This is a genomic window from Polaromonas sp. P1_F1, from assembly GCF_056405795.1.
The window spans coordinates 112378-170048 of record NZ_JBFUBJ010000002.1; the positions used below are offsets into that span (position 1 = coordinate 112378).

Sequence of the window (57671 nt, forward strand, 5' to 3'; positions counted from 1 at the left end):
CGCTATAGCGATATCCGTAAACGCGCAGCTTGTTGATGGTGTAAACGATGCCCTGCGCGGAGGTATACGTGCCATCGGTGGTGTAGTTCACTTCATTTTGGAACGACTGCAAATTACTTCGAAGGACGCCGCCGCTGATATTTTTGGCAAAGGAGCCGGTCATCAGCCCGAATTCGGCAAGGTTGCCTTCCCCGTACTCATGCAACAAGCCGATTGGCTTGAAATTCGCGGACGGATATTGCCTGCAATTTTCTGTACCCAGCAGCGCCGATGCGCAAACCTCGACCCGCACGATAAAGTCAGGGCCAGTGGCGCCAATGACGACCCCCTGGGTGCCCTTTGTGGGATTGCTGGAGCCGGAGCCCAGTCCCGTAACGCCTACGTTATTGCCGTTGGAGGCGGATTTTTCTCCACTCCAATGGCACTGCCACCGCTCATTGGCATTCCAGAGCTGGTAGTCGCCCTTGGCGATTCGCATCAAGGGCGGGTTGGCGTTGGTGTGTGAATCGCCGTTGCCTGTTGTGTTGGTATTGAACGGCGAGTTGGCGGTCAGGTTGTCACCCAGCGTGGTGTTGCAGATGGTGGCTGAGGTCTGGGTCAGATTCTGTATGGTCCATTGCTTGATGGTCAGTGTCGGTGTTCCGGCGGTGGCACCGACATAACCCGTTGGCGTGACCACCATGGTGATCCAGGCAGGGTCGACGGCCACTGCAACACCTTCCATGTATTGGGTTGGCGTGGGCGTGTTCACTGCCCTGATCTGGTCGCCGACCTCGACATTGAATGTGGTGGCCTGGGCGACGGAATGCGTCACGCAGTTGTACTGAGGGGGGGCATTGGTTGCGCCGCCATAGTAAGTTTCAACCAGAGTTTGGCAAGTGGTGGCAATAGCTGCGGCCGGCGCGGTGCCGGGATTGTTCTTGTGAGCCTTGTTGGAATTGAACGTAAACTCAATAAGGCGTCGCGCATTATTGGTGTTGTCGTTGCTGATGACGCTCGAAGCCGCAAGCTGGCTGGCGGTAAAAGGGGTGAGTTGATCCAGATCGTCGCCCTTGTAATACTTGGCGAATGAATGGGCATCTGTCGGCAGGCTGGTACGCTCCAGAATGGTCAGTGCATTGGTGTCGGTGGAACGCAGGCCGCCGTACAGCACCTTGCGCACCACGTCCATGCGGGTCATGGTGGCCCAGTTCAGGAAGTTGCCGCTCCAGTTGCCCGTGCAATATTTGTCCGTGTTGGTGCTAACGGGGGCAAAGCGGTTTGTCGTGCCGCTGTAGCTATAGCATTTATAGGAATCGAAATACCCGTAGTAGTTAAAGCTGTGCTTGTAAGTTGTTTCGGGAATTCCGTCGCCGTCAAGATCCGAGAACTCGTCGTACGCCCGGTAAAAAAGCTGATGGTCTTTCGACATGTTCAGCATGATCATGGGCCTCGGCGACGAGGTCACGATGTTCGGCGGAATGGCCGGGGTCAGTGCCTGTGCAAATGCCACCCCTTGCGAAGTGAGCGCCGCAAACAAAAATCCGGCAATGGTGATAATTTTTTTCACGGATTTTCCTTAATTGCTTGGGAGAAAAGGACGGTAATAGGTTTGCATTACAACTTCAGTGTTGATGTCTGCCCCGAAACCACGGGCAGAGATGCGAATGACGATGTCATCGCCTGCAGAACCTTTGAAATATTCCATCAGGTATTCAGGCTGCCTTGCCACACCGGCAAATCTGGCAACACCGGTAAAGGTGCCCAGGGGTACCGCACCGGTGAAGGTGCAATTGGTGCCTGCACCTGCCGCGTCGCTTGGTTTTGCGCTGGGCGTGGCAGGCGGACCTTCCCACAGCCCTTTTTTCCCGTTGATGGTCGGCCACCAGGGTTCAGGGTTGGTGACGGTGGTGTAGTTGCTCGTGTAGTAATAGTCCAGTGGGTTCCGGCACTGCCCTCTGGGGCAGCTTGGGTCGAAGTAGGGCCCCATGGTTTTTTCTTTTATGGGCCTGTCGTCGTCGCGCGCACACAAGGCATTGGGACGCAGAGGGCCTGCCAATTTCAAGTCGCGCTCTGCGTCGCGTAGTGCGGCTTCTGTGGCCTGGCGGGCGACTTCGTAGTCGAGTTGGTTTCTCGAGAGCGTTTCACCCGTGGTTGCGCGTCGCATCCCGATGGTCCCGAGAATCGTGATGACCAGCAGGAACATCAAGACTATAGGGAGGGACACTCCTCTTTCGAGGCGCGCTGTAGTGATTGGCATGCCGGCTCGCATCAGTAAATACCTGTCAAGTTATTTCGAATGGCAAATACGCGCTCGTATTTCTTGTAAATAGTCCGGTCGGTGGCCGCGTAGGTGATGTTGGCGCCCCGGCAGTTGGCATAGCTGCGCAAGGAGCCTGCCTTGTCCTGGGTGCGCGAGTTTTCCGGCGTACGGGTCAGCAAACACACCCTGATGGCGGTTACGCGCTGCCATGATGTGAAGCCCGCGACATCGGGCAATGCAGTCACTTCGGCAGCGGTATGGTAGGTCTCCGGAGACGTCCCAGCTGTCCCGGCCACCCCATATCGGATCACCATGTCTTCAATGCCTTCAAAAATCGGTTGATAAATGGTGTCTTCCGGGTTTTTTCCATTGCCGTTGCATCCGAGGCTCTTGGTATTCACTGTCCGGGTGGTACCGCCGACGCCCTGGGCCGTATAGCTGGTAGCGACCAGGCCAAAACGGTTGGATACGTAGCGCGGCCGTCCATCGGCAATCTGCGCCGCATTGTTGGGATCAAGGTCAACAGATTGCCTCAGGCAGTCGAACCCACTCCCAAAGGTCGATGCATCCAGCTCTGGCATGGTGAAATAGTTGATCACAACCGAATCTGGCGCAGTGGCTACCGTGCTGCCGCAAGCCCTGGTTGTGGGATTGAACACCGCGCCGTCGCACCCAAACAGCCCCTGGTTATAGGCCACGGCGGTTGAGTATTTGGTATTGGTGAATCCCCCCAAATTACCTGAGGCCGCGGAGGTGGTGGACATGATCATGGGGTAGAAACCCGCCATCTGAAGGTCGCGGCCAATCATGTCCAGTGCAAGCTTGCCGGTCTCATTGAGCATCGCCATATTGGCTGAGGCTGTAGCGGCCGAGCGGGTGCCCAGATATGCCGCCGCTGCCGCGAGGGCGAGGACCAGGCCGATGACCAGACTGACCAGCAGCTCGATCAGTGTCAAACCGCGTTGGCGGTAGCGCGGCTGCGCCATTCCGATGTGAAGTGTCTTCATGGAATCATCTCAAGATTGGCGCATTGAACGCCGGCCAGGGCGGTAGCCGTTCCCAGTGCAGTGGGGCAGCAGTTTCTTGCGGCGATTCCTGTGGTGGTCGCCGTGCATATGTCGGGTGAACGCAGTGTTGTACCTGTACCGTCCAGGTTGTCTTTGCTATACCAGGCAACGGTCACCAGGAAGCGCAAGTCCACGCCTTTGGTTCCGGTGGGCGTTACGATGCCCACCGCGCCCGGCAGCTGGTTGTTCAGGTCAAGACGCCAGATAGTGATGTCATAGGCCGCCAGCTCGGTCGGGGTACAGGTTGCGGTGTTGCAATCTTTGGCCGGGTTCAGGTAGGTCGGGGTTCCATCAATGGATGTACGTTCAGCGGCGTAGGTGCGGGAGAAGTTATAAGCGGTTGCGTCCGCACTGGCATTTGCCCTGATGCGATCCGCAAAGCTGCTGATGCTGGACGACAGCGCCGATCGCACCCATCCGGTTTGCTCGTACTTGAGCGAAGCCGTCTGCATGCCGACCATGCCGAGCACACCGATGGAAAGAATAAGCATGGCGATCAAGGCCTCGATCAGGCCTGCACCTCGCTGGCGACTCATGGACATGCGCTGACTCCTCCGTATTTTTTGACACTTACCCGGCCTGCTGAAGTGATGCAAATAGAGCGGTAGTGAGGACTGGTGTTGCTTTCGAGGATGTATGAAAGCGAGAAGTTGGACTGGGCAATGGATGCAAGCCCTCGAGAATCGAACGTTAGGCGCTTCAAAGAAGCACTATCTGACAGGTCAAAGCTGTCGACGCCAGGCTGGCGCACTGAAATCAGTGTCGAGCCGACCGTTGTCGGGTCGTTTTGTGTGGCGCTGCAACTGGGATTGGAAAAAACTATCCAGCCGGCTTGCCAGTTGCTCCCCGCCGTTGCGCATGTGGGGGTGCCCCCGGTAAGGGCATTGGAGGTATTGCTCGACATGCAGATGGTGACGCAATTGTTTCTGCTGATCGCTTCAATCCTCGCACGCGAGACGTCATTGGAAAATTCAGCCGTAATGGCGCCTGCCTGGTTTCGAACCATGAACTCCCTCAAATTAGGCAGTCCTATGGCCAAAATCATGGCTAAAACAGCAACTGTCACCATGATTTCGATGATGGTGAAGCCTGCGTCGCAAGCGCGCGGAGCCGCTTTGGTGGGGCGGCGTAAGGTTGTTGAGCACACGGTCATTCGCATGTCGTGAGTATAGGAACCGCCGTTGACGGGCGAGGCTCCGGCTGTCGGGCTCCGACTACCATTAATCTGGTGGCGGGTAGGGTTTTTGCCGTACCCGGAGCGATTTCTACCGCCTGACCTCGTCCACCAGGGTCTTGAATTCGTCAATATCCTCGAAGCTGCGGTAAACGCTCGCAAAGCGGACATAGGCCACCTTGTCGAGCTTGCGGAGCTCACGCATGACGAGCTCGCCGATGCGGTTGGACGGCACTTCCCGCAGCCCCAGGCTCAGGAGCTTTTCCTCGATGCGTTCAACCGCCGAGTCGACCTGCTCGGTGCTGACGGGCCGCTTGCGCAGCGCGAGGTTCAGGGACGCCAGGACTTTGCTGCGCTTGTACTCGATGCGCCTGCCGTCCTTCTTGACGATGGACGGGAAGGTGACATCGGGCCGCTCATAGGTTGTGAAGCGCTTTTCACATGCGCCGCACTGGCGGCGGCGGCGTATGAATTCGGCATCTTCGCCCACGCGCGTCTCCACGACCTGGGTTTCAAGGTGGCCGCAAAAAGGGCATTTCATGAGAGGTAGCCCGAATCTGAAGGTGTAAATCGGCCTCTAGCCCAATCAGGACATGCGCGGGCAGCTATCAAAATCATAGTGTCCGCACTGTCCGTCATGATCAGCGGTAGACCGGGAAGCGGCTGGTCAGGGCGTGGACCTTGGCACGGACCGCTTCGATGTTGGCCGCGTCGCGCGGGTTGTCGAGCACGTCGGCGATCAGGTTGGCCGTGGCGCGGGCTTCTTCGTCCTTGAAGCCGCGGGTCGTCATGGCCGGGGTGCCGATGCGCACGCCGCTGGTGACCATCGGTTTTTCGGGGTCGTTCGGGATGGCGTTCTTGTTGATCGTCATGTGGGCGCTGCCCAGCACGGCTTCGGCTTCCTTGCCGGTGATGCCCTTGGCGCGCAGGTCGACCAGCATGACGTGGCTCTCGGTGCGGCCGCTGACGATGCGCAGGCCGCGCTGGGTCAGGGTGTCGGCCACGATCTGCGCGTTCTTCACGACCTGCTGCTGGTAAGCCTTGAACTCGGGCGCCATGGCTTCCTTGAAGGCCACGGCCTTGGCGGCAATCACATGCATCAGCGGGCCGCCCTGCAGGCCGGGGAAGATGGCGCTGTTGATGGCTTTTTCGTGTTCGGCCTTCATCAGGATGATGCCGCCACGCGGGCCGCGCAGGCTCTTGTGTGTGGTCGACGTGACGATGTCGGCGTGCGGCACCGGGTTGGGGTACACGCCCGCAGCCACCAGGCCGGCGTAGTGGGCGATGTCGACCATGAAGATCGCGCCAACGGCCTTGGCCACCTTGGCGAAACGCTCGAAATCGATGCGCAGGCTGTAGGCCGAGGCGCCGGCGATGATCAGCTTGGGTTTGGCCTCGTGGGCCTTGCGCTCCATCGCGTCGTAGTCAATCTCTTCCTTGTCATTGAGGCCGTAGGAGACGACGTTGAACCACTTGCCGCTCATATTCAGGGCCATGCCGTGCGTCAGGTGGCCGCCTTCGGCCAGGCTCATGCCCATGATGGTGTCGCCGGGCTTGAGGAAAGCCAGGAACACGGCCTCGTTGGCCGATGCGCCGCAATGCGGCTGCACGTTGGCGGCCTCGGCACCGAAGATGGTTTTGATGCGGTCGATGGCGAGCTGCTCGGCCACGTCGACGTGTTCGCAGCCGCCGTAGTAGCGGCGGCCGGGGTAGCCTTCAGCGTATTTGTTGGTGAGCTGCGAGCCCTGCGCGGCCATGACGGCGGGCGAGGCGTAGTTTTCGCTGGCAATCAGCTCGATGTGGTGTTCTTGCCGGGCATTTTCAGCCTGGATGGCGGCGAAGATTTCAGGGTCGGTTTGTTCAACCAGGATGTTGCGGTGGTACATGGCAGTCCTTAAAGACGTGGTCCCTGCTATTGAAACAAGGGCTGCCCAGGCGAACGGCTGAACGCTTCGGCCCAACGGCTTTCAGCGGTGCGCTTCCCAGTGGTGTCCCACGTCAGCTCCAATGGTTGCGAAAACCTTGAGCCTATCGCCAGTCGCGCACCTCGCTAGTGTAACTGAGCGCGCCCAAAACCTGCCGCTTCCGGGCTTCTTCACCTGCACCCCGAAAAGCAAAAAGCCGGAGCGCTGTAGGCGGCCCGGCTTTTTTTGCAGTGCATGGGGTGAAAAGACCCCCAAGTCGCCCGAATCAGGACTGGTTCAGCAACGCCACCTTGTCAGGCGTCTTGCCTTCAGCTTCGGGCGTGGCCGGCAGGGAGGCCGGCACCGGGCGCGACGAGCCACCGGGTGTGGTGAAGAAAGGCGAGGGCGCACCGCGCTTGGAGGCAGACGCCACCACGGCCAGCAGGCGGGCATGTTCGCCCATCACCTTGCCGGCGTAACCGCCGTCGTCGTCCATGTTGGCTGCGCCTACATAGTATTTGAGGCCGCCCTCGACAGAGCCGGCGCGGGCGATGCATTCCTGCAGCACCTTGACGCCGACGCGCAGGTTGGTCACCGGGTCAAACGCCGCCAGCTTGCCGCCGAAGTTGTCGTACTTGTCGTGGTGCACCTTGGTCATGACTTGCATCAGGCCCTGGGCGCCGACCGGGCTTTGCGCGAACGGGTTGAAGCCGGACTCGATCGCCATGATGGCCAGGATCAGGGTGGGGTCGAGCTTGGCTTTCTGGCCGATCTCGAAGGCCTCGGCCACCAGCACGCTCAGCGGCTCGGGCGCGACGCCGTACTTCTTGCTCAGCCAGTAAGCCACCGCCGCCTGTTGGGCGGGCAGGTCTTTCGGGTTGGACGCCGTGGCGCGCTCAATGGCGGCCGGCTCGGTAAAACCGATGGCGGCTTCCTGGCGCTGCTGCAGCCAGGTCATGAGCTTGAATTCACCGGCCTGACGCAAGTCGGGCCGGGCAGTCAGGGTGATCACCGCAAACACGACTGCCAGGCCCAGAAGGGCGAAGCTGTTGTGGGTAATCTCGAAAAAGCCTTGGGAGATGTCGTCAACAATGTTTGAAACACTGCTTCGCACATTCTTGATGTGTGCGTTGACATTCAGGTTAAGGCCGAATTGTCCTAGCGCTGTCATAGCACTCCTTTCTACGCTTGCAGGCCCTTTGGGGGGCCAGGCAGGCTTTGATTGGGTCGCCATCAAACCAAGGCAAGCCTTGTGGGTGTTGACCCTTGTTTGACGTTGCCGGCTTCTTTGAGGAATAGGGCAGCGGGTTCGGGTTGTCCCTAGGATTCGTGGGACTGGCGGGATTCTATGGGGTTGGTTAATAACCTGTCAATAATAACAAATTGATTCTTTATATTAAAAAGTCAAATAAAAACCTTGATTTCCGGCAAAACCGGCCTGAATCAAGGTGTTTACGGGCTTTATTTGAGATGGAGCTCTAAGTTAAGTTTTGCCTCTAAAAAGCGCGATCAGCCTTTCGCGGCTGCGGTTGTAGGCCGTTTTCCATGTTGCATGTAGTCGCCGGATCGGCACCTGAGGCCGGCGCGGGTGGCCCCGGAGCACACAAAAAGGCAGCGGCAATCACATCCTGCGCTGTGATTGAAAAGATGGTCTTGCTTGCGGGACGGCAGGGGTTTAACCTGCAATTGCGTGTTCATTCACGCATCCAACCGGGTAACCAACCCCGGAAAATCTGGAAGCAATCACTTGCTTTCATCGCACTGGAGACGATAACTCTCTTCTTTGCGGAACCCCGACGGCATGAGCATAAACGCCCGCCGTCAACCCCGGTCGGCCTCGCTGCCCGGGGTTTTTTCTTTTGGGGGCGCGCTTTTCACAGGCCTCAATGCCCTTCGGTTGACCGTCTTTTTCAAATAAATCATTGACCTGGCGGCCCCGGCGCTAAAAACTCGACGCCTATGGCAATCAAAGATTTGAAGAACAAATGGCAGGAATTCAACTGGCGCGAGACCAATTGGCGGGAAATCGGAAAAACACTGCCGGCCAGGGCTGCCGCCGTGGGCCGGTCGCCGCTCTGGCAGCGGCGCGCGGCTTGGGCGGTGGGCAGTTTGCTGGTGTTGTGGGCGCTGGCTTATGCGGCCGTGCCGCCCATCCTCAAATCCCAACTGGAGAACATCGCTTCTGAAAAGCTGGGCCGCCAGGTCACCGTGGGCGAGGTCGACTTCAAGCCCTGGTCGCTCGAACTGACTCTTCGCGACCTGGCCATTGCCCGTGCCGGCCCGGTGGGTGGCGTTTCGGCAGCTTCTCCCCAGGCAACACCCCAGTTTTCCGTCAAGCGCCTATATATAGATGCAGAGCTGGAGTCCCTGCTTCGCCTCGCCCCAGTGGCCGACGCTGTTCAGGTGGACGAACCCCTCGCGTTTCTTACCCATCAAGGTGACGGCCGTTACGACATCGACGACATCCTGGAGCGCTTCAAAACACCCGCAGATGCCCCCGCCGGCGACCCGCCGCGGTTCGCGGTCTACAACATCGTCGTCAGCGGCGGGCGCATGGACTTCACCGACCAGTCCGTCGGCAAGACCCATGAACTGCGGGAGCTGGGCCTGTCGGTTCCGTTCCTGAGCAACCTCAAATCCCAACGTGAAGTCAAAACCTCGCCGCACCTGGCCTTCAGGCTCAACGGCAGCAGCTTTGACACCGCTGCCGAAGGCACACCCTTTGCCCAGACCCACAAAACCGACGCCACCCTCACGCTGCGTGGTTTCGACCTGAACCCTTACCTGGCGTACTGGCCTGCGAGCCTGCCCGTCAGGCTGCAAAGCGCGGTACTGCATGCCGACGCCAAAGTCGCGTTTGAGCAGACACCCGCCACGGTGGTGCGGATTTCCGGAACCGTGACGGCGGAAAAGGTTCGTGTGCTGACAGCACAAACGGCCGGGCAAGCACCTGCTGCTGCGCCGGCGCGGGCTGCAAAACCCGGTGCATCCGGCAAGCGCGCTGCGGACGGCGAAGCCCAGCTGCCAGCCCGCGCCGACTTGCTGGCCTTTGAGCGCCTGCAGATCACGATGGACGACGTGCGCCCGCTGGAGCAGTTCATCAAACTGTCTGCGGTGGAACTCACAGCGCCCACGCTGTCGCTCGCCCGGGACCGGGCAGGGCGGCTGAATCTGCTGCCGCCTGGTGCGGCGGATGCTACCAAAAAAGGAGCTGCCGGCGCACAGCCAGAAAGGGCTGCAGGCCAAAACTCTTCCGATATTCAAGCCCAGACACCTGTCGGTGCGGCTTCGGCTGGCGCCCCGGCGTCTGCACCTTCAACTAAAACCACGCCTTCACCCGCACCCTGGAAAGTGCAGATCGCCCGCGTGGCGGTGCGCGCCGGGCGAGTGAACTGGCTGGATGAAACGCTGGCTTCACCCGCCGACATTCACCTCGCCGGACTGACGCTCGATGCCTCCGGCATCGCCATGCCTTTTGCGGCTAACGCGCCCCTGCGGTTCAATGGTTCGCTCGGATTGGAGCCGCCGGCACCCGCGCCGGCAAAAACCGGCGCCAAACAACCGGCCAAAACACCGGCCTCATCCGCGGCATCCACTGCGCAAGCGCTTGCAACACCGGCGCTGCTCACCTTTAGCGGCACAGCCACCGACCAGGCCGCTCAGGCCACGGCCACCGTCGCGGCCTGGCCCTTGGGCATGGCCGCCAAATACGTCGGCCAATTCCTGCTGCCGGCATTGAACGGGCAGCTCGACGCTCAGCTCGGCGTGAACTGGCAGGCGCCCAGCGGTGACAAGCCGCAGCAGTTGCAGGTCACCGCCCCGCAACTGACTGTCAGTGACATCCTGCTGGCGCAGGGCAAGGTGTCGCTGGTGTCCGTCAAGCGTGTCGAACTCGGGAAGGTTGACATCGACGTGACAGGCCAGTCCTTCAAGGCCGCCAAAATGCAGCTGGACCAGCCCAGGGCCAAAGTCGACCGCGACACCGACAAACGCTGGATGTACCAGCGCTGGATGGCGAGTCCGGGCACCGCAACGCCGGCGCCGCCCCCTACCGACGCGGCAACACGCGCGGCGGCGCCTTCATGGGCCGTCGCCATTGCCGATGTGCAGCTGGACGGCGGCGCCATGTCGTTTTCCGACCAGTCGGGCAGCAAGCCGGTGGTATTTGAGGTGAGCGCGGCCAAAGCCCAGCTGGGCGGACTGGTGCTGGACGACAGGCCGGACGCCAAGGCGCAAGCCGCCAAACCCATGCCGCTGACCGCCTCGCTGCGCCTGGCCACCGGCCGGTTTGAACCCGGCAAGGTCGATTTCAACGGCAATCTCGGCTTGAGTCCGGTTCAGGCGCAGGGCCGGCTGGTGGTCGACAGGCTGCCGGTGCAGGCATTTGAGCCCTACCTTGCCGATATGCTCAACATCGAACTGCTGCGCGCAGATGCCAGCTTCAAGGGGCGCGTGTCTTACCGGCAGACACCGGCCGGCCCGCAGGCGCAGGTGGCCGGTGATGTGTCGCTGGAAGAGTTCCGGGCCAACACGCTGGCGCCCAGCGAAGACCTGCTGGCCTGGAAGGCCCTGAACCTGCGCGGCCTGAATGTGGCGCTGGACCCAGCCAAGGCGACCCGGGTGGATGTGCGGGAAACCGTGCTCACCGACTTCTTTGCGCGCGTGATCATCCTGCCCGATGGCCGCATCAATTTGCAGAACCTGGTGAAGCCCGGCAAGGACGCCGTGGCCGCCAGCGCAAGTGCGGCAGGCGGAACGGCGACCCTGGCCCTTTCGCCATCATCGGCGCCATCTTCACCGCAAGCTTCATCTGCTACTGAAACGATAGCTTCCGGCGCACAACCATTGCGGTCCAGTGGCCCTAAAGGCTCAAAATTCGTGTCCGCAGCACCGGTCAGCCCAACGGCCCCCGCCGCGGCGGCTGGCGGCTCCCCGCCGCCCATCGTCAACTTCGGCCCGATCAGCCTGATCAACGGCAAGGTGCTGTTCTCAGACCGCTTCGTCAAGCCCAATTATTCGGCCGACCTCAGCGACCTGACCGGCAAGCTCAGTGCTTTTTCATCGGTGGCGCCCACCGTGCCGGGTACCACGGCCACCGTGCCCAACATGGCCGACCTCGAGCTGCGCGGGCGCGCCGAAAGCACGGCTTCGCTGGAAATCCTGGGCAAGCTCAACCCGCTGGCCAAGCCGCTGGCGCTCGACATCAAGGGCAAGGTGCGCGACCTTGAGCTGCCGCCGCTGTCGCCGTATTCGGTCAAGTACTCGGGCTATGGCATCAACCGCGGCAAGCTCAGTGTGGACGTGGGTTATGTGGTGCAACCCGACGGGCGGCTCACCGCCACCAACAAGGTCATCCTGAACCAGCTCAGTTTTGGCGACAAGGTGGAAGGTTCCACCGCCAGCCTGCCGGTCAAGCTGGCGGTGGCGCTGCTGGCCGACCGCAACGGCGTGATCGACATCGACCTGCCCATCAGTGGTTCGCTCAATGACCCGCAGTTCAGCCTCGGGCCCATCATCGTCAAGGTCATCCTCAACGTGATTGTGAAAGCCATCACCGCACCCTTCAGCTTGCTGGCCAATGCGCTGGGCGGCGGCGGGGAAGAGCTCAGCACCGTGGGGTTTGCCGCCGGCAGCGCCGAGCTGGGCCCGGAGGCCAAAGCCGGCCTCGACAAAGTGGCCAAGGCACTGGCCGACCGGCCATCGCTGCGGCTCACCGTGGTGGGCACCAGCAGTGTCGACGCCGAGCGCGACGGTTTCAAACGCGAGCGGCTCGACGCCCTGGTGCGCGCTGAAAAGCGCCGCGCCACGGCCAAAGAGGGCGGCACCGCGACGGCGGCAGTCAGCATCAGCCCGGCCGAATATCCGGCCTTGCTCAAGGAAGTCTATAAACGCGCCGACATGCCCAAGCCGCGCAACCTGGTCGGCCTGGCCAAAGACCTGCCCGTGCCCGAGATGGAAAAGCTGCTGCTGGCCGACATCAAGGTGAATGACGACGCCATGCGCGAGCTCGCCGTGCAGCGCGGCGTGGCGGTGAAAGACTACCTGGCTTCGCGCGATTTACCGCCTGAAAGGCTCTTTCTGGGGGCCGCCAAATCCGTGCCGCCGGAGGCCAAATGGACACCCCGCGCGGAGCTGAATTTGGCGATGCCGTAAAAACAGCGAAAATAGCGTCAGTGCTTTATTGATAAAGCTTTTATGGGGCCTTTGGGCCTGGGCGCGCAACACGGGTTGCGGCGCCGGCCCCCCATCCAATCCAACACCCGCTGCCGCCCGCAAAGTCCTCCATTCCCCGGGGAGCCTTGCGGCTGGTGGCACTTATTTTTTGACCTTGCGCTCCCATGTTTAAATCTTCCAAACCTGAAACCCCCGCCGTGAAAACGCCTACCACCAAGCAGGCTGAAGCCCATCCGCTGGACGGCCTGACCGGCGGCGCTTTCTCTGCGCCCACATCCGGTGAACGCACGGCGCGCATCCGCACCTGGCTGGCCACCGAGCCCACCGCCGAGCAGATGGCCGAGGTCTACAAAGACCTGGCCAACCGCGACAAGGGCGCCGCCAAGCCGCTGAAAGAAAAGCTCGACGAACTCAAGCGCAGCAAAGGCCAGGAAGCCGTGGCCGCCGAGTGGGCCGAAAAAGCCCAGGCGCTGCTGGCTGTGCCCAAGCTCAACCTGGCCGACGCCCTGGCCTGGCAGCGTGATGCTGCCAAGGCCGGCGCGCCGCTGTCCAAAGAGCCGCTGGCCGGCCTGAAGGTCCAGCTGGCCGACCGCGTCAAGACGATTGAAGACCTGCAGCACCGCACCCAGGTGCAGCGCGAAGCCGCCGTGCTGCTGGCCCAGCGTACCGAAGTGCTGTCGCTCAAGCCCTGGCGCGACGCTGAAGCGGCGCTGGAGTCCTTGCGCGGCGACGTCACGCATTGGCAGTCGCAAGCCGATGACATCACACACGACGCCAACTGGGCCAGTGTGGACACCAAATTCCCTCCGCTGCTCGACGCATCGCGCGCGCAGTTGCTGGCCGTGTGGGAAGCCTTCCAGGGCGCCCTTGCGCAGGCCCAGAAGGCTGCTGAAGACACTGCCGCACCGCTGCCGGCTGTGCCGGTGTGGGCCGACGAACTGCGCGCCGCACGCGGCCTGCCGCCTGCAGCGGGTGAGCAGCCCGCACGCGCGCCCAAGGCCAAGATCGACCCGGCCGTGCTGAAAGACATGCGCGAAAAATCTTCTGCCATCGTCCAGGAAGCGCTGGCACGGCTTGAGCACGAAGTCACCGAAGGCCATGGCAAGTCCACCCCCAAGGTGGCGGCCGACCTGCGTCATGCGCTCAAGGAACATATTCGCAACATCGACAGCAAGCTCGAAGCCGCTGCGCACGCCGCACTCACTGCGGCAGGTGAACTCGAAGGCTGGCAGCGCTGGCGCGCCGACCAGATCCGCGAAGAACTCGTCGTGAAAGCCGAGGCCCTGGTGGCCAAGCCGCTGGGCGGACGCAAGCAACAGGAAGCCCTGCGCGCCATGCGCGAGCAGTGGAAGACCAGCGACCAGGGCGGCACGCCCAACCATGCGCTGTGGAAGCGTTTTGACGATGCCTGCAACGAAGCGCATAAGGTTGTTGAGGCTTGGCTGGAGAAGGTCAAGGAACAAAGCGAAACCGTCAAGGCCGAGCGCAAGCTGCTGATTGATGAAGTGCTGGCGTGGGCCGAAGCCAACAAGGGCAACACCGACTGGAAGCACCACATCCGCAGCCTCAATGGCTTTGTCGAAAAATGGCGCGAAGCAGGTCATCTGGGTGAAAAGGCTTTTGCCGAAATCCAGCCGCAGTGGAAAGCCGCGATGGATGCCGCAGACGCTCCGCTGACCGCTGCGCGCCACGACAGCATTGCACGCCGCAAGGCCATGATTGAAGAAGCCAATGTGCTGGGCGCCGAGCCGATGTTGCGCATCGACGCCGTCAAGTCGCTGCAACAGCGCTGGCAGCATGAAGCGCAAGGCGTGCCGATCGAGCGCAAGCAAGAGCAGAAGATGTGGGACGCCTTCCGCAAACCCATCGACGACGCCTTCCAGCGCAAGACCGCCGAACGCGAAAAAGCCGCCGCGGCGCTGGGCGAATACGACCGCATGGTGCTGGACGCCTCCAAGGCTGTGGAAGCCGCCACCGCCAGTGGTGACGTGCAGAAAATCCACGCGGCCGCCAAGGCGCTGGAAGCCATCGTGCGCGGACAGGTGCCTGTGCCCGCACCGGCGTCAGCACCTGTTGCCGCCCCGGCAGCGCCATCGGTTGAGGCTGCACTGGCCGACATCAATGCCGCCCCCGTTGCAAAGGAAAATGAGGCTGTAGCGCCCGCGAAGCCAGCGCAAGCAGCTACAGAAAACGTAGCAGATGCACCCGCTGCCACGGAAGCTGCCACCGAGGCAGCGGCCACCGAATTTGCCGAAGCCAGCGAGCCGGCCAGCCCGCCCGCCGAGCCGCCACCTGCACCCAAGCCTGCGCCCAAACCCGTGGTGGCACGGCGCGGCGACGACCGCCCCGGCATGAAGAAGCCCGAGCCCGCAGCGGCAGGACGCGGCGGCAAGTTCGGCGACCGCAAGGATTCGCGCCCAGGCAGCAAGCCCGGCGGCCCGCGCCAGAGCACCGACAACAAGTTTGAGCCTTATCGTGAAGGTCGCGATGACCGCGGCCCGCGCGGTAATGATCGGGGAGACCGCAACGCGCGCCCGGCCTTTGAAGAGCGCGGCCCACGCCTGGGCGATGCGGCCTTCCGTGCCCAGCGCGAAGCCTTTGAGGCCGCCAACCAGGCGCTCAAAAAGCTCGCGATGCAGGCGCATGGCGAAGTGCTGACGCACTTGCTCACCGCCTGGGAAAAGCGCGACCCCACGCAACTGCCGAGCGCGCAGGACCTCGGTAAAGCCGTGGCACCGGCCGTGCGCAACCGCTGGGTGCAGGCCGTCAGCACGCCCTCGGGCAAGGACGCCTCGGAAGCACTGCTGCGCCTGGAGATTGCCGCGGAACTGCCGACACCTGCCGAGCACATCAGTGCGCGCCGCATGCTGCAGTTGCAACTGCTGACCAAACGCAATGCGCCCGCACCGGCCGAGACCTGGGGTGAAGACACCGCCCAGGTGCTGGCCGCCAACTTTGACGCCGGCAACGCCAGGCGTGTGCAGAACGTGCTGAAGGCATTGCTCAAGCGATGACCGATTCGGCAGGCCCTGACGTAGCTGACGCAGTATTGCGGACGCAGCGCAGGGCCGCCCCAAGCAAGTCCAGCCCCCTCGGGGGGCAGCGCATTACACGAAGTGAAAAGCGTGGGGGCCAGGAAGACCGGCAACAGACGCTGGGCGAGGAGATCGCCAACAGCGTGAGCCACGGTGTCGCGCTGCTGGCTGCGCTGGTGTCGGCGCCTTTCCTGGTCATCGCCAGTGCGCGCGACGGTGATGTGCTCGATGTGGCGGCGGTCTGTGTTTTTGCCGCCACCATGGTGGTGCTGTATTTCACCTCGATGCTGTATCACGCCTTGCCCGCCATCCGGGCGATGCGCGCCAAGCGGGTGTTCCAGGTCCTGGACCATGGCGCCATCTACCTGCTGATTGCCGGCACCTACACGCCCTTCACGCTGGGCGTGTTGCGCGGGCCCTGGGGCTGGACGCTGTTCGGCCTGGTCTGGGCCATGGCGCTGGCCGGTGTGGCCGTCAAAGCCTTCGCGGGCGTGCGCTGGCCACGGCTGTCCACCATCCTCTACCTCGCCATGGGATGGATCGCCGTGATCGCCATCAAGCCGATGCTGGAGCTGATTCCAGGCTGGGGGCTTTTCTGGCTGGTGGCCGGCGGGCTTTTTTACACGCTCGGCGTCGGCTTCTTCGCCACCGATTCACGGCTGCGCTACGGCCACTTCGTGTGGCACCTGTTTGTCGCGGCCGGTACCGCCTGCCATGTTGTTGCGGTGCTGTATTACGCCGGCTGAAACTTCCGGTCTGCAACTGCTATTGAATACATAGCTGCTTGCGCCCGCCAGTATTGGGCTGCAAGCCAATTGTCTTTGTAAGTCCGCGGCGCAATGCCGTTCCGGCGCTCAGGAGGCTGCTTCAATCAGGTGGGCGATCCCGTCAAAGCCCAGCCGCCGCGCATGCTGCAGGGCGTTGAGTCCTTCCTGATCCACCAGCGCCGGGTTGGCCCCGGCTGCCAGCAGGCGCTGAACTACGGCGGTGTGGCCTTGCATGACGGCCAGGATGAGCGGCGTGCGGCCTGCCGTATCGGCTGCGTTGACGGGTGCGCCTTGCTGGAGCAGGCGCTCCAGTAGCTCCAGGCGTCCTGCGCGTGCGGCCTCCTGCAAGGCACCTGCCAGGCGGTTGGGCCCGGCACCTGCTTCTGCACGCGGTGCGCGATATTGCAGGGCGCTTTCCTGCTTTTGTTGAGGCGCTACGGCGCGTGCAGCTGGCGCGGCGGGCGCTGCTGCGGCAGGCGCCGCAGGTGTGGGGCGTGCAGCCGGCGCGGCTGCGGCCATATCAGCCTGCGCTGGTGGCGCCGCCAGCGATCCGGCCGCGGCACCGGCCATGCGTGGCACGATCGAGGGCTGCGTGTTTTCCTGGACGGCGGCGGCAGGCGCGGGCGCGGCAACGGGCGCTGGTGCGGGAGGCGGCGCGGCTGGAGGGGCTGCAGCAGCCAGTGCTGGCGCGGCTTCAGCTTCTCTTTGCCGGACAACAGGTTCAGTCACCGGGGGCGAGGCCGCTGCTTTGTCCTGCGCCGCAGGAGCCGGTGATTTCGAAGCCGGCTTCGCAATGTCGGCAGATCGCTTCTTGGCGTCGGCCTCGGTGACGGGTGTTTGCGGTGCCACTGGAGCGGGAGCTGGAACCATCGATGGCGAAGGCGCTGGTGCCGGCGGTGAAGCTGGTGACGATGGCGATGAAGGCGCCGTGGCGCTGGGCTGGCCAAACGCCAGTTCTTTTTCCTCGTCGGTGCCCCGGTCAAATTGCAGCACCAGCAGCCCCGTCAAGCCGGCGAGCGCAAGGCCTGCCAGCGCGGAGATTTTCCAGCGCGACTGGTTGGCTGCCGGGCGCTGCGCTGCATCGGTGTTGGCGACAGCTTGCGGCGCACCGGCCTGCTTGCCGGCTTCGATCACCATCTGCGCGTGGGCGCGCACGGCGTCACGCACATGCGCGCCGGGGCGGCGTGTGTCGTCTGCGCTGGCCTCCCGGTAGCGCTGCAGCAGCTCGTCGCTGTGCGGGCTGTGTTCAGGCTCTGTCATGCAAACTCCTGTAGCTGCTGGCGCAGGCTGTTCCGGGCATAGCGCAGGCGGCTCTTGGCGGTTTCAAAGCTGACGCCGGTTGCGGTGGCGATGTCTTCCACGCTCATGCCGGCTTCGGCTTGCAGCAGGAAGGCTTCGCGCTGTTCCAGCGGTAGCCGTTCCACCGCGGCGATCAGCGCCTCGGCCTGCTCGCTGGACTCCAATCGGCGCACCGGGCCGAAGCCCGAGTCGGCCGCCAGCGTATCGCCAAGGCCCAGGCCTTCTTCATCGTCGCCGCGTCCATCGATGCTGACATGCTGCTTTACCGTGCGGAAGTAATCGACCATCCGGTTGTGCGCCATGGTGAACAGCCACGTTTTGAACTTCGCTGTCACCGTATAGGTGGCGGCGCTGCGTGCCACGGCGAACCAGACATCCTGCAGGAGGTCGTCGGCCACCGCCTGTACCCGCACACTGCGAAACACATAGCGCCACACGCCCAGTTCATGCCGCGCATACAGCGCATCAAAAGCCGCCATGTCGCCGGCCGCATAACGCAGCATCAGCGATTCGTCGCTGTCTTCGTCGTCGGCTGTCGTCGTGGCGCTGGGCATGCGCCAGATTATCACTGCGCGGCGAGCGATCTTCCCCAAGGCAACAGACCGCCGCGTGGGGGTTCTTCATGCAAGCCTGAGCCGCAGGGCCGGCTTTGCCGGACTGCAGGCGGGCGGCCCCCTCGGGGGGCAGGAAGCTACACGAAGTGAGCGACCGTGGGGGCTCAATACCTTGGAGGGTCAGGTACATAAGACGGGTTTCCTGACTGCGGGAACGGATCAGGGATGGGGTTGCGCGCCACGGGTTCGCGGATCACGCCGCTGGCGATCAGGTTCTCGCGGCTGTCGTAGCGGATGCGGATGACCTCGTTGGGCTGTGTTTGCAGGCGCGCGAAGGTGGTCTGTGACACCAGTGAGTTTTCCCGTGCGCCGTGGCCTGTGCCGAGCCTGGCGGCAGGCAGGGGTGTAGACGGCAGCCTTCTAACCCGGTCTTCGGACAAGGCAGAAGCTTCCGCGCTGCCGCTGCCGCTGCCGCTGGCGCTGGCGCTGGCGCTGGCGCTGGCGCGGTCGGCCAGCGCGGATTTTCCGGCGGTGGATGATTCCGCCAAAGGTGCCGGTGAGGCTGATGAAGGCGAAGGGGCGTTTCGAAATCCCAGCGATGCATCGGCTTCGCGTTCCTTACGGCTGGAATAGGCGGGCGTCTGGGCGACCGGCTCGGGAGCCTGCTCCCTGAAGAGCGCCACACCGATCACGCCGACGTTGCCTGGCCTGCCGGTGCGGCCGGCGTACGAATCCCCGAGTGCGGAAAATTCAAATGCTGCGATCTCACTGCTGCTTTTGCGCCAGCCGGTGACCTGGTACTGCTGCCAGGGCGAAAACACATAGCCGGTCTGGTCCCAGGCGGCGGTTTCGCCGCTCAGCACATTCACGCCGTCGACGGCGGTTACGGCCAGCACCCGTTCACCGAGCTTGTTGCGCACGGCGATGGCGTATTTGGCGCCGTACTGGCCGGCCACCCAGTATTCGCCGCGGTGGTGGTACAGCGGCAGCGTGGCGCCGGTGTTGCGGTCAATCACGGTCACATCGGCCAGCCGGCCGACGGCCTGCGCGGGAAGGGCGGTCATGGTGAGGATGGCCAGCAGGATCGAAGAGGCAAGAAGAGGGGTTTTCACGTGAGCTCCAGAAAGTGGTGGAGCCCATTGAAACGAAGGGGCGAGGGAAACGGGGTTAAGCCGGCCTGAAAAGAACCAAATCGGGCCGGCCGGTTGCTATGTATTTGATAGCTGCTTGCGCTTGACCAGATTGGGCTGAGGGGTGATTTCCCTTGTGGAAATTGTCAACCCGGCGCGCCAGGCGGCCGGAAAGCCGGCCGCGGCTTACTTCGGCATGAAAAACTTGTCGAACAGCACGGTCAGGGGCGCGAAGTCCTGCGTGAAGCGTGTGCGGTTCACAAAATAGGCTTCGCACGCCACGGCAAAAAATTCGGCCGGTGACCTGGCGCCATAACTGTCCAGCCATGGCGGCTCGGCGCCGAAGCGTGTGGCCATGGCGACTTTTTCGCAGAACCCGTCGTAAGCCGGCTGCATGACCGCATGCCACGAGGTGAGGGCACTGCGCGTGGGTAAGGGTGGGCAGCCGTCGGCGGCGCCGTCGCGCATGTCGATCTTGTGGATGAATTCGTGGATTACCACGTTGTGGCCGTGCTCGGCCGACTCGCCCGCGCCGGCCACGTCCTGCCAGCTCAGGGTGACGGGGCCGCCCTGCATGGCTTCGCCCAGCAGTTCTTCGCTGTAGTGGTGCACCACGCCGGCCTGGTCGGTGACCTGGCGGCGCGCCAGCATGGCGCCGGGGTGAACCACGATGCCCTTGAAATCGTCATACCAGCGCAGGCCCAGGTGCAACACCGGCAGGCAGGCCTGTGCGGCAATCGCGACCGCCATTTCATCGGTGACTTTCAGGCCGTGTGCGCCGGTGAATTCCTTTTGCTTCAGGAATTTGTCGGTCAGTGCGTTCAGCTCCTGCAGCTCGGTGACCGGCCGCCGGGCCAGAAAAGGGAACTGCAGCAGGGTGTCCATCCACAGGGTTTCCGGGATGGTTTTGGCAGGGGCTTTGGAGCCGCCAAGTGTTCGTAACCAGTTCAGCATGGGATGAAGGTTGTGGTTAAGCGAAATGAAACAAGGGTCAGCACAGCGCAATCCTTTGCAGCCCGTCTGCGGTCAGGCGCAGCACTTCCGCGCGCGGCGCCGGGGCGCCCAGGTCCCAGTCGCTGAGCACCACGCGCGACAGGCCGCCGCCCAGGTCATGCACGGCAGGCTTGTGCGTGTGGCCATGAATCAGCGTGCGGGAATTGGCCGCCTGCAGCCACTGGCGCGCGGCCTGGGTGTCGACGTCGGCATATTGTGCGCCGGACTTCTTGCGTGCTTCGCTTTGCTCGCGCAGCCCGCGCGCAATCGCCTGGCGTTCGGCCAGCGGCCTGGCCAGGAAGGCGCGCTGCCATTCGGGGCTGCGGACCTGGCTGCGAAAGTTCATGTAGTCGACATCGTCCAGGCACAAGGCGTCACCATGCGACAGCAGCCAGCGCCGCCCGGTGCCGGCGGGAAAAACCAGCACGGTCGGGTCTGCCAGCAAGGTAGCGTTGCACAGGTCCATCAGGGCCTGGCCCACCAGGAAGTCACGGTTGCCGTGCATGAAAAACAGGGCCAGCCGGCCTGCAGCATTGCCCATGGCCTGCACGCAGCGCGCGTCAAAGCCGGCGGCAGGATCGAGCAGGTCGTCGTCCACAGCGTCGTCACCGACCCAGACTTCAAACAGGTCACCCAGGATGAAGACCGCGTCGGCCGGCGTGGTTTCAAGGTAGTGCTGCCAGGCCGCAAAAGTAGCCGGCTCCGAGGCCTGCAAATGCAGGTCGGAAATGAAGTCGACCGTGCGCCACACGGGCGGGGCCGGCAGCTCCGCCATGGGGGGCACGGCCTGGGGGGTGTTCACCGGCTGGATTTCGGCAAGCGCGGCCCGAAAGGGCACTCAGGCCACTGCAACGGCTTTTTGGATGATCACGTCTTCCATCGGAACGTCGTCATGGAAGCCCTTGCGGCCGGTCTTGACGGCCTTGATCTTGTCGACGACATCGGCGCCGGCCACTACCTTGCCGAACACGGCATAACCCCAGCCCGATGCGTTCGGTGCGGTGTGGTTCAGGAAGCCGTTGTCGGCCACGTTGATGAAGAATTGCGAGCTGGCCGAGTGCGGTGCATTGGTACGCGCCATGGCCACGGTGTAGTTGTCGTTCTTCAGGCCGTTGTTGGCTTCGTTCTCGATTTCGCCGTCGGTAGGCTTTTGTTTCATGCCCGGTTCAAAGCCACCGCCCTGCACCATGAAGCCCGGGATCACGCGGTGAAACACTGTGTTGGCGTAATGGCCCTTGTTGACGTAGTTCAGGAAGTTGGCAACGGTCTTGGGTGCCTTGGCGGCGTCGAGCTCCAGCGTGATGACGCCGTATTCGGCGATGTGGAGGTCTACTTTGGGATTGCTCATGATGGTGTCCTGTAGGGCTGTGTCAATTAATTGACGAGGGTTGCTGATTTGATGAGGACGGGCGTCTTGGGAACATCCGTCGGGAAGGGGCCGCCGGCGCCGGTGGGCACGGCCTTGATCTTGTTCACGACGTCCATGCCGCTGACGACCTTGCCGAATACGGTGTAGCCAAAGAGCTGGGGTGCGTTGACGAGCTGGGCGCGCGGGGTGTTTTCATAGACGCGGCCCTGGTATTCAAACTTCGGAACCGGGTCTCCGGGGGGAATCACCGTGGGGTTCAGGAAGTCGTTGTCCTTTACGTTGATGAAGAACTGCGACGACGCGGAATTGGGATCGTTGGTGCGCGCCATGGCGAGCGTGCCGACCACGTTTTTGGGCCCACCCTTGGCGAGCGCCTCGCGGCCTTCATGCGGCACCGGCGGGCGGGTTTTCTTCTCGGCGTAGGTGGCGTCGTAGCCGCCGCCCTGCACCATGAAGTTGCTGATCACGCGGTGGAAAATCGTGCCGTCATAGTGTTTGTCCTTGACGTACTGCAGGAAATTTTCAACGGTCTTGGGCGCCTTGTCGGGATAGACCTCGACCACGAAGTCGCCTTCACTGGTGACGAATTTGACCTTCGGCGCGCTTTGCGCGAGCGCCGGGCCGGCCAGGAGGGCCACGCCCGCCGCCGCCACTGCTGCGAGTGTGGCGCGGCGCAAGGGAGAAAACGCCGCAAGCGCCGCAAACGTCATGTGAACTGCCATCAAATGGTTCCTTCGAAAAATATCTTCCACTGGGTTCCCTGGCGGATCCAGTACTGGCGCTTGGTGCGGCCGGTTTTGGCGCCCTTGATCAGTTCGCCAAAGGTTACCACCATCGTGTCGGTGCTGTCGGTCCAGCGCAGGTAAGACACGTCCTTGAGCAGGATGTCGCGCCCACCGAGTTGCTTGAGCTCACTTTGCAGCAGCGGCGTCCATTCGGCCAGCGTCTTGCCGTAACTTGTGAAATCGGGTGTGTACCAGGTTGTAAGTTTGGCCATGTCGCCGCTGGACTTGGCGTGGTGCCAGCTTTGCAGCGCGGTTTCGAACGACCGGGTGTCGGCCGCCAGGGATTGCGGCGCCACCCATTTGAGGCTGTGGGCAATCACGACGGGCGTGCTGCGCACCTCGACGGTGCGGATGATGCGCTCCAGGTCGGGGTTGGCCAGCACGACGCATCCGTCGGTGGACAGCGGTGCCCGGGAAAACTGCGCCGGTGGTGTCCCGTGCAGCCAGATGCCGCCGCCGGTCTTGCCGCGCTTGACGTCGAGCTGGTTGGGGTAGTTGATGGGCAGTGCGCCCGAGCCGTAAAAGTCGCGCAGCGATTTGGGGTTCAGGTTGCTGGTGATGTAGTAGACGCCGACCGGCGTGCGCAGGTCGCCTTCGACGGATTTTTCAATGCCGGATTTTCCAACCGAGATGTAATAGTCCGCCACGAGTTTGAGGCCCGCGCTGGTGTTTTCAAACAGGTAAAGGCGTGACCTGGACGCATCGACGGCAATGGCGTGTTTGTTACGCGATGACAGCACCAGGAATTGCGACGGTACCAGGCCTGGGGCGGGCCGCTCGCGCAGCGCGCGCAGGCGCAGCAGCGACTCCTGCCGCAACTCGGCCAGCAGGGCTGCAGCAGTCTTGGCAGCGGCATCCGGAACGTCGCCGGGCGTGCGGACAGGGCGTGTAAAGCCGGCCAGCAAGTCGCCGTAAACCAGTTGGGCCAGCTGGAAGTTGGGGTGGTCCTTCACGAGGCCTTCGGCCTTGCGCAGGGCTTCGCGCGAATTCGCCTGGCCGATCAGTTTGTAGATTTCAATCAGCCGGGCTTCCGCTTCGCCGCCGCGCGCCTCATGCGGGGCGGGGGCTTTTGCCGGGGCGGGCCGCTTGGTTGTGTGCGCGCGGGTTTCGGCCCGCGCAGGCGAAAAGGCCAGCGCCAGGCACGGTGCGATGAAGAGAAGCGTTGCGGCCGCTTTTTTCATGCGGGCTTCCACGAAAGTTTGCCGGCCAACACAGACGGACAGGAACAGGCTGAACAATGCACTTGGGTCAGGCCGGCCGCCAGCGATCAGCCGCCTGTGGATTCCTTGACGATGACCCAGCGATCACCGGCCTTGGCCATCTCCAGCGTCTTGCGGCTGGAAATATTGATGGAGTCGGCGCTGTAGTCCTGCTTGAACCTGGCCGTGGCCTTGGCGCCCTGTACGGCGATGGCCAGGTCGGAGAGCTTGACGCTGATGCGCGACTTGCCGACGATGCGCGCGCGGCGGTCTTCTTCCCAGGCCTTGCGTGCCTGCTTGCCGGGCGGCGCGAAATTCTGGCCATAGCTGCTGAGGTAGCCGTTCATGTCCTTGTCGGACCAGGCCTGGGCCCAGCTGCGCACGGCTGCTTCGACTTCTTTTTCGGTGCCTGCGGCGGCAGCCGGTGCTACGGGTGTTGCCGGCGGCGCGGCAGGAGCAGGCGCTGCGGCCACCGGGGCTGCCGGCGCTGGCTTGGCAGCCGCTACGGGAGCCGCGGGGGCCGTTGTGGCCGGGCCAGACGTCGGTGCGCCGGCAGCCGGCTTGGTCGGGCTTTTTGATTCGGCGGAGAACAGGGTGCGGATCAATGCCAGCTTGGGCGGAACGGCAGCGTTGCCGCCGTCGAGTTGCAGGGCCTTGCTATAGGCCTGGCTGGCGAGCCTGGCGTAGACGTCGCCCAGGTTTTCATGTGCGGTGGCGTAGCTGGGGTTGGTCCGAATGGCCATTTCAAGCGCCGCCCGGGCCTTGTCGAACTGGCTCTGGCCGGCATACAGCACGGCCATGTTGTTGTAGGGCTCAGGCAGCTCGGGGTAGTCTTCGGTGATTTTGGTGAAAGTTGCGATGGCCTCGTTTGTCTTGCCGGTCTCGGTCTGGATCACGCCCTTGAAGAAACGCATTTGCGGGTCGCGCGGCTTGCCGGCGAGGTACTGGTCAACCTTGGCCTGCGCCTCGGCATACTGGCCGGCACGCATCAGGCGGCTGACGTCGGCGTAGTCGTCGGCATGGGCCACGGACACCGACAGGGTGACCGCCACGGCCAGCATGCGCAGGGAGGCGGACAGCGGATTGCGTGTAAGGAAGTTTGGCGTGGGCATGGCACTCTCGCGATTTGTTTTAAAGCCCCCGGTGCTGTTTTGGCAGCCGTTGGGCGGAAAGTCAACATAAACAGCCAGGCTTTTCAGGGCGCCCCGGGAGCCGCTGAACGTTGTCGGACGGGCTGGATATACTGGGCGATTGTAACTGAGGGGGGTATAGTTCATGGCCCCCAGAATTCCGTACTTTCCGTTTTTATCGCACGTTTTCGCGTGTACGCCGAATGGCCCTTGCCCGCCTGCGGCGTCCGTGAGATAAAGCTTCTTTCCTTTGCCTGACCACCGGCTGCTTCCGGCCGATGCCAGGCCCCCGCAGCATAATTTTCATGAGCCTTCGCATTTACAACACGCTGTCGCGTGCCGTGGAAGAATTTTCCCCGCTTGATCCCGGCCATGTGCGCATGTATGTGTGCGGAATGACGATTTACGACCTCTGCCACATCGGTCATGCGCGCATGATGATGGCGTTCGACGTGGTGCAACGCTGGCTCAAGGCAAGCGGCCTGAAGGTTACGTATGTGCGCAACATCACCGACATCGACGACAAGATCATCAAGCGGGCGGTCGAGCGCGGCATCACCATCCGCCAGCTGACCGACGAGATGATCGCGGCCATGCACCAGGATATCGGCGCGCTGGGCATAGAGCCTCCATCGCTGGAGCCTCGTGCGACTGAGTACGTGCCGCAGATGCTGAGCATGATCGCCACGCTGGAGGAAAAAGGCCTGGCCTACAAGGGCTCCACCGGTGACATGAATTACGCAGTGCGCAAGTTTCCCGGCTACGGCAAGCTCTCAGGCAAGTCGCTCGACGAGCTGCGCGCGGGCGAGCGCGTGGCTGTGCTGGACGGCAAGGAAGACCCGCTGGACTTTGTGCTGTGGAAAAGCGCCAAACCCACCGAACCCGACGACGCCAGGTGGGACAGCGCCTATGGCCCCGGCCGTCCCGGCTGGCATATCGAGTGCTCGGCCATGTGCCGCGGCACGCTGGGCGAGACCTTCGACATTCACGGCGGTGGCGCGGACCTGCAGTTCCCGCACCACGAAAACGAGATCGCCCAGAGCGAAGGCGCCAACGGCAAGCCGCTGGCCCGCTTCTGGGTGCACAACGGTTTTGTGCGCGTCGACAACGAGAAGATGTCCAAGTCGCTGGGCAACTTCTTCACCATCCGCGAAGTGCTGGCCAAATACGATGCCGAAACCGTGCGGTTCTTCATCGTTCGCGCCCACTACCGCAGCGCCCTGAATTACAGCGACGCCCACCTGGACGATGCGCGCAACTCGCTCAAGCGGCTTTACACATCGCTTGACCTCGTCAAACCGGCAGAGCTGCCGACCGACTGGGCGCATCCGTTTGCGCAGCGCTTCAAGGCAGCCATGGACGAAGACTTCGGAACGCCCGAGGCCGTGGCTGTGCTGTTCGAGCTGGCCGGTGAAGTCAACCGGACAGGCTCTGCCGAACTCGCAGGGCTGCTGAAAAACCTGGGCGGCTGCCTGGGCCTGCTGCAGGGCGCGCCCGGCGCCTACCTCCAGGCCGGCGCCGGCCTGGACGACGCCAGCATCCAGCTGCTGATCGCGCAGCGCGCAGCCGCCAAGCTGGCAAAAGACTTCGCCGAAGCCGACCGTATCCGCAAGGACCTGCTGGCCAAAGGCATTGTTTTGAAGGATTCGCCCAGCGGCACCACCTGGGAGGTGCAATCGTGAGGTTCTGGACGGCTCTTTCACCCTGTTTTTCAAGCCATTCAGGCCCGCAGCCCAATATGGACGTGCGCAAGCAGCTATGAAAAAGATAGTGAAAAGCGGCCCGGCCAGCGCTGAGCTGGCCGACGTTCCCGAGCCGGCCACCACGGTGCCCGAGTATTGGGCCGATGCCTGCAAACACCTGGTCAAAAAAGACCGCGTGATGAAGCGGCTGATTCCCCTGTTCGGCGACGCCTGCCTGCAAACGCGCGGCGATGCCTTTGGTACTCTGGCGCGCAGCATCGTGGGCCAGCAAATTTCGGTCAAGGCGGCGCAAAGTGTCTGGGCCAAATTTTCGGCGCTACCCAAAAAAGTGACGCCTGCCAACGTGCTGCGCCTCAAAGTTGACGACATGCGCGCAGCAGGGCTGAGCGCCCGCAAGGTCGAATACCTGGTGGACCTGGCGATCCACTTTGATGCCGGCACCGTTCACGTCAAAGACTGGGCGGCGATGGACGATGAAGCCATCATTGAAGAATTGGTGGCCATCCGCGGCATCGGCCGCTGGACGGCCGAGATGTTTTTGATTTTTTACCTGATGCGCCCCAATGTCCTGCCGCTGGACGACGTGGGGCTGATCACCGGCATCAGCCAGAATTACTTTTCGGGTGAATCCGTCAGCCGCAGCGACGCGCGAGAGGTGGCCGCCGCCTGGTCGCCTTACTGCAGCGTGGCAACTTGGTATATTTGGCGCTCTCTGGACCCATTACCGGTTCTGGGTACCCCCACGGGTACCGAGCAAATTTAAGTTTCATGAAGCCCTGAGGAGCAGCACATGGCGAAGAAGACCTTCCTCGATTTCGAGCAACCGATTGCGGAGCTTGAAGGAAAAATTGAAGAACTGCGCTACGTACAGACCGAGTCGGCTGTCGATATCTCTGAAGAAATCGACCAGCTGGCCAAAAAGAGCCAGCAACTCACCAAAGACATCTACAGCGACCTGACGCCCTGGCAGATCACCAAGATCGCACGCCACGCAGAGCGCCCCTACACCCTGGACTACGTCAACGAAATCTTCACCGATTTTGTTGAGTTGCACGGCGACCGGCATTTTGCCGACGACCTGTCCATCGTCGGCGGCCTGGCTCGCTTCAACGGCACCGCCTGCATGGTGCTGGGCCACCAGAAGGGCCGCGACACCAAGGAGCGCGGCTTGCGCAACTTCGGCATGAGCAAGCCCGAGGGCTACCGCAAAGCCCTGCGCCTGATGAAAACCGCCGAGAAGTTTAAGCTGCCGGTGTTCACCTTTGTCGACACACCGGGCGCTTACCCCGGCATTGATGCCGAAGAGCGCGGCCAGTCCGAAGCCATCGGACGCAATATTTTCGAGATGGCGCAGCTCGAAGTGCCCATCATCACCACCATCATCGGCGAAGGCGGCTCCGGCGGCGCGCTGGCCATTTCGGTGGCTGACCAGGTGGTCATGCTGCAGTACTCGATTTACTCCGTCATCAGCCCGGAAGGTTGCGCCTCCATCTTGTGGAAAACCTCCGACAAGGCGCAGGAAGCTGCCGAGGCCCTGGGCATCACCGCGCACCGGCTCAAGGCCCTGGGCGTGATCGACAAGATCGTCAACGAGCCCGTGGGCGGCGCCCATCGCGACCACAAGCAGATGGCGGCTTTCCTGAAGCGCGCGCTCAACGACGCCTTCCGGCAGGTCAGCGACCTGAAGGTCAAGGAACTGCTGGACCGCCGCTACGAGCGCCTGCAAAGCTACGGCCGCTTCACAGACACCAAGGCCGACGCCGGCAAGTAGAGCGCCCGGCACACGCTGGAGCGACAAAGACGATGGTCCGCCACCATGCGCAACCCCATGGTGCTGAGGCCGAGAGCGACAGCGCCGCGATCGCTGTCGCCACGGCAATTTCCCAATTTCAACCTGCTTTGCCGCTGGCCGTTGCGCTCAGCGGCGGCGCCGATTCTGTCGCGTTGCTGGTAGCCTGCGCAGAGAAATGGCCGGGGCAGGTGCACGCCATTCATATCCATCACGGCCTGCAGGCGGCGGCTGATGAGTTTGAGCAGCACTGCGTTGCCTTGTGTGCACAGTTCAAAGTCCCGCTCATTGTCCGGCGTGTGGACGCCCGCCACGCCTCCGGCGAGAGCCCGGAAGATGCGGCGCGCAAGGCGCGTTATGCAGCGTTTAAGGCTGCAGCCCAGGAGGGATCTGCGCAAGCAGCTATAAAAAACATAGCAATTGCCCAGCATGCCGATGACCAGATGGAAACCATGCTGTTGGCGCTGTCGCGCGGCGCGGGGCTGCCCGGGCTGGCCGCCATGCCGGCGCGATGGGAACGTGACGGCATGACCTATTACCGTCCGCTGTTGACGGTGCCAGGGGCATTGCTGCGCGATTGGCTGGTGACGCGCGGCATCACCTGGGTAGAAGACCCGACCAACACCGACGAGCAGTTCACGCGCAACCGCATCCGGGCCCGGCTGCTGCCCGCGTTGGCGCAAACCTTTCCGCAGTTTCGTGAAACCTTTGCACGCAGCGCGCGCCACGCGGCCCAGGCGCACGGGTTGCTGGTCGAGGTGGCACAGCAAGACCTGGCTGCCGTGGGCACCCCTCCGGTTATCAAATCCCTGCAATCCCTGTCACAGCCGCGGCAGGCCAATGTGCTGCGCCATTGGCTGACGCTGCAACAGGCCACACCCAGCGCAGCGCAACTCGATCAACTGCTCCTGCAAATCGCCGCCTGCACCACGCGCGGGCACCAGATCCACCTCAAGGTGGCAACCGGGCATGTCACGCGCACTGGTGCGGTGCTGAACTATGCGGCTGCAGGGGATAAGGCGAGCTAACCAGGTAGTAGTCCCTAGGTATAATTGAAGGCTTTGCTGGCGGAGCGCACCTTTTCGAGCCTTTTTGATGTGCGTAGGGCGTTCTAGAAATCCAGCTTTTCGGGATGAAGTGCGAGGCGCCCGGAGCGCAGCAACCGGAATGTACTTCGGTACATGAGGATTGCGAGCACCGCGCAACGACGCAATTCGCCCGAAAAATGGATTTATAAACGCCCGGGCCTGAAACCAAACACCTCGGATTGACCCTGAAAATGGCATTGATCGTTCATAAATACGGCGGCACGTCGATGGGCTCCACAGAGCGCATCCGCAATGTCGCCAAACGCGTGGCCAAATGGGCGCGGGCCGGCCACCAGATGGTGGTCGTTCCCAGCGCCATGAGCGGCGAAACCAACCGCCTGCTTGGCCTGGCCAAAGAACTGGCGCCCGCCAGGACAAGCGATGCTTATGGCCGCGAGCTTGATGCGCTGGCCGCCACCGGCGAGCAGGCTTCCAGCGCGCTGCTGGCCATTGCATTGCAGGCCGAAGGCATGCAGGCCGTGAGCTACGCCGGCTGGCAGGTCACCATCAAGACCAACAACGCCTATACCAAGGCCCGCATTGAGTCGATCGACGACGAACGTGTGCGTGCAGACCTGGATGCCGGAAAAGTTGTCATCATCACCGGCTTTCAGGGTGTGGACGAGGCCGGCAATGTCACCACACTGGGCCGTGGCGGCTCCGACACATCGGCTGTGGCGATTGCAGCCGCGCTCAAGGCCCACGAATGCCTGATTTACACCGACGTCGACGGCGTTTACACCACCGACCCGCGTGTGGTGCCCGAAGCGCGACGCCTGCACACCGTGAGCTTTGAAGAGATGCTGGAGATGGCCTCCATGGGCTCCAAGGTGCTGCAGATCCGCTCGGTGGAATTTGCCGGCAAATACAAGGTGCCGCTGCGCGTGCTGTCCAGCTTCACCGAATGGGACATCGACATCAACGAAGAAGCCAAGTCAGGCACTTTGATCAGCTTTGAGGAAGACGAAAACATGGAACAAGCCATCGTATCGGGCATCGCATTCAACCGCGATGAAGCCAAAATCTCCGTGCTCGGCGTGCCCGACACCCCTGGTATCGCGTACCAGATCCTGGGCGCCGTGGCCGATGCCAACATCGAAGTCGACGTGATCATCCAGAACGTCAGCAAGGACGGCAAGACCGACTTCAGTTTCACCGTTCACCGCAACGATTACTCCAAAGCCATCGACCTGCTGAAAACCCAGGTGGTGCCCAAGCTGGGCGCGCAGGAAGTCACCGGCGACGCCAAGATCTGCAAAGTCAGTATCGTCGGTATCGGCATGCGCAGCCATGTGGGCATCGCCAGCAAGATGTTCCGCGTGCTGAGCGAAGAGGGCATCAACATCCAGATGATTTCCACCAGCGAAATCAAGACTTCCGTCGTCATCGACGAAAAGTACATGGAACTCGCCGTGCGCGCCCTGCACAAGGCTTTTGACCTGGACCAGCCCGCCGCCTGAAAATGGCCGGGAAGTCGTGAGATAATCGATTTATTGGAAACGTGACCGAGTGGCCGAAGGTGCTCCCCTGCTAAGGGAGTATGGGGTGTAGAGCCTCATCGAGGGTTCGAATCCCTCCGTTTCCGCCAAGACTACCGACTCTCTCCCGCATGGGGCAGAGTCGGTTTTTTTACGCCCCATTTTTKCGGTTGTTTCAAGAATGGGTAACCCTGCTTTCAACGCGAAGCGGCCGTCGCGCTGATTCTGGCCGCGTTCCTGGACTCAAGCTTTTCCAGGTCAGATGGCCCCGCACAACGTTAAAGAATCACCATGAAGTTGGTCGCCTCTTTTGCTTTGCTCACCACACTGATTGGCTGCGTCAGCATTCCAACGCCGGGCGGCGAGGCCGCCACAGTACCTTCCACCCGACATCTACTGTTCTCGGAGGCGGCGGCCGACAAAGGCACGGTATCGGTAACGCGGGACTCCGGGTTTGCCGGATCCGATTGCCCAACCACCTTGTTTGTGAACGACAAGATGGCGGCACTCGGGAAGGCTGGCGAAACAGTCACGCTGCATCTGCCCGCAGAGCCTGTGACTCTTGGCGCCATACCTTTCGGCGTGTGCGGCGGCGGTCTTGCGCGACTAGAGATCCATCCCACCCCAGCCAGGCCGGCTCGTTACCGGATCGGACCTGACGGCGATGGAGAAATAGACTTCTACCCAATCGTTTCACGCTAGCGTCAAAGCATTGATTCGCCAAAATCGAGCGAAAGGCGAGAAAGGCGACAAATTTCCGTAAATATTGACGACTACGAGCCTGTCCGCCTCGCAAGTAATACCTACTTTCGGCTAGCCTCGTAGTTGAATGCAAAACATGGCAATAAACCATCTTGATGTGGATGACGGGTCAATACACCCCGGCACACGCACATCGCTATTCCAGCCTTCACCCTTGCTGGCAGATTGCGTATGTGCTTATGTGGTGCGCGACACCTTGGACGCCCAGCTGAGCCCCAAACAAAGCTTCAGTCATTTGCCGGTGTCTCCGCTGGTCAGTATTGTCTGGTCGATTCACGGTGGACGATCATCGATGCCTATCGATGTTGATGAATGGCCCCCGTCGTCAAGGCGGGTCGTCTTGCGCGGCCCTCGCACGCAACCCAGCGTCTGGCAAAGCCACGGCCCCGCCTTTGGGTTTTCATTGACTATTTTTCCGGATGCATTTCATGCACTGACACATCTGAATGTGGCCGGTTTGCTGGACCAGGCCAGGAATCTGCAAACTGTACTGGGCAAAGACTGGCAGCAGATGGCGATTGCCGTCCTGCGGGCCAGCGACGATCTGGCACGCATTCAAATCATTGAAGCTTTTTTAACGCCTCGCTGGATATCCGTGCGTTCGCCGCGGCCGGTGGCAACACCGCCGGATGGCCTGTCCTTGTTCAATGACTGGGTTGATGCGGTAGCGCTGCGTGCATCCGCGTCAACCCATGGGCAAAGCACGCGCCAACGAGAGCGGTTCATCAAGGGGCAATTGGGGCTTCCCATGCGTTCGATCCGCGGGCTGGTACGCATGGAGTCGACATTGACGCGTGGACACGGCGCCAGCGCGTTTGGCGGCTCGTCTTTGGTGGATGTCGCCGATGCAATGGGATTCTCCGACCAGGCGCACTTGTGCCGGGAAGTGAAACGCTACTCGGGTCTGAGTCCAACGGATCTGCAACGCGCCATTGAAACCCAGGAGTCTTATTGGCCCTACCGGTTGAGGCAGGCGCTGAAGGCGCGTTGATAGCCCCGGGGCCCTGCCCACAGGTGTGTACAGGCGCCCGTACTTCTTGTGCACCCAGTGCCACAAGATGCGCCGCACATGTCGTTTTGATTCAAGACCGCACCTCCATATTTCCGTAATATCCGAGGCTTTTGTTTGCTTGGCGAACAAAGGCGTCCAGTCATGGCGCCAAGTTTGGCCTCGCTGGTTCTGAAAATTGGAAATTGCATTGCAGCTACTCACTGAACAGACCGCAACCATCGCCAGATCCGTCGAGGCCACATACCTGTACGCGACAAATCTCGAGCTTTTTGCCGAGTGGTTTCCGGGCGTTCTATTCATAGAATCAGCCAACACGCTTGAGCACGCGCAGCGCGGCAAGGAATATCTGGAAACGGTCGCCGTCCCTCTCAGGGGCAAAAGAAAAATCAAAATCAGGGTCAAAGATGCCCAATCCAACAAGGTATTCATTACAGAGGGCGAGTTCTCGCCTTTGATGCCAAGAATGGAGATGCTATTTCAGGCAACGGGTGCTGATTCCTGCAGCGTTACATGGCGCATGCTCAGTCGCAACGACAGCTTGCTATTCAAAGCCACGCTCCTGCATTTATTCAAAAGCGTCATGCACAAAAGGGCGGAAATTGGCATGAAGCGGTTGCGGCAGAAACTCGAAAACCTGGTGGCTGAACCCGCTGAAACCTAGCAAGGCGTTGCGCCAGTCAACCCCACCCCCGCTCCGCTACGACTTTTCCCGGTGAATTTCTGCTTTTTATCTTGAACCCCACCATGCGCTTGCAAATCAGCCCTCAATTTCTCGGTATGAGCCTGGCTCTGCTGATCGTCACTTCTCCGGGCCACGCCCAGGGCGTCTACAAATGGGTGGATGCCGAGGGCCGGACCCACTACGGCGCGCAGCCGCCCGTCACCGAAAAGGGCGTCGAGCCACTGAAGCTGCACAGCAACAGCGGCTTTGGCGGCGACAACAACGGCAAGGTGCGCGCCACAGAATACAACGCCGATGGCACCAAGAAGATCCCCAAGAACGTACAGGACCTGGCAAAAGGGATGGAGAAAGCCCTGCAGAAAGCAGACCCCAGGGAGGTGCCGCTGGACTGCGCCAGCGCGGTCAGGAATGCGCAGGACCAGGCGGATACGGCGCTGGAGGTGAGCGCCAAGAACCTGAAAACCGGCTACATCACCCAGGCCAACTACGACAACAACGCCGCCAGGTTTCGTCGCGCCAAGGCAGAGACCAATCTGACCAGTTGCCAGTCCGCCATGGGCAGGGACCGCGCCTTCTACCAATGCATGTCCAACAGCAACAACCACTTCACGGCGTGCATCAAGTAGAGGAGCACTGCGCGACTTTGATGGACCTGATCAACTGCCCCAGGCCCAGCTCGCAGTTCCCAACCCCACCAGCTTCCATAAAACGCAGGAAACTCCAAATGCCCTGTATCACAGCAAGATGAACGTAAATAGGACCCCATGTCCGAAGTAAGAACGATTGCCACCCTCTGTTTTGAAGACAACGCCATCAGTCAGCGCTGGCTGGAAGCTTTCAAGCCTGCTTCCGGTGATGCGTGGGATATGGCCAGCCAGGCCCTCGGGGCGTTGGGTTTGCGCTGCGTTCAGGCGAATGCAGATGAACGGATTCGCGTCGAGCGCGTGGAACGTTTTGGCCGACGCCTGGAATTGCGATTCATGGAGCTGGGCCTGGACAGCCAGACGCTGCTGAGCGAACTGATCGAATTGGGCGCCACACACCTGCGCGCCAGCATTGACGACAGCCGCACGGGCAGTGTCACCAAGCTGGTTCGAATCGGCAAGGCCAAGGCGAAAGAGGCGGAGTTTGTGGCCGCCGTGGCCGAGTTCGATGACGACTTTGCGTTCCTCACGGCATTGGAAAAAGGCAAGTCGGCGGAGATCAAACGGCTTCTGGCCAAAGGCATCAGTCCGAACCAGGAAGTACGGCCCGGTGTGTACCCCATCCATCTGGCCGTGCTGCATGACAAGAAGCCCATCGTCAAGCTGTTGATTGCAGCAGGCGTGGATGTGAACGTCCAGACGCCCGACAAACGAATCAAAGAGGACGGGTTCAGAACGCCGCTGCATCTTGCCATCAACAACAAATCGTTTGATGTCATCGAGATGCTGGTCAAGGCTGGAGCAGACCTCACACTCCGAAACGCGGCCGGGCAAACGCCACTGCACTACGCCATCGTTTACCGGCACCAGGATGCCTGCAAACTGCTGATGGAACATGGTGCAGATCCATCCGCGTTGAACGCCAACGGCGTGCCGGCTTTGCTCGACCTGCGAACGCACGGCGAGGAGGAAATCCCGGCGTTCCTGGCCTTTGCCGATTCGATGGGGCTGGATCTCAACGTCAAGCTGGCGACTGGCGAGAATCTTTACTGGAAGCTTGGATACATCAAGGGTGCAGTGGATTACCTGAAGGCGCGGGGCATGGTTTCCTCGCCACCCTCCGACGCCTACACCGGTGATGTGCCACGTGATCTTCACAAGGCGATTCGCGGGCATGACCTGGCCAAGATCAGGGCGCTGGCAAAGTTGGGCGTTGATCTGGATATGCCGTATGCGGCGTTTAGTTCTTATGAGCCTGAACCACCCATACTGAATGCAGCTAGGGATGGGCATGCCGATGTGGTTGAACTGCTGCTCGATGCAGGCTGCAATGTCAACGCGACCGGCTCCGACCAGATAACGCTTATGCACAAGGCTGCATCGAGCGGGAGCGTTGAACTCGTCAGCATGCTGCTCAAGCGCGGCGCCAACCCCAACGCCATTGAGCACCATGAATTTGCGTTGAGTCAAAAAAGCGATGACCCCATGCTGAAGGCATTGGATGAAGGCCATATCGCGGCAGCAAAAATCCTCATGGCGCATTGGTTGCCCACTCAGCCACGCCTGGAGAGAGCCAAGACGCTGCTTGAGAATCACATTAAGCGCAGCAACAAAGGGGTGGATGCGGTGAACATGCTGAAGACGATTGAAGCGCGGCTCGCTGAGCTTTTGTGATCACCTGAATTCAGGTTCGGATCATTTCGTTCAAGCTCCAAGGATAGAAGTATGTCTCTTAATGAAACTCAGTTGTCGATACTATTTGTTGATCGCGCGACACGTGAACAGATACAGGCGCAGTTTGAGTTGTTGACGACTTCGGCGCAGTCGTTCAACAAACAGGTGGCAGAGCTTGGCGTCAAGACCAAGTTTAAAGATGAAAATCCCTATCTGGAAGGAATACGAGAGGCGGAAAATTTTCTACAACTCGACTTTACGCATGACTCCAATTTTCGCTTTCCGAGCGCGCTATTAAAGAAGTTGCCCGGCGCGACCTTGATCGTGCAGACAGTGAGTAATGATCAAGACCTGGGGGGTAAAAAAACTTACCTATACGGTGGCGAGTCGATCAATAAAGATCAACTGATTGAACGCCTGGATGCGCTTGACCCGCGCGTTGCGGTGGGCCTTTCCAGTCACCTTGGCGTGCGCTTGGCGAGCAAATACTTCAAGGCGCTCGCTGATCCAAACGAAGAGTTCGCCGGCGTATTGATGTTTTGGCACCTTATCCACTTCATAGATCGCTATCCTGCGGCGCGTAGTGTTTTGGCGAAATGTGACTTGAACCGTGCGAACCATGATGGCGATACTGTGCTGCACTATGCGGCAAAAACTTATCGTCATTGCGGCGATGAAGACATCGAATGGCTGATTTCACAAGGCTGCGATGTGAACGCCCGCAATGCGAACGGAGATTCCCCGTTGTTGGTCGCATCACGGCTTCCTGACAAGCGCAACGGCGCAATGTATCGATTGCTGCGCCACGGGGCCGAGCCGAATATTCGTGACCGGAATGGTTTGGCTGCGATACATCACGTTTGTGCAACGGAAAACGGGGTGGGCATGGTTGGCGCACTCAGGCATCGCAACGCCGATTTGAATGCAGATTCATCGATGGGCTCTCCGCTCTGGATTGCGAATGCGGCAGACCGCTATGCGGCGCGCGATAAATTATGGCCGCTCAATTTACAGCTCATCTCTCCGGCGACCGCTTACGAGGGTGACGCTTATGCAAATTTGCTAACCGCGATCAAGCACCACGATGTAGCTTCGATGGCGCGCTACATTGATGTCGTACAGCTTGGCGAATCGCAGGTGCAAGCGCTGTATGTCTACGCCTGTTATTTTCAATGTGGTGTGCTTTTTGACCATTTGCAGCGGGTACATCCCTGGCGCCTGGTCGCCGATACGCCCGATTCCCCCGATACGTTCTTTGGCCGGGACTACGCGCTGAATCACCTGGACCTGCTAAACGATGAGCACCCGGCGGTTGGCGATTCCTATCGCATATTTGTTGCAGCGATCGCGCAATCCAACCCGGCGCAATTGCACGCATTGGCACAGACCCGCGATTTCGCGATCAATTGTCTGCGTGTTGTTGAATGGCGCAGTGCGCAAGCGCTGGAGTTCTTTGGGCTGCTCAAAACCAAAGAACTGACTTTCGAGCAGTTATTTTCGGGTAACGGCTTGTGGGTGCGCTGGCACGACAAGGAGGATGTGCCCGCAAACATCGCGGAGGTACTGATCGCCTTGCGTGCGATGGGGTTGGTCTTCCATGGCTCCGAATACGGGCTGAAAGATGCGGGATTGTCAGACGATTTGGTTCAACGGCTGTGTCGGCCTTGATCGCCGGCCGATAGCCAGGCACTAATTTTGGCGTAAGACTAACAATGTCAGAACCTTTTTCTTTAAAAATCACGGCCAAAAAAGTAAGCCCTGAAGCCCTGCAGGCACTTTCGCGCTTTGCTGCGGCAGTGAACAGCAAGGACGGCAGTGCCTTGCGGGCATTGTTGTCGGATTCTGCGCTCGCCAAGTCGGCGCTGACGACCAACAAGTTGTCGCCCGATATTTTCCTGCCGCATGCGCCATACACCAGTTATCAGTTCAACGTGGTGGATGCCTTGCATGAAGCAACCCAAGCCACGGAGTTGGAGGTCATGCTCGATGGCGCCGAAAAACTGCGCATGGAGCTGGACGGAACAGACCGTGACGCCGATGGATTTTGCGTGTTCTTTTTTGTGTGGCTGGCTTCGGTCGGCCTGACTGCGTTTGATGCGACGGCGAAGTCGTCTCACGGGTGGTCGGCGAAGTGGACGCAGGATGCTGCTAAGCTGACGTTGGTGAAACACAAACTACCGGGCGACGGCGACTCCGCAGAGACCTATGCAAAGCGCAATGCCGCTGCCGAGAAATCGTCTTGCGGGTTTCTCATCAAGCAGTTCAAGTACACGGTGGGAGGCGACTTCAATCGCCTGGTGTCATCGCTGCAAGAAGACAGCGTGATGATGGTTTCGTTTTCGCACATCATCGACAAGCTGGCCGCGTTAAAGCGCGTGAAGACCGATAGCCAGTACTCGGATCATCGCTTTGATCTGGAGGTGCTGAGCAAGACCGTGTTGTCGCCGGACCAGGTGGAGAGCCCGCATCTGGGGCGAGTCAACGGGTTCGAGATCATCTCCATCAACGGGCAACTGGGCCCTTGGAATTTTGATTACGACGCAGCACTGGCCCATGTCGAGAAAGTCATCACGCGGCCTTTGCATCGTGAAGTTTTGGGCGAGGCAGGTACCGATGAGCAATATGCTTGTCTGCATTGGGCGGCGGGAGATATTTCTGCCGTGCTGACGCTGCATCCGAACCGGTTTTCATTTCGCTTACAGCGCTTCCCCGATCTGACCAAATTCCCTCTCGCACGGATTTATGCCTTGTATCAGGACGGGATAGAACCCAGTGCGTTCCACTGGATGCAGTTGAAAACTCTGGCGCAAGAGCGGGCCGCCCAGGGTGACGCGGATGATTTGCATATCCTGGCTTTGCTGTATTTGTATAACAGGTACGGGTTGGAGCGCGACACGAACAAGGCTGAAGAATTGTTCATTCAGGCCGCGGAGCGCGGCAGCACGGAGGCCATGTGGCTGCTGGGCACCACCTACACGCACTTTGATAGATTCAAAGACGAATGGCCCAAAGATCTGGAGAAGGCCCGGCACTATTTGCAAATGGGGGTTGATCTCGGGTCTTCGCGCTGCAAGGACAGTCTGCAATGGGTGCTCAAGAGTCTGCAGTGATTCACTCGAAGTGATGGGGCCTGTGCTGCTCCATCAGTCAACGGCCTGATAGAAATTGAAAGGAACCACCATGGGCCTACATGCAGAAGTCAAACACATCGACCTGACCATCCGCCCCGCCGCAGCCAAGCAGATGCGCCAGGATCTGGGGGCGCAGGGCCTGCTGGATGCGGCGACCACCTCGGCGGCCGATTACCTCACCCAACAGTTCTGCGAAGTCACCAGCAGCCGCTCGGGGCTGTGCATCACCAACATCAGCTGGGACCAAATCGACGAAGACCTGTATGCGCTGCTGGACCGGCTCGCGCCCTACGTGAGCAGCGGCGGTTTCGTCAAATTCAGCTGCGAGGGCCGCACCTGGGCCATGGCGGTGTACGAGCAGCAGGCGCTGCTGCCCCTGGGTGAGTTGCTGTCGTTCAAGAACAAGCCCCAGGAAGTGGCGGTTTCGAGCGAGTGGGGCGACAGTGGCCATGACGGCAACACCCTGGTGCACGATGCCACCGCCACCGAAGAGAAGCTGAAGGACTTCTGGTACTGGCGCCACGGCGTGTTGATGTTGGCCCTGAAGGTGGCCTATCTCGGCGAGAGCCTTGGGCACCTCAAGAGCCTCAACAAAAAGGTCGTGGGCGATGTGCACGGCCTGTGCGGCAACGCGCACGACTTCCTGACCGGAGAGAGGACGCTGAGCAAGTCCCAGGTCAACTCGTTTGCCGACGAAGCGCCACCTTATGCGAAGCGGCTGCTGGACGTCATGGCCACCATCGAGAACCGGCCTGACACCCAGGAACTGTCGATCTGGCGGCGCGCTCGCAAGTGGTGAAGCCTACAAGGATTCACGCATATCTGGGTCCATCCGAGAGCATCAGATTCTCGGCAAGCCTGCGTTTTATCTCCCTCATGAAAGACTAATAGATGCAAGACTTCAGCGCAGAAATCCTGTTCAAAGCAGAAACGGATGCGGAATCCTTTGGGCAGAGAGTCGGTGCGCAACTCGGTGCGACAGAGTCGTATTTCGACAAGGCACTTCAAAGCCTGGGCGCGTCGCTGCCCGGTGCGTGCAATGAGTTCTCCGTGGAGCGCTTTCGGCGCTATCGGAATGTAGTGAGCGTGCAGTTTTATGCCGGGGATCGCTCGGAATACAGGCCCATTCTTTCGGCCCTTTTCCAACTCGGCGCGCACATGGTCAAACTGCATGTCGGAGCCGACGACTACAACGAGGTCGAACTCTATGCGGATGGCAAACAGACCAAGAAGAAAGCAGCCTTTCTCAAAGAGTTTCAGTCCATTGCGCTACCTGACCCGACTTCGGACTTTCAGCGGGCGCTCGCCAACAGGAATTTCAACCGTGCCGAAGTCCTGGTCCCCCAGATTGACGTGACCAGAATAACGCTTGACGACGAGATTCTCGAAGCCTTGATGCTCCGGGAGGCATCTCCTATTGCACTGCATTTAATCGAACAAGGCGTCATTCGTGAAAATCGCCGTATTAGTCAGTATCCCGCGCCGCTAACGACCGTTGCGGCATATTGGTGCAACCTGCCAGTGTTGAAGGCGCTTTGTGCTCTGGGATTCGACCCTTACGAAACCAACACCGACGGCGAAACTGTATTGCATATTGTTTTGTCGTCAGCAGAATTCGAAGCCATCGAAACCTGCCGGTGGGTCGTTGAGAGATGCAAAGACAACCTGAATCCCGTCACCCAGTGTGGCAGCCCGATTTGGCACTCGTTCGACAGTGGTGAAAATTCCTTAGGCGCACGGATCTTCAGGGAGCAGGGTGCGCTTTTGATCGCGCCTGAAGGGTTCTATGAAAACCTGTCGCGTGATGAAGTCGTTGTCGAGTCCGCGAAGCACAACGATGTCGATACCCTGAAGACACAGTACCAAGATCAGGATAGGGAGGCTGTTCTCTGCACCGCCGTGGAGCACGCGGCACTGGATGTGATTTTGTGGATGAACGACCAGCAACCGATAGACTGGTTTTCCGAGGTCAAAAGCGTCAGTGGGCGTAGCAATGACTCGCCCTTCCCTCAGCTGTACGAGCAGCCGTTTAATTGGCCCTCGGGGAACACCGATCTTGTGTTCCTTGACCACCTCATCAGCGGGATTGCGTCCAGCGTGGAAGCACTGGACCGGGTCGCAGTCTATATTTCGGGCCGCAGCGAAACAGCCCCGCTGCTGAGAAAACTTCGTCAATTGGGTGCCACCTTGGGGCAAGTGACGCTCTGCAACGGTGATTCGGCTTTCCCGTTGTGGCGGGCGATGGAGGAGGGTCGCATTGACAATGCCAGGACGCTGCTGGAACTGGGTGCGCCGATTCCGGACGAGGTAGGCGGCGAGCCCTTGGCGGAGACATTCGCTGAGCAGGCCATGGGCTATCGCGATGACGTTGATCCGGCGGCCTGGGAAGCTCTTTTCAAGCAATACGGCTTGTTATAAGCGTCAATAGCTATTCACTCGAAGTGATGGGGCCTGAGCGGCGCCACCAGCCATCCACACAGGAATAGGTTTTTACATGTCCGAACAGTTCTCCGTCAAAATCAAAATCGCCAGCGCCGAGAAGTCCTCGCGCGAGTTGCTCACCCAGTTGGCCTCAGCCCTGGGTGAAGATGACTATGCCGCCATGCGGCAGATAGTCACCGAGGTGCTCAAGGGCGCACCGAGCGGCAAAGACGCAAGAGCGCTGGTTGCCGCGCTGCTGCTGCCGTGCTCGGAATACGGCCCTGCTGAAGTTCCGTTTCTGGATGCGCTGTGCGGCGCGCTGGAAGATGCGAGCGCGTACCTGCAGGTTAGCGGCAGCAAGAAGCTCAGCATCGAACTGGGTGGCGCAGACAACGGCACGGCCGATGCGGTGGCCTACCTGCTGGCACTGCTGCACAGCCTGCCCGTTGATGGCCTGGAGGCGACGGGCAAGGGCTTCACGTGGATGGCCAAGTGGGCTTGCGACGCGCAGGGGATTTTGCAAACCGCATCGTATGAGCCTCTGGATGAGGGTCAGAGAATTGATCCCAAGGCGGACGAAAAGCTGCGCCGCAAGGTTCAAAAGGAGAACAAGGCATTCCTCAACACACCTTTGCGCGGGCTCGTGGATGCCTTGCCTGCCGATCTTCCCATGGGGCTGATCGATGCCGTTGGTTTGGACCAGATACTGGGGCACACGTATGCGGAATTGATAGGCCAGATTGCGGCCCTGCCCGATTGGACTGGCCATGACTTTCGGGTTGGCGTACATGGACAAGCATTGACGGCACGCGACCTGGGCGACCAGTTGCGCATCAATATATGGAACGCGCCAGGCAACAAACAGAGCATTGAGTTGGAGCTGCGCGCTGAACTCTCGGAAACGGGCATGCACAAGCACTTCACGGACTTGCTGCGCGAGGTTGGATACAACAAGGACTTGAGCGACATTGGCTGGTTCGACTGGGAGTCCAGCGGCATCAAGGTGAACGCACGACTTCATGACTGGATGTTCGAACTGCGCGTGATACGTCATGCCTAGGAGTCTGGGCGGCAGCTCCTGGCCCGAGAAGCTCTTTGCTGGCTGTATATCTGGAATCGTTTTTGGGTCCGTACCCGTTTATTACCTTAGGAGAAAACCATGTCATCGATCTTGTCAAAAACCGTAGACGCCGCAAACAAGTTAGTTAAAGCGCCGAGCCAGGAGGAATTGAGAGAGCTTTGGCCAAGCACCAGCGAAGTTAATTCAGCAGCTGAAATTTATGGCGAGTGGATTGATCGGAAAAGTGTCAAAGGATTCATGGAGGTCGTGATCAAACTCAATGCGGATGGAACTGGCACTTATTTCCATTCAAGGCGGGCTGACATGGGCGAGTGGCCTTTCAATTATTCTGTTGAAGGCTCGGTCTTGACGATGGCGCTAGAGGCGGTAGACAGTGAAGGCATTAGATACAAGCATCTGGATGCCCGTTTGTTTGAGAAAAACCTTTTGCTCAACGACAACGGTGACGTTTCTGTTTTCGTATTAAAAAGCGCCTGATTTAATAATTGTCGGGGTGCCATTTTTCTTTCCCGAAAAATGGATGGACGATACGCGGAGAGCTGGTTGATCATCTACTTGCGCTCTTGCGGCCTGCGATCTCCATTGCCGCTCCTGTGGCGAATGGTGTCCACGCAGCCCGTTTCAGATCACGCTCGAAAATCCTGTATCCCCGCGGTCCAGTGGATCCACCTCAACGTCATAGATCTGGGTGATTCTCCAGCGCGAGTCTTCATAACCCGCCTGGCCGAGGATCTTCACAAGGAAGGAGCTGCGTTGCTTCTCTGCCTGAAGTGTTATTTCGCAGAAGAAGTCGAGCTTCGTGGGGCCATCGGGAAGTGCTCCAAGAAGTTGATAGCCAGCCCGGTTGAACCGGTCCTTGTTCTCTCGCTGAAGTAATTTTTCAACTTCAGGGGCAATGAGAACTGCGGCGGTGATGTGGTCGATGAGCCCATCGACCACCACCTGCGGGTTTATTTTCATGTTGTATGTGAACTCTTCTAGGAATCTCCCTGATTATCGATCTTTAGTATTACATTGAGCTGCTATTGTTGTAACCAGTCTCTAGTTGGTACGGTATTTTGTTTTCAATAATTTCATCAATTCCAATAGAAAATTCGTTGGAAATCAACGTTTTCGTTAAGCGCCAAATCCCGGCAATAGATTGCAGGCTCTCGTGCCCGACCTCTTTACCTTGGTGACAGCTTTGCCGTTTGAGAATGTGTTTCCCCGCAACGCAAAAAGCCGCCCGGAGGCGGCCAACTTTGTTGTCTCGTGTTATCAAGCCGGCGTGGCCAAAGAAGCCGCCAATTGACCGGCCTTTGCCACGATGGCCTCGCGTTCCTCCAGGGGCTTTGGGCTCTTGGTCAAATACACCGTGATCACCACAGGCGCGCATCCCGCAGGCCACAAAACGCCGATGTCGTTGGTGGTGCCATGGGCGCCTGTACCCGTCTTGTCGCCAACCAGGCAGTCCCGCGGCAGCAGGGCGCGCAATCGCCGGTCGGATGTCTTGCTGGCGATCAGCCACTGGCGCATCTGCTGGCGCGAGGTGTCTGACAGCGCATTGCCCAGCACGATTTTTTGCACGGTGCCCAGCATGGCGGCAGGCGTAGTGGTGTCGCGTGGATCACCGGGCGTGGCTTCATTCAGCGCGGTTTCAATGCGATCCAGTCGTGTCATGCGGTCACCGAGCGAGCGCGCGTAGTCCGTCAGGCCCTTGGGCCCGCCGAAGCTGGCCAGCATCAGGTTGGCGGCCGTGTTGTCGCTGACGGTGATAGTGGCTTCGCACAACTCCGCGAGCGACATGCTGCCACCGGCTCTTGGCCCGGTGACCGGTGAATGGGAAACCAGTGCCGCGCCGTCAACAGGCAGCAGGCGGTCCAGCCGTTCCTTTCCGGTGTCTACCCGGTGCAGCACCAGCGCAGCGGCCAGCAGCTTGAAGGTGCTGCACATGGGGAAGCGTTCCGCCGCGCGGTGTCCATGTTGCACGCCGGTACCGGCGTTGAGGATGGCAACACCGAGCCGGCCGCCGCTTTCCCGTTCAAGGGCTTTGAGCCGCCCGATGACCGAACTTGAATCTGCGGCTTGCGGTGCGCCGCTCATACCCCATAAATTCTGGGCATGAGCTGAACCCATGCCCGCCGCCATGAAGCTTCCCAGTGCGCCGGTAAATTGTCGTCTCTGCATCATTTTTACTCTCGGGTTGGTATGAAAACGGTAACGATATTGAAGGGCTGCAATTCCGGCAAACGGCAATAATCGAGGTAACTCATAAGTAAAACTTGGGCTTGAACCATGCACCTTCCCCTGAATGCCTTGCGTGCCTTTGAGGTGTCCGCGCGTCACCTGAGCTTCACGCGGGCCGCCGACGAGTTGAACGTCACCCAAACCGCGATCAGCCAGCACGTCAAAAATCTGGAAGAGCGCATGGGTGTTCCGCTGTTCCGGCGGCTTCCACGCGGCCTTGCCCTGACCGATGAAGGCCAGGCGCTGTTGCCCGCGCTGGCGGAATCGTTCGGCCGCATCGGCGCGTTGCTGGAGCAATTCCGCGATGGCCGCTTTAGGGAGGTACTGAGCGTTGGGGCTGTCGGCACTTTTGCGGTGGGCTGGTTGATTCCCCGTCTAGAGGCGTTCCAGCAGGCCCACCCTTTTGTTGATTTCAGGTTGTTTACCAACAACAACCGCGTGGACCTGGCCGGTGAGGGCCTGGACTACGCCATACGCTTTGGCGACGGCGCATGGCACGGCACCGAAGCTGACCTGCTTTTTCCCTCGCCGCTGTCACCCGTCTGCTCTCCTGTAACGGCTTCCCGTCTGCGAGAACCTGCTGACCTGGCCGGTGAGGTACTGTTGCGCTCCTACCGGTCCGATGAATGGGTGAGCTGGTTTGCCCTGGCCGGTGTGGACTGCCCTGTGGTCAGGGGGGCTGTGTTTGATTCGTCCCTGACCATGGCGGAAGCTGCCGTGCAGGGCGCTGGCGTTGCCTTGCTTCCGGTGAACCTGTTTGCGCGAGAGCTGCGCGAAGGGCGACTGGCAAGGCCGTTTCCACTGGAAATTGAAAACGGCAGTTACTGGCTGACCCGGCTCAAATCCCGGCGCGTGACGGGGGCCATGGGCGTTTTCCGTGACTGGATCACCCGCACATGCTGCGCACGATAATTGCTGTGCTGAGCCTGCACCATCCCGCCTGAACACGCACCACGGAACCCCCCATGCGCCTGCGCCACATCGAAGTCTTCAACGCGGTCATGCTCACCGGCAGTGTCAGCGGGGCGGCCCGCCTGATCAATGTCACCCAGCCCGCCGTCAGCCGCATCCTGCAGCATGCCGAGTTGCAGCTGGGTTTTGCCCTCTTCCAGCGCAGCAAGGGCCGGCTGACGCCGACCTCTGAAGCGTTGACGCTGTACCCGCACATCGAGCGGCTGTTTGCCCAGCTCGATGAAGTGCAGCGCCTGGCGGCCAACTTGAAAACCGGCGAAAGCGCCAGGGAACTCCGCATCCTGACGGTGCTGGCACTCAGCTACGAAATCCTGCCCCACGCGATCAAGCTCTTTCGGGTCAAGCATGCCGATGTGGCGATTACCGTGCGGGCGTTACATTCGCCGCAAATTATCTCGGCACTGGCGCTGCAGGAGGGGGATGTCGGTTTTCTTTTCAGCCCGGCAGCGCATTCGGCGCTGGCACAGGAACACCTGGCCGACGGCCGCATGGTGTGCGTTGCACCCAAGGGCATGCTGCCTGCGCGCCTCGTCAAGCGTGGCAGTGTCACGCTTGAGGACCTCACCAAAGTACCGGTCGTCGGGCTTGATGTGATGGACCCGGTGGGCCGCAGCCTCAACCAGGCCTGCCGCGAGGCAGGGGTGGGTCTCGAATTCCATATCACCGTGCAGACCTACCATTCGGCGCTGGCGCTGGCCCACCACGGGCTGGGCATTGCGGTGATTGACACGTGCACAGCGGCGTCCGCCGACCTGACGCGTGTGGACCTGCTGGAACTGGAACCCTTGATCCCGGTGCCCATCAATGCGCTGTTGCCTGCAGGCAAACCTGGCTCGGTCATCGTGCGGTCTTTTGTGAAATGCTTCCAGCAAGCCCTGACGCAGCGCGCTTCAGCGCCCGCGCTGCGCAAAGCCTGAAGGTCAGTGCTCCAGCATGCGGCTGATGCGTTGCGCAGAGCCGAACGCCAGGGTGAAGCCCAGCGCACCATGGCCGGTGTTGAACAACAGGTTGGCCGGGCCTTTCGCGTGTGTGCCAATGACCGGCAGGCCGGTGGGCGTGGCGGGGCGCATGCCGGCCCAGGGGCTCAGGGTTTCGAAGTTGCTGCAACCTGGAAAAACCGTTTGGGTCGACGCTTTCAGCGAAGCAATCTGTGCCGGGTCGACGGCGATGTCGTAACCCGAAAGCTCGGCCATGCCTGCCACGCGCAGGCGCGAACCGATGCGGGCGAACACCACCTTGCGAGCGCTGTCGGTCACGCTCACCTGCGGTGCTGCGCCATCGCCAGGTGCGACGTCCACCGTAACGCTGTAACCCTTCAACGGGTAGACCGGAAGGTGCACACCCAGGGTGCGCGCCATGCGCGCAGACCCGGCACCCATCGCCATCACATAGCGGTCGGCTTCGAGATGGCCTTGCGGCGTCGCGACAGCTGCAACCAGGCCGCCGCGCACCACGAGCTGCTCCACGGGTGTGTCCAGCAGGAAGCGCACACCACCCTCGCGGCGCAGCACGTTGAACAGGCCGTCGCAGGTTTTCTGGCAGTCGGCAGCACACTCGCCCGGTGTGTAGATGGCGCCGGCGATGTGCCCGTGTCGGTTTTTCAGCGCGGGCTCGATCTCCACGCAGCGGTCGGCGCTGACGGCCTCCTGGGTACTGCCCAGTTCACGTTGCAGCAACATCTGCCGGCGCGCTGCAGCGAACGCTGCATCGCTGGCGTACAGCACCAGCTTGCCCGTGGCCGAGAAATCGCAATCCAGTTTTTCTTCGGCCATCATCGCGTCAAAGGACTGGCGGCTGAGCGCCGCCAGCGACAGTAAATGGCTGGTGGTGTTGCGTGAGGTCTTGCTGTTGCAGGCCGCCAGAAACTGCGCACCCCACAACCACTGGCGCACATCCAGGCGAGGCCGCAGCTTCAACGGGGAGGAGGGCGACAGCAGCAGCTTGGGAAGCTGCCGCCAGATGGCGGGATCTGCCAGCGGCTGCACGTAGGAGTAGCTCAGTTGTGCGCCGTTGCCGCCGCTGGCGCCGCTGCCGGGGCTGGCGCGGTCCACCACTGTCACCTCATGGCCGGCCCGCCGCAAGCTGTAGGCGGTTGCGAGTCCCACGATTCCTGCACCGAGCACACACACATGCATAGAAGCCTCTTTGTTCCCTGAAAGAGCGCCACTTTACGCAGTGGGTACAAGTTTGAACAATGCTGAATGCGCGAGGGTTATGACGTGTGGTTATGCCCTTCTGCGAAGGTGGCAGAAGAGATTCTGGGTAAACCATGAGTTTTGGTCATGGGTTTGCCGCGAAAATGAATGACACATATCGCACGGCTGTTCCTACACTACCGATGCCAGTTTCCCGAAACTACCAACCCACCGCCCCCCGAAAGGACAAGCATGAAATTCACCATCCTCATGACCGCCGTGCTGCTGACAGCCGGCCTGGCCACCACCGCCGGCGCGCAAACGGTACCGACGCTGAAAAAGATCGCCGACAGCAACAAGATCACCGTGTCGTATCGCGAAGCTTCGGTGCCTTTCAGCTACCTGATCGGGTCCAAAACCTCGGTGGGTTTTTCGGCAGAACTGACAGAAGCCATCATTGACGACATTCGCAAGAAGGTGAAAAAGCCGAATCTCGAAGTCGCCTACATGCCCGTGACTTCGCAAAATCGCATCCCCTTGCTGGTCAACGGCACCTACGACCTCGAGTGCGGCTCGACCACCAACAACACCGCGCGCGGCAAGGATGTGGCATTTGCCATCAACCACTTCTACACCGGCACCCGCCTGCTGGTCAAAAAATCATCCGGCATCAAGAACTACGCCGACCTGGCCAAAAAGACGGTGGCCAGCACGACAGGCACCACCAACGCGCAGGTGATCCGCAAGTACAGCGCCGATAAAAAGCTCGACATGCAGCTCATCCTGGGCAAAGACCACGATGATTCGTTGCTGCTGGTTGAGAATGACCGTGCCCTGGCTTTTGCCATGGACGACATCCTGCTGTTCGGCCTGATGGCCAACTCCAAGAATCCGGCGTCGCTGGAAGTCGTGGGTGATTCGCTGCAGGTGGAGCCCTATGCCTGCATGTTGCGCAAGGACGACCCTGAGTTCAAGAAGCTGGTGGACGGCACGATCATCCGCCTGATCAAGTCCGGCGACTTTGCCAAGATGTACGCCAAGTGGTTCACCTCACCCATCCCGCCAAAGGGCGTGAACCTGAACCTGCCAATGAGCGAAGAGCTGAAGGCCAACCTCAAGGCGCTGAGCGACAAGCCGGCCATGTAAGGCTGACGGGAGCGCCGTCGCGCCGTTCCCGTTCTACTGCCGTGCCCGTTCGGGCCGGCAGTTTTCCCCCTAAAGAAAAATGATCCCGGAGCCTCGTGGGCTCAGGTGGCCGGTGTGCGCCTGCCGGACAGGATTTGCAACTTGAACAGCATTGAAAGGCAAGATATGAGCAGAACCCGCGTGGTCGGCATTCTGGGCGGCATGGGTCCGGCTGCAGGTGCAGACTTTGCCCGATTGTTTGTCCAGGCCTGCGCGGACCATATGCGCTCGCTGAACATTCAGGTGTCTGACCAGGCCTTTCCCGAGCACTGGCTGGCGCAGGTGCCGGTGCCGGACCGCAGCAACGCGCTGGGTTCACCGGGGCCGGGCGGCCATCAGCCCCTGGATCCCATGTTGCAAGCAATGGGGAAACTCGCCGCGTTAGGTGCCACCACCGTCGCGGTGGCGTGCAACACGGCCCATGCGTGGCACGCCGAACTGCAGGAGCGCTTTCCCCAGCTTGAAGTGCTGCACGTGGCGCGTGAGGTCGCGCAAAACCTGGCTGGCCGCGGGGTAGGGCAAGTAGGTTTGCTGGCGACCGAGGGCACCTACCGGGCAGGGCTCTACGACCAGGCCCTGCGGCAGGCGGGTTTGCAATGCCACATTCCTTCCGTTGAAGAGCGTGAGCGCCTGATGCGCGGCATCTATGAGGGCGTGAAAGCCGGCAACATGGCTTTGGCGCGTGAGTGTTTTGCGGGCGTGGCCAGCGCGCTTGCCGGGCGGCACGGCCTTTCAGTGCTGGTTCTGGGTTGCACCGAGATTCCGCTGGCACTCAGCGCGGTGCCTGGCATGGATTCACTTGAGCTGGTGGACCCGGCGGCCCTGCTGGCGCGGGCGCTGGCGCAGCGAGCGTATGCCTGAGCGTTCATCACCATCCTGCATGGCTCAAAACAGCCAATTCTTGAATAAAATAGGCCTCTGACCCAATGGGAATGGGCGCGAGTAGCTACAAAAATGATAGCGAAAACGGGGCGGCTTCCCAGTCTCTCAATCGGCTGACGCGCTCCAGCGGTTGTCCCAGGCCTTGTCGAGCGTGCGGCGGTCGCGTTTGGTGGGGCGCCCATGCTCCAGGCTGCCGGCCGGATCGGCTGCCACCCGGCGCTGCTCGGCGGCCTCGGCTTTGAGGCGCAGGCTTTCTTCGGTTTCTTCGTAGAGCTGCTGGGCTACCGGGGCTGCGCCTCGCAGCTTGCTGATGCCGCGCACCATCAGGGTACGGGTGTAGGGGCCCTGTCGCAGTGTCACGGTGTCGCCGGATTTGACTTCACGCGCGGGCTTGGCTTCGATGCCGTTGATGCGCACGCGGCCCTTGTCAATTTCTTCCACGGCCAGGGCGCGGGTCTTGTAGAAGCGGGCGGCCCACAGCCACTTGTCGATTCGCAATTTGTCCATTGGGGCCTATTCTGTACCAAGGCATGGGGCGCTGTGTAGGATGGCGCCGCTTTTGGATCGTGAACAGGTTCTCACGTCGTGGGCAGGCGTACCGTGGCGTCCAGGCCCGTCACGCGGCCGTGCACGACGCGGTTTTCCAGCGAAATGCTGCCATGCATGGTTTCGGTGATCTCGCGGCAAATGGCCAGGCCCAGGCCGGAGCCGTGGCGCACGTTGCCTGCGGAAAAGGGCTGATAGAGCCGCGCCGACAACTCCGCCGACACCCCCGGCCCGCTGTCGCTGATGGTCATGGCGACAACGCGGGCGTCGCACACGATGCGCACCGCCAGCGTGCCGCCGGCCGGCGTGTGCTTGATGGCGTTGTGCAGCAGGTTGCGCGTGAGTTCGCCCAGCATCCATTCATGCGATGTGACGCGCGCCGGCACGGTTTCTATCTCGAAATCGATGTCTTTCTCGGCAATCAGGGGCGAGAGGTCCAGCGCCACAGAGCGCACCACCTGCGCCAGGTCGATGGCCTGCAGGTCAGCCTGCTGGCGCAATTGCTCCACCTTGGCCAGCGCCAGCATCTGGTTGGCCAGGACGGTGGCGCGGTCCACCGTCTGGTTGATTTCCGCCAACGCCTCACGGGCGTCCATGTCGCCGCGCAGCGCGGACTGCACCTGTACCTTGAGCACGGCCAGCGGCGTGCGCAGCTGGTGGGCCGCATCGCGCACAAAGCGCTTCTGGTTGTCCAGCAGGTGCTGCAGCCGGCCCATGACCTCGTTGGTGGCATCCACCAGCGGCAGAAGTTCGCGGGGTGCATCGGGCGCGGTAATCGCCGTCAGGTCGCCTTCGGGACGGGCCTGCAGCTCGGCGCTGAGGCGCCGTACGGGCCGGGTGGCGCGCTGCACCACGACGATCGCCACCAGGGCGATCACCGCCAGCAGCAGGGCCTGGCGCCACAGTGTGTCGAACAGGATTTTGCGGGCCAGTGTTTTGCGCAGTTCCAGGGTTTCGGCTACCTGAATCACCGCCATGGCGCGGCCTTTTGCACTGGCCAYGGGCTGCAGCAGAACCGCGACCCGCACATCGTCGCCCATGAAGACGTCATCATAAAAATCCACCAGCGCCGAATAGGGCGGCCGTGCCGGAATGCGCCCGTGCCAGAACGGCAACTCCGAAAAACCGGACACCATGCTGCCGCCGAGGCTGGACACCCGGTAAAAAAGCCGGCTCTGGTTGTCAGCCTCAAAAGCTTCCAGCGCCGCATAGGGCACCGTGACGCGCAGCTCGGATTGCTCGTCGTAGCCCGTTACATCGAGCTGCTCGCCGATGGATTTGGCAGAAGCCAGCAGCGTACGGTCATAAGCCGTGTTCACCGCGCCCAATGCCTGCTGGTACAGGCTGAAGGTGTTGGCCACTACCAGCAGGCCCACCGGCAAAAGGATGCCGATGAGCAGGTATCTGCGCAGGGAGATGGCGCCTGCGCCGGGTTTGGTTTCGGGTGCTGCGGGGGGAACTGCCTGAATGTCCTGTCGCGGCTGCGGGGAGCTCATGCATCCACTTTCAACAAGTAGCCCAGGCCGCGCAGCGTGACCAGCGTGACGCCGGTTTGCGCCAGTTTCTTGCGCAGGCGGTACACCACCACTTCCACCGCCTCGTATTGCACGTCCGCCTCGCCGGGAAACACCAGCTCGAACAAACGCTCTTTGGACACTGCATGGCCGGGTTTGGCGATCAGGGCCTGCAACAGCGCCAGTTCACGGGGGGTCAGCTCCAGCACCTGGTCGCGGTGGTAGATGGCCCCGCTGTCTTTTTCATAGCGCAGCTCGCCCACGATCTGTGCGCCGGCATCGTTTTCCGCGGGAAGCGCGGTTGCCGCGCGCCGGCGGCTCAGGGCGCGCAGACGTGCTTCCAGTTCGTCCAGGTCGAAGGGTTTGGGCAGGTAGTCGTCGGCCCCGGTGTTCAGGCCCATGATGCGGTCACCTACCGTGCCGCGTGCGGTCAAAATTAGCACCGGTGTGGCCAGCCCCTTGAGGCGCGCCTGCTCCAGCACCTGCAAGCCGTCCATCCCGGGAAGGCTGAGGTCCAGCACCACCACATCGGGCTGGGTGTCCGTCCATTGCGCCAGCGCCAGGCGCCCGTCGGTGCAGCTGAAAACCTCCATGCCGCGGCGGCCCAGTGTCCGCTGCAGCGCAGCCTGCATCGACGCATCATCTTCGATCAGTAACAATTTCATGGGGGCAGAATGGGCTAGGACCTGAAAACAGGGTGTTAGCAGGCCCTAGACATTAGCACTTTCCCCAATGCTTCCGGACAGCCGTTTGACAGAAACGAAGCGCATGATAAGCCCGTGATCGGCTGGATGCCTTCGCCAGCCCGGCAAGCTCAACAATTTCACAATCCTATTTTCAAGGAGACACTCATGCGTCGCGATACCTTTCTTAAATCCCTGGCAGCCATGGCGGCTGCGGGCGCCTTGCCCCTGCCGGCTTTTGCCGCCGCCAACGTCAAGATGATGATTCCCGCCAATCCCGGCGGCGGATGGGACACCACGGGCCGTGCCCTGGGCAAAGCCCTGACGGACTCCAAGGCCGCCGATACCGTGACCTACGACAACAAGGGCGGCGCCGCCGGCGCATTGGGCCTGGCCCAGTTCGTCAACGGCTCCAAGGGCGACCCCAACGCACTGATGGTGATGGGTGCCGTCATGCTGGGCGGATTGATCACCGGCAAGCCGCCGGTCAGCCTGTCGCAAGCTACCCCGATTGCACGCCTGTCCAGCGAATACAACGTGTTTGTGCTGCCCGCCAACTCGCCATTCAAATCCATGAAAGACGTGGTCGAGCAACTCAAGAAAGACCCCGGCAGTGTGAAATGGGGCGGCGGTTCGCGCGGCTCCACCGAGCACATCGCAGCGGCCATGATCGCGCAGAAGGTCGGCGCCGATCCCTCCAAGATCAACTATGTGGCTTTCCGCGGCGGCGGTGAAGCCACGGCAGCCATCCTGGGCGGCAACGTCACGGTGGGCGGCAGCGGCTACAGCGAATTTGCCGAGTACATCAAGGCCGGCAAGATGAAGGCCATTGCGGTGACCTCGGGCAAGCGTCTGCCTGGTGTGGATGTGCCGACACTCAAGGAGCAGGGCATTGACGTCGAAATCGGCAACTGGCGCGGGGTCTACGGTGCCCCCGGCATCACGGACGCACAGCGCAAAGCCCTGACCGACATGGTGCTGGCCGCGCTCAAGGCGCCGGCCTGGGCCGAGGCTGTCAAGAAGAACGACTGGACTCCCGCAGTCCTGACGGGTGAGGCATTTGCCAAGTTTGTGGACGACGACTTTGCGGCGCTGCGCGCCACGATGGTCAAGTCCGGCATGGTCTGATCTTCCGCGTTTTTACGCCACCCGCGCTTTCGCGTATCAGCTGCACGCGGTTCCGTCAAATTTGATGAAAATTTGACGAAAGGCCCGCGTGCCCCCAGACTGCTTATGTCTGGCCCAACCTTCCCCGCCTTTCGGGAACTATAACGATGACAACTTCAGATCCCTCGGCCGTCTGGCCGCAAACTCTGGTCGGGGCCGGTGTGCTGCTGACCGGCCTGGCGCTGGCCTTTGGTGCGATCAGCATTTCGTCCGAGGCAGGTTATGGCGGTGTAGGCCCCAATTTCCTGCCCTGGGTGGTGTCGGTGGGCCTCGCCATTTGTGGCGCCTTCATCATCTGGGAGGCACGCAGCGGCGGCTTCCGGGAGCTCGAACCGCCTTCGGGCTCGGTGCAGGCCTACTGGCCGGGTTTCGTGTGGGTCTCGGCAGGCTTGCTGCTCAATGCAGCGCTCATCACCGCCATTGGTTTTATCCTGAGCTGCACGCTATGCTATCTGCTGGCTGTGCAAGGCCTGCGCCGTGCGGGCGGCCAGACCGCGGTCAATGCGCCGCGCACCTGGCTTGCCGACTTCGCGGTGGGCTTCGCGATTTCCGCGCCGGTGTTCTGGATGTTCACGAAATTCCTGGCGATTAATTTGCCAGGCCTGACCAGCACGGGGTGGATCTGATGGATATCTTCAATGCCCTGATGGCGGGTTTCGCGACAGCGATCACGCCGGTGAATCTGCTCTGGTGCCTGGTGGGTTGCGCGCTCGGTACAGCGGTGGGTGTGCTCCCCGGCATCGGCCCTGCGGTCGCAGTGGCCATGCTGCTGCCCATCACAGCCAAGGTCGACATCACCGCTTCGATGATTTTTTTCTCAGGCATTTACTACGGCGCGATGTACGGCGGCTCAACCACGTCCATCCTGCTGAACACACCGGGCGAAACCGCCAGCATGGTCACGGCCATGGAGGGCAACAAGATGGCCAAGAGCGGGCGCGCGGGCGCGGCACTGGCCACGGCTGCTATCGGCTCGTTTGTGGCAGGCACGATTGCCACCGTCATCGTCACGCTGTTTGCGCCTTTTGTGGCCGAGTTCGCAGTCAAGCTGGGTCCGCCGGAATACTTCCTCTTGATGCTGCTGGCCTTCACCACGGTGAGTGCGGTGTTGGGCAAAAGCACCTTGCGCGGCATGGCGGCGCTGCTGGTCGGCCTGGCCGCCGGCTGCGTGGGACTCGACCAGATCTCCGGCCAGGGCCGCTATACCGGCGGCATCCCGGAACTGCTGGACGGCATTGAAATCGTGCTGGTGGCAGTGGGCCTCTTTGCGGTTGCCGAAGTGCTTTATGCGGTGCTGTATGAAGGCCGCATGGTGGAAGAGCAGAACAAGCTCAGCCGTGTGCATATGACCAAGGCGGACTGGAAGCGGTCGATCCCCGCCTGGTTGCGTGGCACGGCCATCGGCACGCCCTTCGGGTGCATCCCGGCGGGCGGCACCGAGATCCCGACTTTCCTGAGCTATGCAATGGAAAAGAAGCTGGCGCAAAACCAGCCCCACAGTGCGGAGTTCGGCACCAAAGGCGCTATCGAGGGTGTTGCCGGTCCCGAGGCTGCCAACAATGCGACGGTGACGGCTGCGCTGATCCCGCTGCTCACATTGGGCATCCCGACCTCCAACACCACGGCGATCTTGCTGGGCGCGTTCCAGAACTACGGCATCCAGCCCGGTCCGCAACTGTTCACCACGTCAGCGGCTCTGGTGTGGGCACTGATTGCTTCGCTTTACATTGGCAACGTGATGCTGCTGGTGCTGAACCTGCCCATGGTGGGCCTGTGGGTCAAACTGCTGAAAATTCCCAAACCGCAGCTGTACGCGGGCATCCTGATTTTTGCGACGGTGGGCGCATACGGCATGCGGCAAAGTGCGTTCGACCTCTTTTTGCTGTACGCCATCGGCTTGCTCGGTGTCCTGATGCGCCGCTTTGACTTTCCGACTGCCCCTGTGGTGGTGGGCATGATCCTTGGCCCGCTGGCTGAGGCTCAATTGCGCAATGCCATGTCAATCGGCGAAGGCAGCCCCGCCGTGTTTTTCCAGCGCCCCATGTCGATCACGCTGGTCGTGATTGTGGTTGCGGTGCTGGTGCTTCCGCGTATGGCTAAATACTGGAAGGCGAAAAAACCTGCAAGTTGAGTTTTATTACTAAAAGGAGATGACATGCTGAACATCAAACGACGCACCGCATTGGGTGGGCTCGCCGGGTTGGGCCTGACCACGTTGGGCAGTACATTCCCCGCATTGGCGCAATCCGCCAAGGCGCCGGCAGCTGTCGCTTCTCCAAAAGGCAAGACCGCCAAACTAACTTCGAAACTGCGCATTGTGATACCGGCCAACGCCGGCGGGGGCTGGGACCAGACCGGCCGTGCGTTGGGTACGGCCTTGCTGGGTGTCGGCGCCGCTGACGAGATCGAATACGAAAACAAGGGCGGCAAGGGCGGCACCATCGGCCTGGCGTATTACGCCGAAAAATACGGCAACGATCCCAACACCCTGTTGATGGGCGGTATGGTCATGGTGGGCGCGGTTGCCTTGCAAAAACCCGCGGTCGACATGACTCGCATCCAGCCGATAGCCCGCCTGACCAGTGACTACCTCGTGGTGGTGGTCGCTGCCAGCTCGCCGATCCGTACCGTTGCCGATCTTGCCAGCCGGCTGCGCACCAACCCCAAAGACGTGCCGATCGCCGGCGGGTCGGCCGGTGGTGTGGATCATGTGTTTGCGGGGGTGCTGACCCGAGCCTCCCAAAGCAAACCGGAAGAACTGGTGTATTTGCCTTTCGCCGGCGGTGCCGAGGTGGTACAGGCCGTGCTGGGTGGCAAGGCAGTGGCCGGCATATCGGGCTACAGCGAGTTCAGCGATGAACTCGCCAGCGGAAAATTGCGTGCCATTGGCGTGTCGTCCAAGCGCACGGTTTTTGGCATTCCCTCGATTCGCGAGCAGGGGCTCGATGTGGACATGGCCAACTGGCGTGGTGTGTTTACCGGCCAAAACGTGGCACCCGCGCGCCAGGCCGAAATGGTCGAAGCGGTGAAAGCCGCCGCAGGGTATGAGTCCTGGCAAAAAACACTGAAGCAGAACCACTGGGATTCTTCGCTGCTCTCGGGACCCGGTTTTACCAGCTTCATTGACTTTGACCTGACGACCTCGCGAGTCATGGTGCACCTGCTCAAGCTCAAAGCCTGACGCTCTGCGCCAGGGTTTTCGGAAGGGGCGGCCGCGTGGGTCACCCCTTTTCTTTCTCCGGCGTCCATCTGATGGATGGCATGGAAAGTGCTGTACCTGTTGGGGAAACCGGCGCATGCCGGCCTGTTGCCTGATACATGCCACCACCGCTGGAGAATCTCATGCCGAATGTCCGACGACGTATTTTTCTCGGTGGGCTCTCCTGCCTGGGCGCAGCTGCCGCCGGCGTTGTCCCAGCACCCTTGTGGGCACAGGCTGCCGTGAAGGGCAAGCTTGCGCCCAGATTGCGCATCGTCATACCAGCCGCCTCGCGCAGCACGCTGGACGAAGCGGGCCGTGCCCTCGGCGATGCCCTGGTCGGCCTGGGCCTGAGCGACGAGATTGAATACGAAAACAAGGAGGGGCACGGCGGCACCACAGGGCTGGCCTGGTATGCCGGCAAGTACGGCTCCGATCCCAATGCGCTTTTCATGGGTGACAGCAACCTGGTCGGCGCAGTGGCTTTGCAAAAACCAGCCGTGGACCTGACCCGGCTCCGCCCGGTGGCCCGCCTGACCAGCGACTACCTCGTGGTGGTGGTCGCCGGCAACTCGCCCATCAAGACCGTCAACGAACTGGCTGAGCGCCTGCGCACCAGCCCCAGGCTGACGCCCATGGCGATTGGCTCTGTTGGGGGTGTGGACCACGTGTTCGCCGGCCTGCTGGCAAAGTCTGCCGGTAGCCGCCCTGAAGACCCGGTGTATCTGCCCTTTGCCCGCAATTTTGAATTGGTGGATGCGGTATTGACCGGCAAGGCGGTGGCCGGCGTTTCCGGATACGGAACTTTCAGCGCAGAACTGGCCAGCGGCAAGCTGCGCGCCGTGGGTGTGTCATCCAAGAAGACCAGCTACGGT

51 protein-coding genes, 1 tRNA gene and 1 riboswitch (2 of these 53 only partly in view) are annotated in these 57671 nt (G+C 61.1%); of the genes, 29 read left to right on the forward strand and 23 right to left on the reverse strand.

The genetic code is table 11. The annotated features are described in order from the left end of the window. From AC1DZE_RS06715 to AC1DZE_RS06750, 8 genes are all read right to left on the reverse strand, one after another. On the reverse strand, nt 1–1549 hold the beginning of the coding sequence (locus tag AC1DZE_RS06715) for a pilus assembly protein (RefSeq protein ID WP_477699901.1). Its footprint begins 3527 nt before the window's first position; only the first 1549 of its 5076 coding nucleotides appear in the window; the start codon lies at nt 1547–1549; its stop codon lies beyond the left edge, outside the window. A 9-nt stretch (nt 1550–1558) separates the two neighbouring features. Further along, a complete protein-coding gene (locus AC1DZE_RS06720) occupies nt 1559–2251 on the reverse strand; it encodes a pilus assembly PilX family protein (RefSeq protein ID WP_477668972.1) in 693 nt (230 codons plus the stop codon). Next, nucleotides 2251–3249 carry a PilW family protein gene (locus AC1DZE_RS06725; RefSeq protein WP_477668973.1) on the reverse strand — a complete coding sequence of 333 codons (999 nt, stop codon included), beginning with the start codon at nt 3247–3249 and terminating at the stop codon, nt 2251–2253. The genes AC1DZE_RS06720 and AC1DZE_RS06725 overlap by 1 nt, the downstream gene beginning before the upstream one ends. After that, the gene (pilV, locus tag AC1DZE_RS06730) at nt 3246–3851 is read right to left on the reverse strand and encodes a type IV pilus modification protein PilV (protein WP_477668974.1); all 606 of its coding nucleotides are present in this window, start codon (nt 3849–3851) and stop codon (nt 3246–3248) included. The genes AC1DZE_RS06725 and pilV overlap by 4 nt, the downstream gene beginning before the upstream one ends. Beyond that, nucleotides 3842–4654, reverse strand: coding sequence for a GspH/FimT family pseudopilin (locus tag AC1DZE_RS06735; RefSeq protein WP_477674223.1), 813 nt, complete (start codon nt 4652–4654; stop codon nt 3842–3844). The genes pilV and AC1DZE_RS06735 overlap by 10 nt, the downstream gene beginning before the upstream one ends. Further along, on the reverse strand, nt 4575–5024 hold the full coding sequence (nrdR, locus tag AC1DZE_RS06740) for a transcriptional regulator NrdR (protein ID WP_457280253.1): 450 nt from the start codon (nt 5022–5024) through the stop codon (nt 4575–4577). The genes AC1DZE_RS06735 and nrdR overlap by 80 nt, the downstream gene beginning before the upstream one ends. A gap of 100 nt (nt 5025–5124) precedes the next feature. Continuing rightward, nucleotides 5125–6369: a serine hydroxymethyltransferase gene (glyA, locus tag AC1DZE_RS06745; protein ID WP_477674224.1), complete on the reverse strand. Its 1245-nt coding sequence runs from the start codon at nt 6367–6369 to the stop codon at nt 5125–5127. A gap of 36 nt (nt 6370–6405) precedes the next feature. Then, nucleotides 6406–6535, reverse strand: a riboswitch (ZMP/ZTP riboswitch). A 138-nt stretch (nt 6536–6673) separates the two neighbouring features. Next, complete coding sequence (locus AC1DZE_RS06750) at nt 6674–7558, reverse strand: lytic transglycosylase domain-containing protein (RefSeq protein ID WP_477668977.1); 885 nt, start codon at nt 7556–7558, stop codon at nt 6674–6676. A 788-nt stretch (nt 7559–8346) separates the two neighbouring features. On the opposite strand from AC1DZE_RS06750, the gene AC1DZE_RS06755 reads away from it, so the two are divergent. The 3 genes from AC1DZE_RS06755 (at nt 8347) to trhA (ending at nt 16342) form a co-directional block, all read left to right on the forward strand. Then, nucleotides 8347–12540, forward strand: coding sequence for a DUF748 domain-containing protein (locus AC1DZE_RS06755; protein ID WP_477699902.1), 4194 nt, complete (start codon nt 8347–8349; stop codon nt 12538–12540). Between the two features lie 185 nt (nt 12541–12725). After that, the gene (locus AC1DZE_RS06760) at nt 12726–15575 is read left to right on the forward strand and encodes a DUF349 domain-containing protein (RefSeq protein WP_477699903.1); all 2850 of its coding nucleotides are present in this window, start codon (nt 12726–12728) and stop codon (nt 15573–15575) included. Continuing rightward, nucleotides 15572–16342 carry a PAQR family membrane homeostasis protein TrhA gene (gene trhA, locus AC1DZE_RS06765; RefSeq protein WP_477672131.1) on the forward strand — a complete coding sequence of 257 codons (771 nt, stop codon included), beginning with the start codon at nt 15572–15574 and terminating at the stop codon, nt 16340–16342. Before AC1DZE_RS06760 ends, trhA begins: the two co-directional genes overlap by 4 nt. Before the next feature lie 108 nt (nt 16343–16450). On the opposite strand, the gene AC1DZE_RS06770 is transcribed toward trhA, so the two are convergent. The 9 genes from AC1DZE_RS06770 to AC1DZE_RS06810 all read right to left on the reverse strand — a co-directional run bounded on the left by AC1DZE_RS06770 (nt 16451) and on the right by AC1DZE_RS06810 (nt 24804). Further along, complete coding sequence (locus AC1DZE_RS06770) at nt 16451–17623, reverse strand: ankyrin repeat domain-containing protein (RefSeq protein WP_477672132.1); 1173 nt, start codon at nt 17621–17623, stop codon at nt 16451–16453. After that, nucleotides 17620–18216, reverse strand: a complete 597-nt coding sequence (locus AC1DZE_RS06775) for a sigma-70 family RNA polymerase sigma factor (RefSeq protein WP_477668982.1) — start codon at nt 18214–18216, stop codon at nt 17620–17622. The genes AC1DZE_RS06770 and AC1DZE_RS06775 overlap by 4 nt, the downstream gene beginning before the upstream one ends. 164 nt (nt 18217–18380) lie before the next feature. After that, nucleotides 18381–19328, reverse strand: coding sequence for a hypothetical protein (locus AC1DZE_RS06780; RefSeq protein WP_477699904.1), 948 nt, complete (start codon nt 19326–19328; stop codon nt 18381–18383). A 204-nt stretch (nt 19329–19532) separates the two neighbouring features. Further along, nucleotides 19533–20300, reverse strand: coding sequence for a M90 family metallopeptidase (locus AC1DZE_RS06785; RefSeq protein ID WP_477668983.1), 768 nt, complete (start codon nt 20298–20300; stop codon nt 19533–19535). 37 nt (nt 20301–20337) lie between these two features. Next, complete coding sequence (locus tag AC1DZE_RS06790; RefSeq protein ID WP_477672136.1) at nt 20338–21114, reverse strand: UDP-2,3-diacylglucosamine diphosphatase; 777 nt, start codon at nt 21112–21114, stop codon at nt 20338–20340. A gap of 63 nt (nt 21115–21177) precedes the next feature. Next, nucleotides 21178–21687, reverse strand: coding sequence for a peptidylprolyl isomerase (locus AC1DZE_RS06795; protein ID WP_477668984.1), 510 nt, complete (start codon nt 21685–21687; stop codon nt 21178–21180). A 26-nt stretch (nt 21688–21713) separates the two neighbouring features. Then, nucleotides 21714–22430, reverse strand: a complete 717-nt coding sequence (locus tag AC1DZE_RS06800; RefSeq protein ID WP_477672134.1) for a peptidylprolyl isomerase — start codon at nt 22428–22430, stop codon at nt 21714–21716. Next, entirely contained in the window at nt 22430–23674 is a 1245-nt protein-coding gene (locus AC1DZE_RS06805; RefSeq protein WP_477668986.1) for a L,D-transpeptidase family protein, read from the reverse strand. The genes AC1DZE_RS06800 and AC1DZE_RS06805 overlap by 1 nt, the downstream gene beginning before the upstream one ends. Nucleotides 23675–23760: 86 nt before the next feature. Beyond that, nucleotides 23761–24804, reverse strand: a complete 1044-nt coding sequence (locus AC1DZE_RS06810) for a L,D-transpeptidase Cds6 family protein (protein ID WP_477699905.1) — start codon at nt 24802–24804, stop codon at nt 23761–23763. Nucleotides 24805–25127: 323 nt separating this feature from the next. Here AC1DZE_RS06810 and cysS point away from each other — a divergent pair, with 323 nt between their 5' ends. From cysS to AC1DZE_RS06895, 17 genes are all read left to right on the forward strand, one after another. After that, entirely contained in the window at nt 25128–26504 is a 1377-nt protein-coding gene (cysS, locus tag AC1DZE_RS06815) for a cysteine--tRNA ligase (protein ID WP_477674341.1), read from the forward strand. Nucleotides 26505–26580: 76 nt separating this feature from the next. Further along, nucleotides 26581–27288, forward strand: coding sequence for a DNA-3-methyladenine glycosylase family protein (locus tag AC1DZE_RS06820; protein ID WP_477668989.1), 708 nt, complete (start codon nt 26581–26583; stop codon nt 27286–27288). A gap of 27 nt (nt 27289–27315) precedes the next feature. Next, the gene (locus AC1DZE_RS06825; protein WP_092131429.1) at nt 27316–28296 is read left to right on the forward strand and encodes an acetyl-CoA carboxylase carboxyltransferase subunit alpha; all 981 of its coding nucleotides are present in this window, start codon (nt 27316–27318) and stop codon (nt 28294–28296) included. Nucleotides 28297–28328: 32 nt separating this feature from the next. Next, the gene (gene tilS, locus AC1DZE_RS06830; protein ID WP_477699906.1) at nt 28329–29342 is read left to right on the forward strand and encodes a tRNA lysidine(34) synthetase TilS; all 1014 of its coding nucleotides are present in this window, start codon (nt 28329–28331) and stop codon (nt 29340–29342) included. A gap of 251 nt (nt 29343–29593) precedes the next feature. Further along, nucleotides 29594–30862: an aspartate kinase gene (locus AC1DZE_RS06835; protein WP_477668992.1), complete on the forward strand. Its 1269-nt coding sequence runs from the start codon at nt 29594–29596 to the stop codon at nt 30860–30862. A gap of 35 nt (nt 30863–30897) precedes the next feature. Then, nucleotides 30898–30990 (forward strand) — tRNA-Ser (locus AC1DZE_RS06840). A 181-nt stretch (nt 30991–31171) separates the two neighbouring features. Next, complete coding sequence (locus AC1DZE_RS06845; RefSeq protein WP_477673735.1) at nt 31172–31582, forward strand: hypothetical protein; 411 nt, start codon at nt 31172–31174, stop codon at nt 31580–31582. Between the two features lie 136 nt (nt 31583–31718). After that, nucleotides 31719–32633, forward strand: a complete 915-nt coding sequence (locus tag AC1DZE_RS06850; protein ID WP_477673734.1) for a hypothetical protein — start codon at nt 31719–31721, stop codon at nt 32631–32633. Between the two features lie 208 nt (nt 32634–32841). Further along, nucleotides 32842–33315: an SRPBCC family protein gene (locus tag AC1DZE_RS06855; RefSeq protein ID WP_477673733.1), complete on the forward strand. Its 474-nt coding sequence runs from the start codon at nt 32842–32844 to the stop codon at nt 33313–33315. 116 nt (nt 33316–33431) lie between these two features. Next, entirely contained in the window at nt 33432–33962 is a 531-nt protein-coding gene (locus AC1DZE_RS06860; protein ID WP_477699907.1) for a DUF4124 domain-containing protein, read from the forward strand. Between the two features lie 240 nt (nt 33963–34202). Further along, nucleotides 34203–35654: an ankyrin repeat domain-containing protein gene (locus AC1DZE_RS06865; RefSeq protein WP_477668997.1), complete on the forward strand. Its 1452-nt coding sequence runs from the start codon at nt 34203–34205 to the stop codon at nt 35652–35654. Nucleotides 35655–35705: 51 nt separating this feature from the next. Then, nucleotides 35706–37322, forward strand: coding sequence for an ankyrin repeat domain-containing protein (locus tag AC1DZE_RS06870; protein ID WP_477668998.1), 1617 nt, complete (start codon nt 35706–35708; stop codon nt 37320–37322). A gap of 44 nt (nt 37323–37366) precedes the next feature. Then, nucleotides 37367–38764, forward strand: coding sequence for a tetratricopeptide repeat protein (locus AC1DZE_RS06875; RefSeq protein ID WP_477668999.1), 1398 nt, complete (start codon nt 37367–37369; stop codon nt 38762–38764). 70 nt (nt 38765–38834) lie between these two features. Then, entirely contained in the window at nt 38835–39584 is a 750-nt protein-coding gene (locus AC1DZE_RS06880; protein WP_477669000.1) for a hypothetical protein, read from the forward strand. Between the two features lie 92 nt (nt 39585–39676). Next, the gene (locus AC1DZE_RS06885) at nt 39677–41203 is read left to right on the forward strand and encodes an ankyrin repeat domain-containing protein (protein WP_477669001.1); all 1527 of its coding nucleotides are present in this window, start codon (nt 39677–39679) and stop codon (nt 41201–41203) included. Nucleotides 41204–41279: 76 nt separating this feature from the next. Beyond that, on the forward strand, nt 41280–42266 hold the full coding sequence (locus tag AC1DZE_RS06890; protein ID WP_477669002.1) for a hypothetical protein: 987 nt from the start codon (nt 41280–41282) through the stop codon (nt 42264–42266). A gap of 99 nt (nt 42267–42365) precedes the next feature. Beyond that, nucleotides 42366–42764, forward strand: a complete 399-nt coding sequence (locus AC1DZE_RS06895; protein ID WP_477669003.1) for a hypothetical protein — start codon at nt 42366–42368, stop codon at nt 42762–42764. 144 nt (nt 42765–42908) lie between these two features. Here AC1DZE_RS06895 and AC1DZE_RS06900 read toward each other — a convergent pair whose 3' ends face one another. Together AC1DZE_RS06900 and bla are read right to left on the reverse strand one after the other, a co-directional pair. Then, nucleotides 42909–43247 carry a hypothetical protein gene (locus AC1DZE_RS06900; RefSeq protein WP_477669004.1) on the reverse strand — a complete coding sequence of 113 codons (339 nt, stop codon included), beginning with the start codon at nt 43245–43247 and terminating at the stop codon, nt 42909–42911. Between the two features lie 297 nt (nt 43248–43544). Then, nucleotides 43545–44453 carry a class A beta-lactamase gene (gene bla / locus AC1DZE_RS06905; RefSeq protein WP_477673290.1) on the reverse strand — a complete coding sequence of 303 codons (909 nt, stop codon included), beginning with the start codon at nt 44451–44453 and terminating at the stop codon, nt 43545–43547. Nucleotides 44454–44561: 108 nt separating this feature from the next. Between bla and AC1DZE_RS06910 the strand changes: the two genes are divergently transcribed. Next, nucleotides 44562–45425, forward strand: a complete 864-nt coding sequence (locus tag AC1DZE_RS06910; RefSeq protein ID WP_477673288.1) for a LysR substrate-binding domain-containing protein — start codon at nt 44562–44564, stop codon at nt 45423–45425. Nucleotides 45426–45478: 53 nt separating this feature from the next. Beyond that, entirely contained in the window at nt 45479–46402 is a 924-nt protein-coding gene (locus AC1DZE_RS06915) for a LysR family transcriptional regulator (protein ID WP_477669007.1), read from the forward strand. 3 nt (nt 46403–46405) lie between these two features. Here AC1DZE_RS06915 and AC1DZE_RS06920 read toward each other — a convergent pair whose 3' ends face one another. After that, nucleotides 46406–47620, reverse strand: coding sequence for a D-amino acid dehydrogenase (locus AC1DZE_RS06920; protein ID WP_477699908.1), 1215 nt, complete (start codon nt 47618–47620; stop codon nt 46406–46408). Between the two features lie 252 nt (nt 47621–47872). On the opposite strand from AC1DZE_RS06920, the gene AC1DZE_RS06925 reads away from it, so the two are divergent. Next, nucleotides 47873–48766 carry a transporter substrate-binding domain-containing protein gene (locus tag AC1DZE_RS06925; RefSeq protein WP_477685363.1) on the forward strand — a complete coding sequence of 298 codons (894 nt, stop codon included), beginning with the start codon at nt 47873–47875 and terminating at the stop codon, nt 48764–48766. A 165-nt stretch (nt 48767–48931) separates the two neighbouring features. After that, nucleotides 48932–49666, forward strand: coding sequence for an aspartate/glutamate racemase family protein (locus AC1DZE_RS06930; protein WP_477673595.1), 735 nt, complete (start codon nt 48932–48934; stop codon nt 49664–49666). Nucleotides 49667–49792: 126 nt separating this feature from the next. Here AC1DZE_RS06930 and AC1DZE_RS06935 read toward each other — a convergent pair whose 3' ends face one another. The 3 genes from AC1DZE_RS06935 to AC1DZE_RS06945 all read right to left on the reverse strand — a co-directional run bounded on the left by AC1DZE_RS06935 (nt 49793) and on the right by AC1DZE_RS06945 (nt 52412). Further along, nucleotides 49793–50194 carry an RNA-binding S4 domain-containing protein gene (locus AC1DZE_RS06935; protein WP_477669011.1) on the reverse strand — a complete coding sequence of 134 codons (402 nt, stop codon included), beginning with the start codon at nt 50192–50194 and terminating at the stop codon, nt 49793–49795. 71 nt (nt 50195–50265) lie between these two features. Beyond that, nucleotides 50266–51729: a sensor histidine kinase gene (locus tag AC1DZE_RS06940; protein ID WP_477699909.1), complete on the reverse strand. Its 1464-nt coding sequence runs from the start codon at nt 51727–51729 to the stop codon at nt 50266–50268. After that, complete coding sequence (locus AC1DZE_RS06945) at nt 51726–52412, reverse strand: response regulator (RefSeq protein ID WP_477669013.1); 687 nt, start codon at nt 52410–52412, stop codon at nt 51726–51728. Before AC1DZE_RS06945 ends, AC1DZE_RS06940 begins: the two co-directional genes overlap by 4 nt. A gap of 186 nt (nt 52413–52598) precedes the next feature. On the opposite strand from AC1DZE_RS06945, the gene AC1DZE_RS06950 reads away from it, so the two are divergent. The 5 genes from AC1DZE_RS06950 to AC1DZE_RS06970 all read left to right on the forward strand — a co-directional run. After that, entirely contained in the window at nt 52599–53558 is a 960-nt protein-coding gene (locus tag AC1DZE_RS06950; RefSeq protein ID WP_477669014.1) for a Bug family tripartite tricarboxylate transporter substrate binding protein, read from the forward strand. Between the two features lie 146 nt (nt 53559–53704). Beyond that, the gene (locus AC1DZE_RS06955) at nt 53705–54223 is read left to right on the forward strand and encodes a tripartite tricarboxylate transporter TctB family protein (protein ID WP_477669015.1); all 519 of its coding nucleotides are present in this window, start codon (nt 53705–53707) and stop codon (nt 54221–54223) included. Continuing rightward, nucleotides 54223–55728: a tripartite tricarboxylate transporter permease gene (locus tag AC1DZE_RS06960; protein WP_477673077.1), complete on the forward strand. Its 1506-nt coding sequence runs from the start codon at nt 54223–54225 to the stop codon at nt 55726–55728. Before AC1DZE_RS06955 ends, AC1DZE_RS06960 begins: the two co-directional genes overlap by 1 nt. Before the next feature lie 24 nt (nt 55729–55752). Continuing rightward, complete coding sequence (locus AC1DZE_RS06965; protein WP_477669017.1) at nt 55753–56778, forward strand: Bug family tripartite tricarboxylate transporter substrate binding protein; 1026 nt, start codon at nt 55753–55755, stop codon at nt 56776–56778. A gap of 161 nt (nt 56779–56939) precedes the next feature. Next, on the forward strand, nt 56940–57671 hold the 5' portion of the coding sequence (locus AC1DZE_RS06970) for a tripartite tricarboxylate transporter substrate-binding protein (protein WP_477699910.1). It continues 264 nt past the right edge of the window; 732 of the gene's 996 nt are visible here — the first part of the coding sequence; its start codon is at nt 56940–56942; its stop codon lies beyond the right edge, outside the window.

Coding starts and splice junctions, on each gene's coding strand:
- pilV (WP_477668974.1), bottom strand. CDS start 3,851: ATGTCCATGAGTCGCCAGCGAGGTGCAGGCCTGATCGAGGCCTTGATC.
- AC1DZE_RS06910 (WP_477673288.1), top strand. CDS start 44,562: ATGCACCTTCCCCTGAATGCCTTGCGTGCCTTTGAGGTGTCCGCGCGT.
- AC1DZE_RS06755 (WP_477699902.1), top strand. CDS start 8,347: ATGGCAATCAAAGATTTGAAGAACAAATGGCAGGAATTCAACTGGCGC.
- AC1DZE_RS06885 (WP_477669001.1), top strand. CDS start 39,677: ATGCAAGACTTCAGCGCAGAAATCCTGTTCAAAGCAGAAACGGATGCG.
- glyA (WP_477674224.1), bottom strand. CDS start 6,369: ATGTACCACCGCAACATCCTGGTTGAACAAACCGACCCTGAAATCTTC.
- AC1DZE_RS06965 (WP_477669017.1), top strand. CDS start 55,753: ATGCTGAACATCAAACGACGCACCGCATTGGGTGGGCTCGCCGGGTTG.
- AC1DZE_RS06750 (WP_477668977.1), bottom strand. CDS start 7,558: ATGACAGCGCTAGGACAATTCGGCCTTAACCTGAATGTCAACGCACAC.
- AC1DZE_RS06850 (WP_477673734.1), top strand. CDS start 31,719: ATGGCAATAAACCATCTTGATGTGGATGACGGGTCAATACACCCCGGC.
- AC1DZE_RS06955 (WP_477669015.1), top strand. CDS start 53,705: ATGACAACTTCAGATCCCTCGGCCGTCTGGCCGCAAACTCTGGTCGGG.
- AC1DZE_RS06725 (WP_477668973.1), bottom strand. CDS start 3,249: ATGAAGACACTTCACATCGGAATGGCGCAGCCGCGCTACCGCCAACGC.
- AC1DZE_RS06865 (WP_477668997.1), top strand. CDS start 34,203: ATGGCCAGCCAGGCCCTCGGGGCGTTGGGTTTGCGCTGCGTTCAGGCG.
- AC1DZE_RS06775 (WP_477668982.1), bottom strand. CDS start 18,216: ATGCCCAGCGCCACGACGACAGCCGACGACGAAGACAGCGACGAATCG.
- AC1DZE_RS06890 (WP_477669002.1), top strand. CDS start 41,280: ATGTCCGAACAGTTCTCCGTCAAAATCAAAATCGCCAGCGCCGAGAAG.
- AC1DZE_RS06760 (WP_477699903.1), top strand. CDS start 12,726: ATGTTTAAATCTTCCAAACCTGAAACCCCCGCCGTGAAAACGCCTACC.
- AC1DZE_RS06810 (WP_477699905.1), bottom strand. CDS start 24,804: ATGCCCACGCCAAACTTCCTTACACGCAATCCGCTGTCCGCCTCCCTG.
- AC1DZE_RS06845 (WP_477673735.1), top strand. CDS start 31,172: ATGAAGTTGGTCGCCTCTTTTGCTTTGCTCACCACACTGATTGGCTGC.
- nrdR (WP_457280253.1), bottom strand. CDS start 5,024: ATGAAATGCCCTTTTTGCGGCCACCTTGAAACCCAGGTCGTGGAGACG.
- AC1DZE_RS06820 (WP_477668989.1), top strand. CDS start 26,581: ATGAAAAAGATAGTGAAAAGCGGCCCGGCCAGCGCTGAGCTGGCCGAC.
- AC1DZE_RS06930 (WP_477673595.1), top strand. CDS start 48,932: ATGAGCAGAACCCGCGTGGTCGGCATTCTGGGCGGCATGGGTCCGGCT.
- AC1DZE_RS06785 (WP_477668983.1), bottom strand. CDS start 20,300: ATGCTGAACTGGTTACGAACACTTGGCGGCTCCAAAGCCCCTGCCAAA.
- AC1DZE_RS06870 (WP_477668998.1), top strand. CDS start 35,706: ATGTCTCTTAATGAAACTCAGTTGTCGATACTATTTGTTGATCGCGCG.
- AC1DZE_RS06860 (WP_477699907.1), top strand. CDS start 33,432: ATGAGCCTGGCTCTGCTGATCGTCACTTCTCCGGGCCACGCCCAGGGC.
- AC1DZE_RS06735 (WP_477674223.1), bottom strand. CDS start 4,654: ATGTCCGCTTTGCGAGCGTTTACCGCAGCTTCGAGGATATTGACGAAT.
- AC1DZE_RS06800 (WP_477672134.1), bottom strand. CDS start 22,430: ATGGCAGTTCACATGACGTTTGCGGCGCTTGCGGCGTTTTCTCCCTTG.
- AC1DZE_RS06935 (WP_477669011.1), bottom strand. CDS start 50,194: ATGGACAAATTGCGAATCGACAAGTGGCTGTGGGCCGCCCGCTTCTAC.
- AC1DZE_RS06835 (WP_477668992.1), top strand. CDS start 29,594: ATGGCATTGATCGTTCATAAATACGGCGGCACGTCGATGGGCTCCACA.
- AC1DZE_RS06805 (WP_477668986.1), bottom strand. CDS start 23,674: ATGAAAAAAGCGGCCGCAACGCTTCTCTTCATCGCACCGTGCCTGGCG.
- AC1DZE_RS06875 (WP_477668999.1), top strand. CDS start 37,367: ATGTCAGAACCTTTTTCTTTAAAAATCACGGCCAAAAAAGTAAGCCCT.
- tilS (WP_477699906.1), top strand. CDS start 28,329: ATGGTCCGCCACCATGCGCAACCCCATGGTGCTGAGGCCGAGAGCGAC.
- AC1DZE_RS06720 (WP_477668972.1), bottom strand. CDS start 2,251: ATGCGAGCCGGCATGCCAATCACTACAGCGCGCCTCGAAAGAGGAGTG.
- AC1DZE_RS06920 (WP_477699908.1), bottom strand. CDS start 47,620: ATGCATGTGTGTGTGCTCGGTGCAGGAATCGTGGGACTCGCAACCGCC.
- AC1DZE_RS06825 (WP_092131429.1), top strand. CDS start 27,316: ATGGCGAAGAAGACCTTCCTCGATTTCGAGCAACCGATTGCGGAGCTT.
- AC1DZE_RS06795 (WP_477668984.1), bottom strand. CDS start 21,687: ATGAGCAATCCCAAAGTAGACCTCCACATCGCCGAATACGGCGTCATC.
- bla (WP_477673290.1), bottom strand. CDS start 44,453: ATGCAGAGACGACAATTTACCGGCGCACTGGGAAGCTTCATGGCGGCG.
- AC1DZE_RS06950 (WP_477669014.1), top strand. CDS start 52,599: ATGCGTCGCGATACCTTTCTTAAATCCCTGGCAGCCATGGCGGCTGCG.
- AC1DZE_RS06915 (WP_477669007.1), top strand. CDS start 45,479: ATGCGCCTGCGCCACATCGAAGTCTTCAACGCGGTCATGCTCACCGGC.
- AC1DZE_RS06895 (WP_477669003.1), top strand. CDS start 42,366: ATGTCATCGATCTTGTCAAAAACCGTAGACGCCGCAAACAAGTTAGTT.
- AC1DZE_RS06880 (WP_477669000.1), top strand. CDS start 38,835: ATGGGCCTACATGCAGAAGTCAAACACATCGACCTGACCATCCGCCCC.
- AC1DZE_RS06770 (WP_477672132.1), bottom strand. CDS start 17,623: ATGACAGAGCCTGAACACAGCCCGCACAGCGACGAGCTGCTGCAGCGC.
- AC1DZE_RS06900 (WP_477669004.1), bottom strand. CDS start 43,247: ATGAAAATAAACCCGCAGGTGGTGGTCGATGGGCTCATCGACCACATC.
- trhA (WP_477672131.1), top strand. CDS start 15,572: ATGACCGATTCGGCAGGCCCTGACGTAGCTGACGCAGTATTGCGGACG.
- AC1DZE_RS06960 (WP_477673077.1), top strand. CDS start 54,223: ATGGATATCTTCAATGCCCTGATGGCGGGTTTCGCGACAGCGATCACG.
- AC1DZE_RS06945 (WP_477669013.1), bottom strand. CDS start 52,412: ATGAAATTGTTACTGATCGAAGATGATGCGTCGATGCAGGCTGCGCTG.
- cysS (WP_477674341.1), top strand. CDS start 25,128: ATGAGCCTTCGCATTTACAACACGCTGTCGCGTGCCGTGGAAGAATTT.
- AC1DZE_RS06790 (WP_477672136.1), bottom strand. CDS start 21,114: ATGGCGGAGCTGCCGGCCCCGCCCGTGTGGCGCACGGTCGACTTCATT.
- AC1DZE_RS06925 (WP_477685363.1), top strand. CDS start 47,873: ATGAAATTCACCATCCTCATGACCGCCGTGCTGCTGACAGCCGGCCTG.